At 71.9% G+C, this 56,292-nt stretch carries 48 protein-coding genes, 1 tRNA gene and 1 pseudogene (1 of these 50 only partly in view); 22 read left to right on the top strand and 28 right to left on the bottom strand.

Translation table 11 applies throughout. The features are described 5' to 3' along the window. A protein-coding gene (locus ACF07B_RS05175) for an ABC transporter ATP-binding protein (RefSeq protein ID WP_369483409.1) crosses the window boundary here: on the top strand, positions 1-339 show its 3' end. The gene continues 378 nt to the left of window position 1, outside the view; only the last 339 of its 717 coding nucleotides appear in the window; the start codon falls outside the window, past its left edge; its stop codon occupies positions 337-339. A 113-nt stretch (positions 340-452) separates the two neighbouring features. Here ACF07B_RS05175 and ACF07B_RS05170 read toward each other — a convergent pair whose 3' ends face one another. After that, positions 453-1,109: a response regulator gene (locus ACF07B_RS05170; RefSeq protein ID WP_326788388.1), complete on the bottom strand. Its 657-nt coding sequence runs from the start codon at positions 1,107-1,109 to the stop codon at positions 453-455. Positions 1,110-1,206: 97 nt separating this feature from the next. Here ACF07B_RS05170 and ACF07B_RS05165 point away from each other — a divergent pair. Together ACF07B_RS05165 and ACF07B_RS05160 are read left to right on the top strand one after the other, a co-directional pair. Next, a tRNA-Leu gene (locus ACF07B_RS05165) sits at positions 1,207-1,281 on the top strand. A gap of 105 nt (positions 1,282-1,386) precedes the next feature. Next, a complete protein-coding gene (locus ACF07B_RS05160) occupies positions 1,387-2,151 on the top strand; it encodes a transcriptional regulator (RefSeq protein WP_392177774.1) in 765 nt (254 codons plus the stop codon). Positions 2,152-2,179: 28 nt separating this feature from the next. Here ACF07B_RS05160 and pyk read toward each other — a convergent pair whose 3' ends face one another. Together pyk and ACF07B_RS05150 are read right to left on the bottom strand one after the other, a co-directional pair. Further along, entirely contained in the window at positions 2,180-3,616 is a 1,437-nt protein-coding gene (pyk, locus tag ACF07B_RS05155; protein WP_362404015.1) for a pyruvate kinase, read from the bottom strand. A gap of 240 nt (positions 3,617-3,856) precedes the next feature. Next, complete coding sequence (locus tag ACF07B_RS05150; protein ID WP_392177773.1) at positions 3,857-4,585, bottom strand: SIMPL domain-containing protein; 729 nt, start codon at positions 4,583-4,585, stop codon at positions 3,857-3,859. Between the two features lie 139 nt (positions 4,586-4,724). Between ACF07B_RS05150 and ACF07B_RS05145 the strand changes: the two genes are divergently transcribed. Continuing rightward, the gene (locus ACF07B_RS05145) at positions 4,725-6,530 is read left to right on the top strand and encodes a 5'-nucleotidase C-terminal domain-containing protein (RefSeq protein ID WP_392177772.1); all 1,806 of its coding nucleotides are present in this window, start codon (positions 4,725-4,727) and stop codon (positions 6,528-6,530) included. A gap of 147 nt (positions 6,531-6,677) precedes the next feature. Here the strand turns inward: ACF07B_RS05145 and ACF07B_RS05140 are convergent, their stop codons facing one another. The 5 genes from ACF07B_RS05140 to ACF07B_RS05120 all read right to left on the bottom strand — a co-directional run bounded on the left by ACF07B_RS05140 (position 6,678) and on the right by ACF07B_RS05120 (position 13,730). After that, the gene (locus ACF07B_RS05140) at positions 6,678-8,126 is read right to left on the bottom strand and encodes a lysine N(6)-hydroxylase/L-ornithine N(5)-oxygenase family protein (protein WP_384236866.1); all 1,449 of its coding nucleotides are present in this window, start codon (positions 8,124-8,126) and stop codon (positions 6,678-6,680) included. Then, positions 8,123-9,565 (bottom strand): pyridoxal phosphate-dependent decarboxylase family protein, encoded by a 1,443-nt coding sequence (locus ACF07B_RS05135; RefSeq protein WP_392177771.1) that lies wholly within the window; start codon positions 9,563-9,565, stop codon positions 8,123-8,125. Before ACF07B_RS05135 ends, ACF07B_RS05140 begins: the two co-directional genes overlap by 4 nt. A gap of 224 nt (positions 9,566-9,789) precedes the next feature. Beyond that, entirely contained in the window at positions 9,790-12,282 is a 2,493-nt protein-coding gene (pepN, locus tag ACF07B_RS05130; protein WP_392177770.1) for an aminopeptidase N, read from the bottom strand. A 114-nt stretch (positions 12,283-12,396) separates the two neighbouring features. Next, a complete protein-coding gene (locus tag ACF07B_RS05125; RefSeq protein WP_392177769.1) occupies positions 12,397-12,813 on the bottom strand; it encodes a chorismate mutase in 417 nt (138 codons plus the stop codon). Between the two features lie 134 nt (positions 12,814-12,947). Further along, entirely contained in the window at positions 12,948-13,730 is a 783-nt protein-coding gene (locus ACF07B_RS05120; protein ID WP_392177768.1) for a S1 family peptidase, read from the bottom strand. Positions 13,731-14,018: 288 nt separating this feature from the next. Between ACF07B_RS05120 and ACF07B_RS05115 the strand changes: the two genes are divergently transcribed. Continuing rightward, entirely contained in the window at positions 14,019-14,912 is an 894-nt protein-coding gene (locus ACF07B_RS05115; protein WP_384236934.1) for a hypothetical protein, read from the top strand. Positions 14,913-14,991: 79 nt separating this feature from the next. Next, positions 14,992-15,738 carry an ankyrin repeat domain-containing protein gene (locus tag ACF07B_RS05110; RefSeq protein WP_392177767.1) on the top strand — a complete coding sequence of 249 codons (747 nt, stop codon included), beginning with the start codon at positions 14,992-14,994 and terminating at the stop codon, positions 15,736-15,738. A gap of 3 nt (positions 15,739-15,741) precedes the next feature. Here the strand turns inward: ACF07B_RS05110 and ACF07B_RS05105 are convergent, their stop codons facing one another. Both ACF07B_RS05105 and ACF07B_RS05100 read right to left on the bottom strand, forming a co-directional pair. Further along, positions 15,742-16,656, bottom strand: a complete 915-nt coding sequence (locus ACF07B_RS05105; protein ID WP_392177766.1) for an SDR family oxidoreductase — start codon at positions 16,654-16,656, stop codon at positions 15,742-15,744. Further along, a complete protein-coding gene (locus ACF07B_RS05100) occupies positions 16,653-17,429 on the bottom strand; it encodes an SDR family oxidoreductase (RefSeq protein ID WP_392177967.1) in 777 nt (258 codons plus the stop codon). Before ACF07B_RS05100 ends, ACF07B_RS05105 begins: the two co-directional genes overlap by 4 nt. A 100-nt stretch (positions 17,430-17,529) precedes the next feature. On the opposite strand from ACF07B_RS05100, the gene ACF07B_RS05095 reads away from it, so the two are divergent. Genes ACF07B_RS05095 through ACF07B_RS05080 form a run of 4 tightly spaced genes read left to right on the top strand, consistent with a single transcriptional unit; the run spans position 17,530 to position 20,991 of the window. Next, complete coding sequence (locus ACF07B_RS05095; RefSeq protein WP_392177765.1) at positions 17,530-18,282, top strand: enoyl-CoA hydratase family protein; 753 nt, start codon at positions 17,530-17,532, stop codon at positions 18,280-18,282. Next, entirely contained in the window at positions 18,279-19,145 is an 867-nt protein-coding gene (locus ACF07B_RS05090) for a CoA transferase subunit A (RefSeq protein WP_392177764.1), read from the top strand. The genes ACF07B_RS05095 and ACF07B_RS05090 overlap by 4 nt, the downstream gene beginning before the upstream one ends. Beyond that, positions 19,142-19,897 carry a CoA-transferase subunit beta gene (locus ACF07B_RS05085; protein ID WP_392177763.1) on the top strand — a complete coding sequence of 252 codons (756 nt, stop codon included), beginning with the start codon at positions 19,142-19,144 and terminating at the stop codon, positions 19,895-19,897. The genes ACF07B_RS05090 and ACF07B_RS05085 overlap by 4 nt, the downstream gene beginning before the upstream one ends. Beyond that, the gene (locus tag ACF07B_RS05080) at positions 19,897-20,991 is read left to right on the top strand and encodes an NAD(P)H-dependent flavin oxidoreductase (protein WP_392177762.1); all 1,095 of its coding nucleotides are present in this window, start codon (positions 19,897-19,899) and stop codon (positions 20,989-20,991) included. The genes ACF07B_RS05085 and ACF07B_RS05080 overlap by 1 nt, the downstream gene beginning before the upstream one ends. Before the next feature lie 52 nt (positions 20,992-21,043). On the opposite strand, the gene ACF07B_RS05075 is transcribed toward ACF07B_RS05080, so the two are convergent. Genes ACF07B_RS05075 through ACF07B_RS05065 form a run of 3 tightly spaced genes read right to left on the bottom strand, consistent with a single transcriptional unit; the run spans position 21,044 to position 23,657 of the window. Next, on the bottom strand, positions 21,044-22,201 hold the full coding sequence (locus tag ACF07B_RS05075) for an acetyl-CoA C-acetyltransferase (protein WP_392177761.1): 1,158 nt from the start codon (positions 22,199-22,201) through the stop codon (positions 21,044-21,046). Positions 22,202-22,232: 31 nt separating this feature from the next. Further along, entirely contained in the window at positions 22,233-22,850 is a 618-nt protein-coding gene (locus ACF07B_RS05070) for a TetR/AcrR family transcriptional regulator (protein WP_392177760.1), read from the bottom strand. Between the two features lie 15 nt (positions 22,851-22,865). Continuing rightward, complete coding sequence (locus ACF07B_RS05065) at positions 22,866-23,657, bottom strand: SDR family oxidoreductase (protein ID WP_369483390.1); 792 nt, start codon at positions 23,655-23,657, stop codon at positions 22,866-22,868. Between the two features lie 58 nt (positions 23,658-23,715). On the opposite strand from ACF07B_RS05065, the gene ACF07B_RS05060 reads away from it, so the two are divergent. Both ACF07B_RS05060 and ACF07B_RS05055 read left to right on the top strand, forming a co-directional pair. Further along, on the top strand, positions 23,716-24,861 hold the full coding sequence (locus tag ACF07B_RS05060) for an acyl-CoA dehydrogenase family protein (protein WP_392177759.1): 1,146 nt from the start codon (positions 23,716-23,718) through the stop codon (positions 24,859-24,861). Continuing rightward, positions 24,861-25,859 carry an acyl-CoA dehydrogenase family protein gene (locus tag ACF07B_RS05055; protein WP_392177758.1) on the top strand — a complete coding sequence of 333 codons (999 nt, stop codon included), beginning with the start codon at positions 24,861-24,863 and terminating at the stop codon, positions 25,857-25,859. The genes ACF07B_RS05060 and ACF07B_RS05055 overlap by 1 nt, the downstream gene beginning before the upstream one ends. Here ACF07B_RS05055 and ACF07B_RS05050 read toward each other — a convergent pair. Then, on the bottom strand, positions 25,834-27,552 hold the full coding sequence (locus ACF07B_RS05050) for a cytochrome bc complex cytochrome b subunit (RefSeq protein WP_392177757.1): 1,719 nt from the start codon (positions 27,550-27,552) through the stop codon (positions 25,834-25,836). The two genes, ACF07B_RS05055 and ACF07B_RS05050, sit on opposite strands and share 26 nt — an antisense overlap. A gap of 264 nt (positions 27,553-27,816) precedes the next feature. Here ACF07B_RS05050 and ACF07B_RS05045 point away from each other — a divergent pair, with 264 nt between their 5' ends. Beyond that, complete coding sequence (locus ACF07B_RS05045) at positions 27,817-28,737, top strand: rhomboid family intramembrane serine protease (RefSeq protein WP_392177756.1); 921 nt, start codon at positions 27,817-27,819, stop codon at positions 28,735-28,737. A gap of 220 nt (positions 28,738-28,957) precedes the next feature. Continuing rightward, positions 28,958-29,782: a chitosanase gene (locus ACF07B_RS05040; RefSeq protein ID WP_392177755.1), complete on the top strand. Its 825-nt coding sequence runs from the start codon at positions 28,958-28,960 to the stop codon at positions 29,780-29,782. A 138-nt stretch (positions 29,783-29,920) separates the two neighbouring features. Here the strand turns inward: ACF07B_RS05040 and ACF07B_RS05035 are convergent, their stop codons facing one another. From ACF07B_RS05035 to ACF07B_RS05025, 3 genes are all read right to left on the bottom strand, one after another. After that, the gene (locus tag ACF07B_RS05035) at positions 29,921-31,381 is read right to left on the bottom strand and encodes a glutamate synthase subunit beta (protein ID WP_384236966.1); all 1,461 of its coding nucleotides are present in this window, start codon (positions 31,379-31,381) and stop codon (positions 29,921-29,923) included. Continuing rightward, entirely contained in the window at positions 31,374-35,969 is a 4,596-nt protein-coding gene (gene gltB / locus ACF07B_RS05030) for a glutamate synthase large subunit (RefSeq protein WP_392177754.1), read from the bottom strand. The genes ACF07B_RS05035 and gltB overlap by 8 nt, the downstream gene beginning before the upstream one ends. 394 nt (positions 35,970-36,363) lie before the next feature. After that, positions 36,364-37,095 (bottom strand): VIT1/CCC1 transporter family protein, encoded by a 732-nt coding sequence (locus ACF07B_RS05025; protein ID WP_392177753.1) that lies wholly within the window; start codon positions 37,093-37,095, stop codon positions 36,364-36,366. 270 nt (positions 37,096-37,365) lie between these two features. Here ACF07B_RS05025 and ACF07B_RS05020 point away from each other — a divergent pair, with 270 nt between their 5' ends. From ACF07B_RS05020 to ACF07B_RS04990, 7 genes are read left to right on the top strand one after another with little or no spacing between them, the layout of a single operon-like run. Then, positions 37,366-38,484, top strand: coding sequence for an ADP-ribosylglycohydrolase family protein (locus ACF07B_RS05020; protein WP_392177752.1), 1,119 nt, complete (start codon positions 37,366-37,368; stop codon positions 38,482-38,484). Further along, complete coding sequence (locus tag ACF07B_RS05015) at positions 38,481-39,962, top strand: ADP-ribosylglycohydrolase family protein (protein ID WP_392177751.1); 1,482 nt, start codon at positions 38,481-38,483, stop codon at positions 39,960-39,962. The genes ACF07B_RS05020 and ACF07B_RS05015 overlap by 4 nt, the downstream gene beginning before the upstream one ends. A gap of 7 nt (positions 39,963-39,969) precedes the next feature. Continuing rightward, positions 39,970-41,139 carry an ADP-ribosylglycohydrolase family protein gene (locus tag ACF07B_RS05010; protein WP_392177750.1) on the top strand — a complete coding sequence of 390 codons (1,170 nt, stop codon included), beginning with the start codon at positions 39,970-39,972 and terminating at the stop codon, positions 41,137-41,139. After that, positions 41,127-42,491: an ADP-ribosylglycohydrolase family protein gene (locus ACF07B_RS05005; RefSeq protein ID WP_384240802.1), complete on the top strand. Its 1,365-nt coding sequence runs from the start codon at positions 41,127-41,129 to the stop codon at positions 42,489-42,491. Before ACF07B_RS05010 ends, ACF07B_RS05005 begins: the two co-directional genes overlap by 13 nt. After that, a complete protein-coding gene (rbsK, locus tag ACF07B_RS05000; protein WP_392177749.1) occupies positions 42,488-43,381 on the top strand; it encodes a ribokinase in 894 nt (297 codons plus the stop codon). The genes ACF07B_RS05005 and rbsK overlap by 4 nt, the downstream gene beginning before the upstream one ends. A gap of 11 nt (positions 43,382-43,392) precedes the next feature. Then, positions 43,393-44,595 carry a CaiB/BaiF CoA transferase family protein gene (locus ACF07B_RS04995; protein WP_392177748.1) on the top strand — a complete coding sequence of 401 codons (1,203 nt, stop codon included), beginning with the start codon at positions 43,393-43,395 and terminating at the stop codon, positions 44,593-44,595. Beyond that, the gene (locus ACF07B_RS04990; RefSeq protein ID WP_369485770.1) at positions 44,592-45,431 is read left to right on the top strand and encodes a CoA ester lyase; all 840 of its coding nucleotides are present in this window, start codon (positions 44,592-44,594) and stop codon (positions 45,429-45,431) included. Before ACF07B_RS04995 ends, ACF07B_RS04990 begins: the two co-directional genes overlap by 4 nt. 74 nt (positions 45,432-45,505) lie before the next feature. Here the strand turns inward: ACF07B_RS04990 and lgt are convergent, their stop codons facing one another. The 11 genes and pseudogenes from lgt to hisI form a co-directional block, all read right to left on the bottom strand. After that, on the bottom strand, positions 45,506-46,663 hold the full coding sequence (lgt, locus tag ACF07B_RS04985; protein WP_392177747.1) for a prolipoprotein diacylglyceryl transferase: 1,158 nt from the start codon (positions 46,661-46,663) through the stop codon (positions 45,506-45,508). 119 nt (positions 46,664-46,782) lie between these two features. Further along, a complete protein-coding gene (locus ACF07B_RS04980; RefSeq protein ID WP_392177746.1) occupies positions 46,783-47,559 on the bottom strand; it encodes a DsbA family protein in 777 nt (258 codons plus the stop codon). A 188-nt stretch (positions 47,560-47,747) separates the two neighbouring features. Next, a complete protein-coding gene (gene trpA, locus ACF07B_RS04975) occupies positions 47,748-48,563 on the bottom strand; it encodes a tryptophan synthase subunit alpha (protein ID WP_369485767.1) in 816 nt (271 codons plus the stop codon). Beyond that, the gene (trpB, locus tag ACF07B_RS04970) at positions 48,560-49,852 is read right to left on the bottom strand and encodes a tryptophan synthase subunit beta (RefSeq protein ID WP_384239546.1); all 1,293 of its coding nucleotides are present in this window, start codon (positions 49,850-49,852) and stop codon (positions 48,560-48,562) included. The genes trpA and trpB overlap by 4 nt, the downstream gene beginning before the upstream one ends. Before the next feature lie 351 nt (positions 49,853-50,203). After that, positions 50,204-50,359, bottom strand: a pseudogene (gene trpM / locus ACF07B_RS04965) (tryptophan biosynthesis modulator TrpM); the annotation flags it as partial. A gap of 310 nt (positions 50,360-50,669) precedes the next feature. Next, positions 50,670-51,479, bottom strand: a complete 810-nt coding sequence (gene trpC / locus ACF07B_RS04960) for an indole-3-glycerol phosphate synthase TrpC (RefSeq protein ID WP_356465822.1) — start codon at positions 51,477-51,479, stop codon at positions 50,670-50,672. Positions 51,480-51,643: 164 nt separating this feature from the next. After that, positions 51,644-52,093, bottom strand: a complete 450-nt coding sequence (locus ACF07B_RS04955) for a DUF2752 domain-containing protein (protein ID WP_392177745.1) — start codon at positions 52,091-52,093, stop codon at positions 51,644-51,646. Between the two features lie 93 nt (positions 52,094-52,186). After that, complete coding sequence (locus ACF07B_RS04950; protein WP_362404119.1) at positions 52,187-52,432, bottom strand: HGxxPAAW family protein; 246 nt, start codon at positions 52,430-52,432, stop codon at positions 52,187-52,189. 159 nt (positions 52,433-52,591) lie between these two features. Further along, positions 52,592-53,245: a TIGR02234 family membrane protein gene (locus tag ACF07B_RS04945; protein ID WP_369485764.1), complete on the bottom strand. Its 654-nt coding sequence runs from the start codon at positions 53,243-53,245 to the stop codon at positions 52,592-52,594. Between the two features lie 301 nt (positions 53,246-53,546). Next, positions 53,547-55,034 carry an anthranilate synthase component I gene (locus ACF07B_RS04940; RefSeq protein WP_362404124.1) on the bottom strand — a complete coding sequence of 496 codons (1,488 nt, stop codon included), beginning with the start codon at positions 55,032-55,034 and terminating at the stop codon, positions 53,547-53,549. A gap of 11 nt (positions 55,035-55,045) precedes the next feature. Continuing rightward, positions 55,046-55,459 (bottom strand): phosphoribosyl-AMP cyclohydrolase, encoded by a 414-nt coding sequence (gene hisI, locus ACF07B_RS04935; RefSeq protein WP_362404127.1) that lies wholly within the window; start codon positions 55,457-55,459, stop codon positions 55,046-55,048. A gap of 143 nt (positions 55,460-55,602) precedes the next feature. Between hisI and ACF07B_RS04930 the strand changes: the two genes are divergently transcribed. Beyond that, complete coding sequence (locus ACF07B_RS04930) at positions 55,603-56,238, top strand: TIGR03085 family metal-binding protein (protein ID WP_384239541.1); 636 nt, start codon at positions 55,603-55,605, stop codon at positions 56,236-56,238. The last annotated feature ends 54 nt before the right edge of the window (positions 56,239-56,292 follow it).

The following is a 56,292-nucleotide window of genomic DNA, read 5'->3' as shown; positions in this document are numbered from 1 at the left end:
CTGGGAGAACGCCGTAAGCAGGCCGCCGGCACCCTCTCGGGCGGCGAACAGCAGATGCTCGCCATGGGACGCGCCCTCATGTCCCAGCCCAAGCTGCTCATGCTCGACGAACCCTCCATGGGCCTCTCGCCGATCATGATGCAGAAGATCCTCGCCACCATCGCGGAACTCAAGGCGTCCGGGACGACCATCCTGCTCGTCGAGCAGAACGCCCAGGCGGCGCTCTCCCTCGCCGACCAGGCCCACGTCATGGAGGTCGGCAGCATCGTCCTCTCCGGCACCGGCCAGGACCTCCTCCACGACGAGTCCGTCCGCAAGGCGTACCTCGGCGAGGACTGATCCACCGCGGCCCGGCCGCACACACGAAGAGGCCCGCACCTCCGTCAGGGGTGCGGGCCTCTTCCGTTCCGCCATGACCAGGCGGACCAAGCTCTCTACGACAGAGGGCTGAACTAGCCCTTCGCCGCCTTCTTCTCCTCGGCGTCCTCGATGACCGCCTCGGCCACCTGCTGCATCGACATACGCCGGTCCATCGACGTCTTCTGGATCCACCGGAACGCCGCCGGCTCCGTCAGGCCGTACTCCGTCTGCAGCACCGACTTCGCGCGGTCCACCAGCTTGCGCGTCTCCAGACGCTGCGTGAGATCCGCGATCTCACCCTCCAGCGCCTTCAACTCCGCGAACCGGGACACCGCCATCTCGATCGCCGGCACCACGTCGCTCTTGCTGAACGGCTTCACCAGGTACGCCATCGCGCCCGCGTCACGGGCCCGCTCGACCAGGTCGCGCTGCGAGAACGCGGTCAGCATCAGCACCGGGGCGATCGACTCCTCGGCGATCTTCTCCGCCGCCGAGATGCCGTCCAGCTTCGGCATCTTCACGTCGAGGATCACCAGGTCGGGCTTGTGCTCCCGGGCCAGCTCGACGGCCTGCTCACCGTCACCGGCCTCACCTACGACGGTGTAGCCCTCTTCTTCGAGCATCTCTTTGAGGTCGAGACGGATCAGCGCCTCGTCCTCGGCGATGACGACACGGGTCGTCAGCGGAGGCACGTGCGACTTGTCGTCGTCGGGCGCGTCTACGGGCTGGGGCGACTCGGGGGCGGTCACGGGGGCTCCTCGTTCAGGGCGGGGACTGCTGACAAGAGCCTACCTAGCTGCGGTAAAGTAGTGGCGCGAGGGGGCACCGTACTCCTTCCTTTCTAAGGCCCCAGTACTCCAATCGGTTAGAGAGGCCGCTCTCAAACAGCGGACAGTGTGGGTTCGAATCCCACCTGGGGCACTTTTCCTTCGATTCCAAGGTCGCCACTCAAAGCGGATGTTCCCTTTCTGGTGAACATCCGCTTTTTGCTGCGTGTCGCACGTCTCCCGTGCACACAGTGGCCATATGTACGACATGGGCACACGAAAGCGGACTCTTGCCCTTGTGAGCCAGGGGCGCAGCCTGAACTCGGTGAGCAAGGAAACCGGGATCTCCCGAGCCGCCATCCGTTCATGGCAGATACGCGTCGAGCCCCTCGACGGCAACCGTTCACAGCCCTGCCCAAGGTGCCGCGCCATCCCAGGGGAGCCTGACGAGCCCGCCGCGTACACCTGTTTACTGGGGCTCTATCTCGGCGACGGCTGCGTCAGCTTCCTGAGAAGAGGCGTCTACTTTCTTCGCATCGCGTGCGCCGACGCCTGGCCCGGTCTGATCGACGCCTGCGCGGCAGCGATGCAATTGGTTCGCCCCGACTGCAAGGTGTTCCGCGTCCAAAGCGCGGGGTGCCAATACGTCACCTGCTGCAGCAAGCACTGGCCCTGCCTGTTCCCCCAACATGGCCCCGGCAAGAAGCACGACCGCGAGATCACTCTCGAACCCTGGCGGCGGCGAATCGTCGATGCCCACCCCTGGGAGTTCGTCCGGGGGCTCATCCACTCGGACGGCTGCCGGATCACCAACTGGACGACGCGCCTCGTCGCCGGGGAAACGAAGCGCTACGAGTACCCCCGGTACTTCTTCACCAACAAGTCGTCCGACATCATGCGCCTCTTCACCGACACCCTCGACGCGGTCGGCGTCGACTGGAAACAGCCGAACTGCCGCAACATCTCCATCGCCCGCAAAGCCTCCGTAGCCCTCATGGACGCCCACGTGGGCCCCAAGTACTGACCGGCGACGGAGAAGGCCCCGCTTCCGGCTACTTGGGGCTGTCGTCCTCGCCCACGTGGTGGACGCGGACCAGGTTCGTGGAGCCGGTGACTCCGGGCGGGGAGCCGGCGGTGATCACGACGATGTCGCCCTTGGCGCAGCGGCCGTACTTGAGGAGGAGTTCGTCGACCTGGTCGACCATGGCGTCGGTGGAGTCGACGTGGGGGCCGAGGAAGGTTTCGACGCCCCAGGTGAGGTTGAGCTGGGAGCGGGTGGCGGGGGTGGGGGTGAAGGCGAGGAGGGGGATGGGTGAGCGGTAGCGGGAGAGGCGGCGGACGGTGTCGCCGGACTGGGTGAAGGCGACGAGGAACTTGGCGCCGAGGAAGTCGCCCATCTCGGCGGCGGCTCGGGCGACGGCGCCGCCCTGGGTGCGGGGCTTGTTGCGTTCGGTCAGCGGCGGCAGCCCCTTGGCGAGGATGTCCTCTTCGGCCGCCTCGACGATGCGGGACATCGTCCTGACGGTCTCGATGGGGTATTTGCCGACGCTGGTCTCGCCGGAGAGCATGACGGCGTCGGTGCCGTCGATGACGGCGTTGGCGACGTCGGAGGCTTCGGCGCGGGTGGGGCGGGAGTTCTCGATCATCGAGTCGAGCATCTGGGTGGCGACGATGACCGGCTTGGCGTTGCGCTTGGCGAGTTTGATCGCGCGCTTCTGGACGATGGGGACCTGTTCCAGGGGCATTTCGACGCCGAGGTCGCCGCGGGCGACCATGATGCCGTCGAAGGCGGCGACGATGTCGTCGATGTTGTCGACGGCCTGGGGTTTTTCGACCTTGGCGATGACGGGGAGGCGGCGGCCTTCCTCGTCCATGATGCGGTGGACGTCGTCGATGTCCTTGCCGCTGCGGACGAAGGAGAGGGCGATGACGTCGAAGCCGGTGCGCAGGGCCCAGCGGAGGTCGTCCTCGTCCTTGTCGGAGAGGGCGGGGACGGAGACGGCGACGCCGGGGAGGTTGAGGCCTTTGTGGTCGGAGACCATGCCGCCTTCGATGACGGTGGTGTGGACGCGGGGGCCGTCCACGGAGGTGACTTCGAGGCAGACCTTGCCGTCGTCGACGAGGACGCGTTCACCGGGAGTGACGTCCGTTGCCAGTCCGTCGTAGGTGGTTCCGCAGTGGTCGCGGTCTCCTTCGGCGCCTTCTTCGACGGTGATGGTGAAGGTGTCTCCGCGTTCAAGGAGTACGGGGCCTTCGGTGAAGCGGCCGAGGCGGATCTTCGGGCCTTGAAGGTCGCCGAGGATTCCGACGCTGCGGCCGGTTTCGTCGGAGGCCTTTCGGACGTGTCGGTAGCGTTCCTCGTGGTCGGCGTGGGTGCCGTGGCTGAGGTTGAAGCGGGCTACGTCCATTCCGGCTTCGACCAGGGCTTTGATCTGGTCGTACGTGTCGGTGGCGGGGCCCAGTGTGCAGACGATTTTCGCTCGGCGCATGATGTGAGCCTAGGCCTTACCGGTCGGTAGAGAATTGGTCGCGCATGACTACTCAACAACCTTTGCGTGAAGGGTTATTGACAACTGTTGAATTGGGCGCCGTGCCGCTCCGATGAGCAGGGCATGGTTCTCGGTGCGATCGGCGCGTTCCTCCGCCCGTGTCCGTCCAGTGTGCGTCGGGCGGTGGGTGGGTGCGCGGAAGAGTCTCGTGGTGACTTTCCGTGATGTTTTCAGGTGTGACTAGAGCCGTGGCGGTGCCATGGTGAAGCGGGCGTCGACCTGGGCGCGGACGTGCTGGCGTTGGGGTTCGAGGTCGAGGGGGGCGGGCTCGTCCTCGGTGGGGGCGGCGCCGTAGGCGGCCCGGCTGAGCGCGCGGGTGCTCTGGGGGACTCGGGGGTGGGTGTCCTCGGCGCCGGTGTCGGCGAGTTCGACGAGTGCGGTGAGGGTGGTGTCGAGGGCTTCGGCGTATTCGCGGGCGCGTTGGACGGCTTCGCGGACGGCCTGTTGACGTGCGGTGCGGTGGGCGGGTGAGTCGGGGCGCAGGGCCCACCAGGGGCCGTCCACGCGGGTGAGGTCGAGGTCGGCGAGGGCGGTGGTGAGTTCGCCCAGTGCGGTGAAGTCGTTGAGCTCGGCGGTGATGTGGACGAGGCCGTGGTGGGTGCGGACGCGTTCTCCGCGGCCGTGCCGGCCGAGTTCGGGGGTGATGGTGAGGGCGCTGGTTTCGAGGCGTTCGACGGCGTCGCCGTAGGTTTTGACGAGGTCGAGGGCGAGGGTGTTGCGGCGGGTGAGGTCGGCGAGGGTTTCGCGTCGGTCTTTGCCGCGGGCGGTGACGGTGATGGTGATGCGGGCGATCTCGGGGTCGACTTCGAGACGGGCTTCGCCTCGGACGGCGATGCGGGGTGTGTCGGGGGTGCCGTAGGGGACGGCGGGTGGGGTCGGGTGGGTGGCGGGGGCGATGTCGGGGGTCATACGTCCCACTCTGTCAGGGGGTGGGGGGTCCGTGGCGCCGTACGGCCACGAGATGGAAACCTCCAGGGTCTTTTGCGGGGGCGGGTGTTGGGTCAGAATCTACGCGCGTCGTTGACCAATTTCCCGAGGAGTTCGAGCCATGCCGTTGAATCGCCGGAAGTTTCTGAAAGAGTCCGCCGTGACGGGTGCGGGGGTGGCGCTCGCGGGTGTGGGCGCGGCTCCGGTGGCGCAGGCCGCGGAGAGGGCGAAGGGGGGCCGGCCGGTGAAGCGGTACGAGCTGACGGTCATGGGGACGACCGATCTGCACGGTCATGTCTTCAACTGGGACTACTTCAAGGACGCGGAGTACGCGGACAAGGCGGGTAACGCTCAGGGTCTGGCGCGCATCTCGACGCTGGTGAACGAGATCCGTGCGGAGAAGGGGCGTTGCAACACGCTGCTCCTGGACGCCGGTGACACGATCCAGGGCACGCCGCTGACGTACTACTACGCGAAGGTGGATCCGATCACCGCCAAGGGTGGTCCGGTGCATCCGATGGCGCAGGCGATGAACGCGATCGGGTATGACGCGGTGGCGCTCGGCAACCACGAGTTCAACTACGGGATCGAGACGCTGCGGAAGTTCGAGTCGCAGTGCCGTTTCCCGTTGCTGGGCGCGAACGCGCTGGACGCGAAGACGCTGAAGCCGGCGTTCCCTCCGTACTTCATGAAGGAGTTCCACGTCCACGGCGCGCCGCCGGTGAAGGTGGCGGTGCTGGGTCTGACGAACCCCGGTATCGCGATCTGGGACAAGGCTTACGTGCAGGGGAAGTTGACGTTCCCGGGCCTTGAGGAGCAGGCGGCGAAGTGGGTGCCGAAGCTGCGGTCGATGGGTGCGGACGTGGTGGTCGTGTCGGCGCATTCGGGTGCGTCGGGTACGTCGTCGTACGGTGACCAGGTGCCGTACGTGGAGAATTCGGCGGCGCTGGTGGCGCAGCAGGTGCCGGGGATCGACGCGATCCTGGTGGGTCACGCGCATCTGGAGATCCCGGAGCTGAAGGTCACGAACACGGCGACGGGGAAGACCGTCGTGCTGTCGGAGCCGCTGGCGTACGCGGAGCGGATGTCGGTGTTCGACTTCGCGCTGGTCTTCGAGAAGGGGCGCTGGACGGTCGAGTCGGTGGCGGCCTCGGTGCGCAACACGAACTCGGTGGCGGACGACCCGAAGATCACGCGGCTGCTGAAGGACGAGCACGACGTGGTGGTGGCGTACGTCAACCAGGTGGTCGGTGCGGCGACGGAGACGTTGACGACGGTGGAGGCGCGTTACAAGGACGCTCCGATCATCGATCTGATCACCAAGGTGCAGGAGGACGTGGTGCGGGCGGCGCTGGTGGGGACGCAGTACGCGTCGCTGCCGGTGATCGCGCAGGCGTCGCCGTTCTCGCGGACGTCGGAGATCCCGGCGGGTGACGTGACGATACGGGACCTGTCGAGTCTGTATGTGTACGACAACACGCTGGTGGCGAAGGTGTTGACGGGTGCGCAGGTGCGGGCGTACCTGGAGTATTCGGCGAACTATTTCGTGCAGACCCCGGTGGGTGCGGTGGTCGACACGGAGAAGCTGACGAACGCGAACAGTCGTCCGGACTACAACTACGACTATGTGTCGGGGCTCGCGTACGACATCGACATCGCGCAGGCGGAGGGTTCGCGGATCAAGAACCTGACATACGGCGGTGTGCCGTTGGATGACTCTCAGCAGTTCGTGTTCGCGGTGAACAACTACCGTGCCAATGGTGGCGGCGCGTTTCCGCATGTCGCTTCGGCGACCGAGGTGTGGTCGGAGTCGACGGAGATCCGGACGCGTATCGCGGAGTGGGTCACGGCGAAGGGTGTGCTGGACCCGAAGGAGTTCGCGTCGGTGGACTGGAAGCTGACGCGTGAGGGTGTGCCCGTGTTCTAGGGCGGTGGTGGTTCAGGTCGGCGGCGTCGGCGCGGTTTCTCGCGTCGGCGCCGTTTGTCTTGGGCGGTGGTGCAAGGCGGTCGGGGAATCCCGGCCTGTGTGTGAACCGATCGGCGGGGCTCGTCCGATGAGGGGATGTGGGGGTGGTCATCGTCCTTCGACGAGGGGGATGAGGGGGACGAGTGGGGTGAGGGGGGTGAGGGTCCGGGGTTCCTGGCGGGCGGCGGGGACGCGGGGGGCGTGTTCGAGGCCGAAGGTGGTGAAGGCGGTGCGGCCGGGGAGGGGGTAGGGGTCTTTGCCGGTGAGGGAGTTGAGGATGGTGGCGCTGCGCCAGGCGGCGAGGCCGAGGTCGGGGGTGCCGACGCCGTGGGTGTGGAGTTCGGCGTTCTGGACGTAGACGCGGCCGGTGACGGTGGGGTCGAGGACGAGGCGGAACTGGTTGTCGATGTCGGGGCGTTCGGCGTTGTCGCGGCGGAGGTAGGGGTCGAGTCCGGCGAGGAGGGGTGCGATGGGGCGTTCGCGGTAGCCGGTGGCGAGGACGACGGCGTTGGTGGTGAGGCGGGAGCGGGTGCCTTGCTGGGTGTGTTCGAGGTGGAGTTCGATCTTGGTGGTGGCGATGCGGCCGGCGGTGCGGACGGTGACGGCGGGGGTGAGGACGGCGTCGGGCCAGCCGCCGTGGAGGGTGCGGCGGTAGAGCTCGTCGTGGATGGCGGCGATGGTGTCGGCGTCGATGCCTTTGTGGAGTTGCCACTGGGCGGCGAGGAGCCGGTCGCGGACGGGTTCGGTGAGGGCGTGGAAGTAGCGGGTGTAGTCGGGGGTGAAGTGTTCGAGGCCGAGTTTGGAGTACTCCATGGGTGCGAAGGCCTCGGTGCGGGCGAGCCAGTGGATCCTTTCTTTTCCGGTGGGGCGGTTGCGGAGGAGGTCGAGGAAGACCTCGGCTCCTGACTGGCCGGCGCCGATGACGGTGATGTGGTCGGCGGTGAGGAACCGGTCGCGGTGTTTGAGGTAGTCGGCGGCGTGGATGACGGGTGCGTCGGGGGCCTCGACCAGCGGTTTGAGGGGTTCGGGGATGTGGGGGGCGGTGCCGACGCCGAGGACGATGTTGCGGGTGTGGGTGCGGCCGAGGGCCTGGGCCTGGCCGTGGGCGTCGAGCTGGGTGAAGTCGACTTCGAAGAGCTCGTGTTCGGGGTTCCAGCGGACGGTGTCGACCTGGTGGGCGAAGCGGAGTCCGGGGAGGTTGTCGGCGACCCAGCGGCAGTAGGCGTCGTATTCGGCGCGTTGGATGTGGAAGCGCTCGGCGAAGTAGAAGGGGAAGAGGCGGTCGCGGTCCTTGAGGTAGTTGAGGAAGGACCAGGGGCTCGTGGGGTGGGCGAGGGTGACCAGGTCGGCGAGGAAGGGGACTTGGAGGGTGGCGCCGTCGATGAGAAGGCCGGGGTGCCAGTCGAAGCCGGGGCGTTGTTCGTAGAAGACGGTGTCGAGTTCGGTGAGGGGGTGGGCGAGGGCGGCGAGGGAGAGGTTGAAGGGGCCGATGCCGATGCCGACCAGGTCGCGGGGTGTGTCGGCGTCGGGGCGCTGGGGGTGAGGTGTCGGTCTCATCGGGGGGTGTGTCCTTCCACCAGTTTCAGGAGCGTGGCCAGGTCGCCGGGCCGGGTGTGGGGGTTGAGGAGGGTGGCTTTGAGCCAGCGGCGGCCGTCGAGGGTGGCGCGGCCGAGGACGGCGCGGCCTTGGTCGAGGAGGGTGCGGCGTACGGCGGCGACGGTGTCGTCGGTGGCGCCTTGGGGCCGGAAGAGGACGGTGCTGATGACGGGGTGGTCGTAGAGCTCGAAGCCGGGGTGTGCGGCGGTGAGGTCGGCGAGTTCGTGGGCGTGGGCGCAGACCTGGTCGACGAGTGTGCCGATGCCGTGGCGTCCGAGGGTCTTGAGGGTGACGGCGATCTTGAGGATGTCGGGGCGGCGGGTGGTGCGCAGGGAGCGGCCGAGGAGGTCGGGGTGGCCTGCTTCGGTGTCGTCGTCGGCGTTGAGGTAGTCGGCCCGGTGGGTGAGGGGGGTGAGGTCGGCGGGGTCGCGGACGGCGAGGAGTCCGGCGGCGACGGGCTGCCAGCCGAGTTTGTGCAGGTCGAGGGTGACGGTGTCGGCGCGGGCGAGTCCGTCGAGTTTGGTGCGGTGCCGGTCGCTGAAGAGGAGGCCTCCGCCGTAGGCGGCGTCGATGTGGAGGCGGGCGCCGTGGGTGGCGCAGAGGTCGGCGATGTCGGGCAGGGGGTCGATGAGTCCGGCGTCGGTGGTGCCGGCGGTGGCGGCGACGAGGAGGGGGCCGCGCAGGGCGCTGAGGGCGCTGTCGAGGGCGGCGGGGTCGAGGGTGCCGGCGGGTGCGGGGAGGACGACGGGTTCGGGGAGGCCGAGGAGCCAGGCGGCGCGGTGGAGGGAGTGGTGGGCGTTGGCTCCGACGATGAGTTGGACGCCGTGGTGTTTCTCGCGGGCGAGGAGGAGGGCGAGTTGGTTGGATTCGGTGCCGCCGGTGGTGACGAGGGCGTCGCTCCGTGTGCCCTCCGTGCCCCGTGTGCCCTCCGTGCCCCGTGTGCCCCGCGTGCCCCTCGCGTCTGAGGTGTGCGGGGTGTCGGGGTCGCCGTAGACCAGGTGGGCGAGGGCCCGGGTGAGGAGTGCCTCGATTTCGGAGGCGGCGGGGGCCTGGTCCCAGGAGTCGAGGGAGGGGTTGAGCGCGGAGGCGGCGAGGTCGGCGGCGGTGGCGACGGCCAGGGGCGGGCAGTGCAGGTGGGCCGCGCACAGGGGGTCGGCGGGGTCGGCGGAGCCTTCGGCGAGGGCGCGGACGACGGTGTGCAGGGCGTCGGGGCTGCCGTGGTGGGGCAGGGGGTCGCCGAGGGCGGTGCGCAGGCGCTCGGCGACCTGTTCGGGTCCTCCGGCGGGAAGGGGGCCTCCGCGGGCGGTGGTGCCTTCGGCGAGTGCGTGCAGGACGGTGTCGAGCAACGGCCGCAGTGCGTCGGGGCCTTCGGGGCCTGAGGCGAGGGGCGGCGTGCTCATCGGTGTCCTCCGGTGGACGTGCGGCGGGGCCCTTCCCGGCGTGTGCGTGTTTTGGGCAGGTGCGCCCGCCAAGGACAACGATTCGGCCCCGGCGGGGGTACTGCCGTACGGAGGAATTTGTGTGACGGGGGCCGGACACGCCGGACGCCGGACGGCTGCGGGGGCAGCGGTCCGGCGTCCGGGTTCGCGTCTGGTTTCCGCTGTGTGCGGCTGGTGGTCGGCCGTCAGGCCTGCCGGACCCGCAACGCGCGGGCGAGGTCGTCGAGTTGGTCGGTGAGCTTGCGGCGCAGGGCCGGGATGAGGTCGGCGTCGCGCAGGCAGCTCTCGCCGAGGGCGAGGGTCTCGGGGGTGACGGCGCTGGCGGGGAAGGCCCAGCGTCCGGCGGCTTCGGCGATGGCGGGGCCGCGTCGTTCGGCGACGGCCACGGCGTCGGGCCAGTAGCGCTCGACGTAGTCGTGGACGAGGCCGGCCTGTTCGGGCTGCCAGAAGCCCTGGGCGGTGGCGGTGAACAGGTAGTTGGAGAGGTCGTCGGTGGCGAACATCGCGTCCCAGGCGGCGCGTTTGGCCTGGGGGTCGGGCAGGGCGGCGCGGCAGCGGGCGGCGCCCTCCTGGCCGGTGGCGCTGGGGTCCTGGACGAGTTCGGCGTCGATCACGGCGTCGTCGACGGCGCCGAGGACGCTGAGCCGGCCGAGGATGCGCCAGCGCAGCTCGGGGTCGAGTTCGGGGCCGCCGGGGACGGTGCCCTCGGAGAACCAGGCGCTGATGGTGTCGGGGTGCACGGCGACGTCGATGAGGTGGCGTACGGCGGTCAGGCGCAGTCCGGGCTGGGAGCCGTCCTCGGTGCGGCGGATGAGGTCGCGGCACAGGTCGGTGAGGGTGGCGAGGGCGGTGGCCCGCTGCTCGGGGTTCAGGTACCGGTCGGCGACGTGGGCGGTGGCGAAGGTCAGGACGCCCTGGACGACGGCGAGGTCGGTTTCGCGCGGCAGGTGGGTGCGGGCCGTCTCGATGTAGGCCGTGGCGGGGAGTTCTCCGTCGCGTACGGCGTCACGCAGGGCGTTCCAGACGACGGCCCGGGTGAGGGGGTCGGGGAGGCCGCCGAGGGCGGCTCGTACGGTCTGGAAGGACTTGGTGTCGAAGCGGACCTTGGCGTAGGTGAGGTCGCCGTCGTTGAGGAGGAGCAGGTCGGGGCGGCGGCCGGGCCGGGGGTCGGCCACGTCGCCCTGGGGGACGTCGAGTTCGAAGCGGTCGCGCAGGGTGAGCCGGGTGTCCTCGCCGGGGACGGTGTCGTAGGCGCCGACGGCGATGCGGTGGGGGCGGCTGCCCTGGTGGCCGACGGTGAGGTGCCACTGGCCGCCGGCTTCGGTGATCTCGGGGGTGAGGGTGTCGACGCCGGTGGTGCGCAGCCAGGCGTCGGCCCAGGCGTGGACGTCGCGTTCGGTGGCGGAGGCGAGGTTGTCGATGAAGTCGGCGAGGGTGGCGTTGGCGAACCTGTGGCGGGCGAAGTGGGTGTTGATGCCGGCCAGGAAGTCCTTCTCGCCGAGCCAGGCGACGAGTTGGCGCAGGGCGGAGGCGCCCTTGGCGTAGGAGATGCCGTCGAAGTTGAGCATGGCGGACGCGGTGTCGGGGACGGCGTCCGGGTCGGGGGCGACGGGGTGGGTGGAGGGGCGCTGGTCGGCGTCGTAGCCCCAGGATTTGCGGGCGACGCCGAAGTCGACCCAGGTGTCGGTGAAGCGGGTGGCTTCGGTGAGGGTCTGGTAGCCCATGTACTCGGCGAAGGACTCGTTGAGCCAGATGTCGTCCCACCAGCGCAGGGTGACGAGGTCGCCGAACCACATGTGGGCCATTTCGTGGGCGATGACCATGGCGCGGGTCTGGCGCTCGGTGTCGGTGACGGCGGAGCGGTAGATGAACTCGTCGCGGAAGGTGACGAGGCCGGGGTTCTCCATGGCGCCGGCGTTGAATTCGGGGACGAACGCCTGGTCGTAGGAGTCGAAGGGGTAGGGCTCCTCGAACTTCTCGTGGTAGCGGTCGAAGCAGGCGCGGGTGACGTCGAGGATCTCGTCGGCGTCGGCGTCGAGGTACGGCGCGAGGGAGCGGCGGCAGTGGAGGCCGAAGGGCAGGCCGCCGTGTTCGGTGCGTACGGAGTGCCAGGGGCCCGCGGCGACGGCGACGAGGTAGGTGGAGATCAGCGGGGTGGGGGCGGCCTTCCAGTGGCCGTCCCCGAGGTGTTCGGTGACGCCGTTGGCGAGGACGGTCCAGCCTTCGGGGGCGGTGACGGAGAGCTCGAAGACGGACTTGAGGTCGGGCTGGTCGAAGGCGGCGAAGACGCGCTGGACGTCTTCCATGAAGAGCTGGGTGTAGAGGTAGGTCTCGCCGTCGGTGGGGTCGGTGAAGCGGTGCATGCCCTCCCCGGTGCGGGAGTAGCGCATGGAGGCGTCGACGCGCAGTTCGTGCTCGCCGGCGGTGAGCGCCTTGAGGGGGAGCCGGTTCTCGTGGAGGGTCGTGGGGTCGAGGGGCCGGCCGTCCAGGGTGACGGAGCGCAGTTCGGCGGGCTTCATCTCGACGAAGGTGTCCGCGTCGGCGCGGGCGGTGAACCGGATGACGGTCAGGGAGTCGAAGGTCTCGCCCCCTCCGGTCAGGTCGAGTTCGATCCCGTAGTGGTGGACGTCGAGGAGATCGGCACGGGTCTGCGCTTCGTCGCGCGTCAGTACGGACATGAGGCCATGCTGCCCGATGGCGGGGTCAGGACACAGGGGTGGTCCGGTAAATGCGCATTGACGCCACCTGGTCACGGGCTGCGGCCGGGGCGGCGGGGTGGCGGCCCGGCGCCGTCACTCCCGTGTATCGGCCGTGTCCGCCGTACCGGCCGGGGCGGCTGTACCGGTCGTGCCGGCTGTGCCCGTCGGGCCGGTCGGGGTGGTCGGCGCGCCGCCCGCGTCGTCCGCGATGCGCTCGTGGTGCCGGATGACCTCGGCGATGATGAAGTTCAGCAGCTTCTCGGCGAAGGCCGGGTCGAGCTTGGCGCTCTCGGCGAGGCGGCGCAGCCGGGCGATCTGGTGGGCCTCGCGGGAGGGGTCGGCGGGCGGCAGCTGGTGGGCGGCCTTGAGGTGTCCGACCTGCTGGGTGCATTTGAAGCGTTCGGCGAGCATGTGGACGACGGCGGCGTCGATGTTGTCGATGCTGTCGCGCAGCCGGGCGAGCTCCGCGCGGACGTCGGGGCCGGCTTCCTGGGGCGTGCTGGTGGTCATGACAGCCAACCCTACGTGGCGCGCGGGGGCTCGATCCCGAGGGGACGCACCGTGCGGCGGTCGCCCGCGACCGGGGTCGCGGGCGCCGCGCGCAGGGGGTCGTGCGGGTGGGGCGGGCCGTGCGGCGGGCGGGGTCAGAGACCGGCGGCCGCCCTGGCTATGTCGGCGGCGAAGGTCGAGACCTCGCTGTAGACGCCGGGGTATCCGGGCTCGGCGCAGCCCTCGCCCCAGCTCACGATGCCGACCTGGAGGTAGGCGCCGGTGTCGTCCTTGCGGAACATGGGTCCGCCGGAGTCGCCCTGACAGGTGTCGACGCCGCCCTGGGCGACGAATCCGGCGCAGATCTCGTCGCCGGGGACGAGGTCGCTGCCGTACGCCTGCTTGCAGGTGGCGTCGTCGACGAAGGGGACGGTGGCCTTGAGCAGGTAGCGCTGCTGTGCGCCGCCTTCGCGGGTGGCGCCCCAGCCGGCGACGGTGAAGTTGCCGTTGTTGTAGGTGGTGTTGGTGGCGATCTTCAGGGTGGGCAGGGCGATGGGCGAGGCGAGTTTGATGAGGGCCCAGTCCTTGCCCTTGCCGGTGTAGCCGGGGGCCTGGAGCACCTTGGTGGACTTGACCTTGACGGCGCTGCTGCTCTGGAGGTCCACGACGCCGGCGGTGGCGGTGATGGAGGTGTTGGTGCCGGAGCCGTTCACGCAGTGCGCGGCGGTCAGGACGATGTTCTGGGTGTAGAGGGCGCCGCCGCAGCCCATGGAGAGGCGGACCATGAAGGGGAATTCGCCCTGGGCGGCGCGGGTGCCGCCGACGACGGGTGCGGGGGCGGCGTGTGCGGCCGTCGGCTGGAGGGAGACGGTGGCGAGGGCGACCGCGGCGACGGTGAGCAGTCTTCTGATGACGCCGTACTTCCTGAGAGACTTCAACGTGCTTCCTTTCGTGGGGGGTTGTCCGCCGGGCGGGTGCACGGGGAATGCTCAATGGCATGCACCTGCCAAGCTGGTGGGGATTATGGGGACCGCCCGCCGCGGCGGGCAAGAGCGGTATTCCGGCCAGCCGCCGCCCGGGCCGCGCCGCGCGCCGCCACCGGGCGGGACCCCGCTCCCCGCGCTCCCCCGTCCGCCGGCTGAACCCCGTCCGCCCCGCTCCCCCGCCACCTGGCGGGACCCCGCTTACAGTGGAGAGGAGTTCCGGCGTCTTCTGGGGGTGCGGGCGTGGCGAACGGCGGACCCGTCGAACACGGCTACCCGCATCTGGACACGGTGCGGGCATCGGTCACCGCGCTCTACAAGCGGCTCTCGTACGACACCGTCCACACCTTCGCGACCAGCGTGGCGCCCGCCGACGTGGCCTTCTCGGACGTCGACGACCTGCATCTGGGCGCGCAGCGTGTCGCCCGTGAGATGGTGCGGCACTACCGGCTGCCGGAGGCCAGGATGATCGTCGGCTTCCGCGAGATGACCCACGCGGCCCATGTCGAACTCGCCGCGGGGCCCGAGTACTTCATCGAGCTCAACGACCGCTTCCGCACCCATCGCAGGGACATCGGTGCCGCGCTCGCCCACGAGGTGATGCACGTCTATCTGCACCGTCTGGACCTGTCGTTCCCCGGCATCCGCGACACCGAGATCCTCACCGACACGGCCGCGGCCTACCTCGGCGCGGGCTGGCTCCTTCTCGACGCCTACCGCGAGGACGCCGCGTCCTCGCAGAAGCTCGGCTATCTGACCCCTGAGGAGTTCGGTTACGTCCTCGCCAAGCGCGCTCTGGTCTTCGGCGAGGACCCCTCGGTGTGGTTCACCAGCCCGCAGGCGTACACGGCGTACACCAAGGGCATGGAGCTGGCCCTGCGCGACGGGCGGCAGCCCCCGCTGACCGCGGCCGGCTGGGCCGGGCGGCGGCGTTACGCCAAGGACCGCCGCCACGCCCAGGAGCACCACACCCCCGAGAACTCCGGCGTCCCCTACGCCTTCGCGCCCGACGACCGCGGACCGCTGCGGGTCTCCTTCCCGTGCCCCACCTGCCACCAGCGCATCAGGGTGCCGGTCCGGGGCCGGGTACGGGCGCGGTGCGCGCTGTGCCGGACGGTGCTGGAGTGCGACACGTAGAAGCCGGGGGCCGGCCGGGTGAGGCAGAACACCCCGAAAGCCTTTGCCTCGCGTGTCCGTGTGGGGCGAGGGTCGAAGGATGAGCACGAACGACCCCACCGCACTCCTCTTCCCCGCCCTGTACGAGGGGGACGAGGACGCGGTCGTACGGCTGTTGCGTGCCGGGGTGAGCCCGGAGGCGGTCGACGAGGACGGCCAGAGCGCCCTGTATCTGGCGGCGGTGAGCGACCGGCCCGGCGTCGTGCGGCTGCTGCTGGCCGCCGGCGCCGAGCCCGACCGGCTCAGTCTGGGCACGGACGCTCCGCTGTGCGGCGCGGCCTGCGGCGGTCACACGGAGGTGGTGAGCGCCCTGCTGTCGGCGGGAGCGTACCCGGACACCGTGGAGGCGTTCGGTTTCACCGCGCTGACCTGGGCCCTGCGGCGGGGGCACGCAGCCGTCGCCGAGGCGCTCCTGGTGGCGGGCGCGGACCCGGGCCGGCCCGGACCGGGGGGCGAGCCCCCGCTGGTGACGGCGGCGCACCGGGGTTCGGCCGGCTGTGTACGGGCGCTGCTCGCGCACGGGGCGGGGGCGCGGGGCGAGGCGCTGGCGGAGGCCCGGCGGCTGCTCGGGGTGGGCGTCGAGGCGGAGCTGCGGGAGGGGCTGGCCCGCGCGCACGGCTCCGGCCACGCCTTCGCCGTCCACCGGCATCCCTCGCCCGAGGGTGTCACCGTCGAGGTCCGGCTCCTGGACGCGCAGGGCCGGCCGTTCGCGGGTGACGACCTCCAGACCGGTCACGCGGAGATCGTCGCCCTGCTGAAGGCGAGCACGACCCGCTCCGGACGCTGAGGCTCACCGCGCCCCGTACACCGCCCCCGGAGTCCCGGCCCGGGTCAGGAGTTCGCGGGCCGTCTCGCCTGCCTCGGCCGGGGTCCGCCGGGCGCCCTTGTCGGCGCAGGGGCCCGGCCGCCAGCCCTCCATCACGGTGATCCGGCCGCCCTCGGTCTCGAAGACACGGCCGGTGACCCCGGCGCTGGCGGCCGACCCGAGCCAGACGACCAGCGGCGAGACGTTGCCGGGGTCCATGGCGTCGAATCCGCTGCCGGGGACCGCCATGGTGTCAGCGAAGGCGCGCTCGGTCATCCGCGTGCGGGCGGCCGGGGCGATGGCGTTGACCTGGACGCCGTAACGCCCCATCTCGGCCGCCGCGACCAGTGTCAGGGCGACGATGCCGGCCTTGGCGGCGCTGTAGTTGCCCTGCCCGACCGACCCGAGCAGGCCCGCGCCGCTGCTGGTGTTGACGACCCTGGCGTCGGGCGCGCGGCCCGCCCCCGCCTCCGCGCGCCAGTGTGCCGCCGCCTGTCTGAGCGGCAGGAAGTGGCCCTTGAGATGGACCCGCATGACGGCGTCCCAGTCGTCCTCGTCGAGGTTGACCAGCATGCGGTCGCGCAGGAATCCGGCGTTGTTGACGAGGGTGTCGAGCCGCCCGTAGGTCTCCAGGGCGGTGCGGACGAGGGACGCGGCGCCCCCGGCCGTCGCGATGTCGCCGCCGTGGGCGACCGCTTCGCCGCCCGCCGCGCGGATCTCGTCGGCGACCTGCCGGGCCGGGCTGTCCGCCGCGGGGGTGCCGTCGAGGCCGACACCGAGGTCGTTGACGACGAGCCGGGCGCCCTCCGCGGCGTAGGCCAGGGCGTGTGCCCTGCCGAGCCCGCGGCCCGCGCCCGTGACGATCACGACCCGCCCCTCGCACAGCAGTCGTGCGCTCATCGTGTCTCTCCCCGCTGGTCCTTGTTGGCGGTGGCCGCGTCGAGGAAGGCGGGCCGCTCCCCGCCTCCGTGGACGAGGACGGAGGCGCCGCTGATGTAGGCGGCGGCGTCGGAGGCGAGGAAGACGGCGGCGGCGCCGACGTCGCGGGGCTGGGCGAGGCGGCCCAGCGGGACGGTGCGGGCGACGGCGGCGAGGCCGTCCTCGCCGCCGTAGTGCAGATGGGCCAGTTCGGTGCGGACCATGCCGACGACCAGGGTGTTGACCCGGATCTCCGGCGCCCACTCGACGGCCATCGAGCGGGCCAGGTGCTCCAGTCCCGCCTTGGCGGCGCCGTAGGCCGCGGAACCGGGCGAGGGGCGCGATCCGCTCACGCTGCCGACCATCACGACCGAGCCCCGGGCCCGTCTGAGGTGTTCGTACGCGGCGATCGACGCGGTGAGCGGGGCGGTGAGGTTGAGCTCGATCACCCGGGCGTGCCGCTCGGCGTCGGCCCCGGCCAGCGGCCGGTAGGGGGCGCCGCCCGCGTTGTTGACCAGGACGTCGAGGCGGGGCAGGGCGTCGAAGAAGGCCCCTACCGCGCCCGGGTCGCGGAGGTCGAGGGAGACGAAGTCGGCCTCACCGAGGGGGACTTCGGGCGGCCGTCGGGCGCAGACCACGACGTGGGCGCCGGCTCGCTGGAAGGCGCGGGTGATCCCCGCGCCGACGCCCCGGGTGCCGCCGGTGACGACGACGGTCCGGCCGCCGAGGTCCACGGCGGGTCCGGGCCGGTCCATGGTGTCCGCGTTGTCCACAGGGCCTCCCGCGCGACCGCGATCGCTGCTAGCTTCGCATCACACCTAACAAACGTTTGGTGGAAAGGTAGCTGATGTGTCCATGGGTGTCTCCACCTCGTCCCCGGAAAAGGGGATTTCCGTCGTCACGGTCGACTTCCCGCCGGTGAACGCGCTGCCCGTGCGGGGCTGGTTCGAGCTCGCCGACGCCGTGCGCGCGGCGGGCGGCGACCCGGGGGTCCGTTGTGTCGTCCTGAGAGCGGAGGGGCGCGGGTTCAACGCGGGCGTCGACATCAAGGAGCTTCAGCGCGACCCCACCGGCCGGGCAGCGCTGATCGGCGCGAACCGCGGCTGCGCCGAGGCCTTCACCGCGGTGTACGAGTGCGAGGTGCCCGTCGTGGCCGCGGTGCACGGTTTCTGCCTGGGCGGCGGCATCGGGCTCGTGGGGAACGCGGACGCGATCGTGGCGAGCGAGGACGCCGTCTTCGGCCTGCCCGAGCTGGATCGCGGCGCGCTCGGGGCGGCCACGCATCTGGCCCGTCTCGTCCCGCAGCATCTGATGCGGGTCCTGTACTACACCTCACGCACGGTGACGGCGGCCGAGCTGCACGCCCACGGCTCGGTGTGGCGGGTCGTGCCGGGCGAGGAGCTGCGGCCGGCGGCGCTGGAGCTGGCGCGTGAGATCGCGGCCAAGGACGGGCAGCTCGTCCGGCTCGCCAAGGCGGCCATCAACGGCATCGATCCCGTCGACGTGCGCCGCAGTTACCGCTTCGAGCAGGGCTTCACCTTCGAGGCCGCCCTGGCCGGCGTGGCCTCCCGCGTCCGTGACACCTTCGGCAAGGAGGCCCCCCGGTGAGCGACAAGACCATGTCGGCGCGGGACGTCGTCGACCGGCTGGAGAGCGGGATGACGCTCGGCATCGGCGGCTGGGGCTCGCGCCGCAAGCCGATGGCCCTGGTGAGAGCGCTGCTCCGCAGCGAGATCACCGATCTGACCGTCGTGTCGTACGGCGGCCCGGACGTCGGGCTGCTCGCCGCCGCCGGCCGGATCCGCACCCTGGTCGCCGCCTTCGTGACGCTCGACTCCGTCCCGCTCGAACCGCACTACCGGGCGGCCCGCGAGGGCGGCGCGTTCGAGCTGAGGGAGGTGGACGAGGCGATGTTCATGTGGGGGCTGCACGCGGCGGCGAACCGGCTGCCGTTCCTGCCGGTGCGCTCGGGGCTCGGCTCGGACGTGATGCGGGTCGATCCCGGTCTGCGGACGGTCACTTCGCCGTATCCGGACGCGGTCTCGGGGATACGGGAGGAGTTCGTCGCGATGCCCGCGCTGCGTCTGGACGCGGCCCTGGTCCACATGAACCGGGCGGACCGCGCGGGCAACGGCCAGTATCTGGGACCCGATCCGTACTTCGACGACCTGTTCTGCGAGGCGGCGGACGCGGCGTACGTCTCCTGCGAGCGGATCGTCGACACGGCGGAGCTGACGAAGGGGGCGGCGCCGCAGACCCTGCTGCTCCAGCGTTCCTTCGTGACCGGTGTGGTGGAGACGCCGAACGGGGCGCACTTCACCTCGTGCGCGCCGGACTACGGACGGGACGAGGCGTTCCAGAAGCTGTACGCGACCACGCCGTACGCCGAGTTCGCCGAGCGGTTCCTCGGCGGCGGCGAGGAGGCCTATCAGAGCGCCGTGGGCGCCTGGCGGAAGGAGCGGGACCAGTGAGCGTCACCCGGGCCGAGTTCTGCGTGATCGCGTGCGCCGAGGCGTGGCGGGACAACGGTGAGGTGCTCGCCAGTCCGATGGGTCTGATCCCGTCCATCGGCGCCCGGCTGGCACGGCACACCTTCTCGCCGGATCTGCTGCTGACCGACGGTGAGGCGCTGCTCGTCGGTCCGGACGGCACCCCGGAGGGCTGGCTGCCGTACCGCAGGCATCTGACGGCGGTGACCGGCGGGCGGCGGCACGTGATGATGGGCGCGAGCCAGATCGACCGGTTCGGCAACCAGAACATCGCGTGCGTCGGCGACTGGTCCCGGCCCGGGCGCCAGCTGCTCGGTGTGCGCGGCGCGCCGGTCAACACCCTGAACAATCCGACGAGTTACTGGATCCCGCGGCATTCGCGGCGGGTGTTCGTGGAGCGGGTCGACATGGTGTGCGGGGTGGGGTACGACCGGGCCGGCGCCGCGGGCACGAGCGCCACCCGCTTCCATCGTCTCCCCCGCGTGGTGACCGACCTGGCCGTCCTGGACTTCGCGACGCCCGACCACTCGATGCGGCTGGTGTCCGTCCACCCGGGCGTGAGCGTCGAGCAGGTCGGGGAGGCGACGGGGTTCGGGCTGACGGTCCCGGACGACGTGCCGTCGACCCGCGAACCGACCGCCAAGGAGCTGGAGTTGATCCGCACGGTGCTCGACCCGAAGGGCCTGCGCGACCGGGAGGTCCCCGATCCGGGTCCGGGCGGGGGCGGGCGCTGATGGAGACCGCGCTGACCCGGCTCGTCGGGGTCCGGTATCCCGTCGTGCAGACCGGTATGGGCTGGGTGGCGGGGCCCCGTCTGGTCTCGGCGACGGCGAACGCGGGCGCGCTGGGCATCCTGGCCTCGGCGACGATGACCCTCGACCAGCTCCGTGACGCCGTGCGGGAGGTCAAGTCGCGTACGGACCGGCCCTTCGGGGTGAATCTGCGCGCCGACGCCGGGGACGCGGGCGACCGGGTGCGGATCATCGTCGACGAGGGTGTGCGGGTCGCGTCGTTCGCGCTCGCCCCGTCCCGCGAGCTGATCGCCGGGCTGAAGGAGGCGGGGGTGATCGTCGTGCCGTCCGTCGGCGCACGGCGGCACGCCGAGAAGGTGGCCGCCTGGGGCGCCGACGCGGTGATCGTGCAGGGCGCTGAGGGCGGTGGCCACACCGGGGAGGTGGCGACGAGCGTGCTGCTGCCCCAGGTGGTGGACGCCGTGGACATCCCGGTGGTGGCGGCGGGCGGCTTCCACGACGGGCGGGGGCTGGTGGCGGCGCTGGCCTACGGGGCGGCGGGCATCGCGATGGGCACGCGGTTCCTGCTGACCTCCGACTCGACCGTCCCCGACGCGGTGAAGGCGCGGTATCTGGCGGCGACGGTCAGGGACGTGACGCTGACGACGGCCGTCGACGGGCTCCCGCACCGCATGCTGCGCAGCGAGCTCGTCGACGCGCTGGAGCGGGCGGGCCGCACGAGGGCGTTCGTCCGGGCCGTGCGCCACGCGGCCGGGTTCCGGCGGATCTCGGGGCTCTCCTGGTCCCGCATGATCCGCGACGGTCTCGCCATGAAGCACGGCAGGGACCTGTCCTGGAGTCAGGTCCTGCTCGCCGCCAACACCCCGATGCTCCTGAAGTCCTCGATGGTGGACGGCCGCACGGATCTCGGGGTGATGGCGTCGGGCCAGGTAGCCGGGGTGATCGAGGACCTCCCGTCGTGCGCGGAACTGGTCGGGAGGGTGATGGCGGAGGCCCAGGCGGCTCTGGGCTCCCTTCCCGCACGGGAAGGGACGGATCCCCCGTGGGCCGAGGCCCGCGGCGGACCGCCCGGCTGAGTGCCCGCGCGGCGCACGGGGGGGCCGTCGGGTCCGTCCGGACGGCGGACCCTCAGATGCGTTCGATGATCGTCACGTTCGCCTGGCCGCCGCCCTCGCACATCGTCTGGAGTCCGAACCGGCCGCCGGTGCGCTCCAGTTCGTGCAGCAGGGTGGTCATCAGCCGTACGCCGGTGGCGCCGAGGGGATGGCCCAGCGCGATCGCGCCGCCGTTGACGTTGACCTTCTCCGGGTCGGCGCCGGTCTCCTTGAGCCAGGCGAGGACGACCGGGGCGAACGCCTCGTTGATCTCCACGAGGTCGATGTCGCCGATGGACATGCCGGTCTTCTTCAGGGCGTACGCGGTGGCGGGGATGGGGGCCGAGAGCATCCGGATGGGGTCCTCGCCGCGGGCGGAGAGATGGTGGACGCGGGCGCGGGGGGTGAGGCCGTGTTCGCGGACCGCCCGCTCTGAGGCGAGCAGCATCGCGGCGGCGCCGTCGGAGACCTGGGAGGAGCAGGCGGCGGTGATGGTGCCGCCCTCGACGACCGGCTTCAGGGCCGCCATCTTCTCCAGGGTGGTGTCGCGGCGGGGTCCCTCGTCGGCGGTGACGCCGGCGAGGGGGACGGTCTCGCGGGTGAAGCGTCCCTCGTCGGCGGCGCGGATCGCGCGCCGGTGGGAGCGGAGGGCGAACTCCTCCTGATCGCGGCGGCTGATGCCCCATGTGGCGGCGATGAGTTCGGCGCCGTGGAACTGGTTGACGGGGCTGTCGCCGTAGCGGGCGCGCCAGCCCTCGCTGCCCGCGAAGGGGCCTTCGGTGAGGCCGAGGGGTTCGGCGGCCTGACGGGAGGCGAAGGCGATGGGTATCTGGGTCATGTTCTGCACGCCGCCGGCGACGACGAGGTCCTGGGTGCCGGAGAGGACGGCCTGGGCGGCGAAGTGCACGGCCTGCTGGGAGGAGCCGCACTGCCGGTCGACGGTGACTCCGGGGACCTCCTGGGGCAGTCCGGCGGCCAGCCAGCTCGTGCGGGCGATGTCCCCGGCCTGCGGCCCGACGGTGTCCAGGCAGCCGAGGACGACGTCCTCGACGGCCGCCGGGTCCACCCCGGAGCGCTCGACGAGGGCTTTGAGCACGTGCGCGCCCAGGTCGGCCGGGTGGACCGCGCCGAGTCCTCCCCTTCGGCGCCCGACGGGCGTACGGACCGCTTCGACGATGTAGGCCTCGGCCATGACGGCTCCCTTGGGGGTGTGAGTGGTGCGCTTACGTCTCCTCGCGGACGGAGATGCCGTCGAGCACCATCGACAGGTACTGCCGGGCGATCTCCTCGGGGCTGTGCTGACCGCCGGGCCGGTACCAGGAGGCGGCGACCCACACGGTGTCGCGCACGAAGCGGTAGGTGAGGCGGATGTCGAGGTCGGCGCGGAAGTTCCCGGCGTCGACTCCGCGTTCCAGGGTGCTCAGCCAGGCCTTCTCGAAGTTGCGCTGGGACTCTGCGAGGAAGGCGAAGCGCTGCTGTGCGGCGAGGTGGCGGGACTCCTTCTGGTAGATCGCGACCGCGGCGCGGTGCCGGTCGATCTCCCGGAAGGATTCGGTGACCAGGGCTTCCAGGGTTTCCCGGGGTCCGAGCCCGGCGTCCAGGACGGTGTCGTAGCCGTCCCAGAGCTCGTCGAGGAAGGTCCGCAGGATCTCCTCCAGCATCGATTCCTTGGAGTCGAAGTGGTAGTAGAGGCTGCCCGCGAGCATCCCGGCCTCGTCCGCGATCCTGCGGACGGTGGTGGCGTTGTAGCCGTGTTCGGCGAACACCTCGGCGGCGGTGCCGAGGAGTTCGCGGCGGCGCTCGGGGGTGGCGGTCACCTGGGGCTTCTTCTTGGTAGGCACGCGGTCATTGTCGCCCTAGGCGTGCTGGCTGCTCACGGACACGACCTCGCCGGTGAGGTACGAGGAGTAGCCGGAGGCGAGGAACACGATCACGTTGGCCACCTCCCAGGGTTCGGCGTGGCGGCCGAAGGCCTCGCGGGCGGTGAGCTCCTCCAGCAGTTCGGGAGTGGTGACCTTCACCAGGTGGGGGTGCAGGGCGAGGCTGGGCGAGACGGCGTTGACGCGCACCCCGTAGGCGGCGGCCTCGATCGCGGCGCAGCGGGTGAGGGCCATGACGCCGGCCTTCGCCGCGGCGTAGTGGGCCTGTCCGGACTGGGCGCGCCAGCCGACGACGGAGGCGTTGTTGACGACGACTCCGCCGTCGCCGTGGTCCCTGAGCCGTCGCAGGGCGGCCCGGGTGCAGCGGAAGGTGCCGTTCAGGGTCACGTCGAGGACCTTGGACCACTGGTCGTCGGTCATGTCGACGAGGGACGCGGTGCCGCCGAGGCCCGCGTTGTTGACGACGATGTCCAGCCGGCCGTGGAGGTTCTCGGCGGTGTCGAAGAGGGCCTGGACCTGGTCCTCGGCGGTGACGTCGCAGGGCAGGGCGGTCACCTGGCCGGGGCCGAACTCCGCGGACAGGGTCTCGGCGGTCTCCTTGAGCCGGCGGGTGTGCGCGTCGCTGATCAGGACGCGGGCGCCTTCCTCCAGGAACCGGCGTGCCGTGGCTCCGCCGATGCCGGCGCCCGCGGCGGCGGTGATGACGGCGCTGCGGCCCTTCAGCAGTCCGTGGCCGGGTACGTACGCCGGGCTCTCGACGTCGCTCATGACTCCAAGCTAACCTACCAAACACTTGTTAGGGAAGCTCCGCCGGAAGGTGCCGCCGATGGATCTCAGCCGCTCCCCCGCGGACGAGGCGTTCCGCGCCGAGGCCCGCGCCTGGCTGGACGCCCATGTCCCGGCGTCCGCGCTGCCCTCCCTGGAGACCGCGGAGGGCTTCGCGGCGCATCGCGCGTGGGAGGCCGAACTGGCCGCGGACCGCTGGTCGGTGGTGTCGTGGCCGGCGCAGTACGGCGGCCGGGACGCGGACCTCGTGCGCTGGCTGGCGTTCGAGGAGGAGTACCACGCGGCGGGCGCGCCGGGCCGGGTCGGGCAGAACGGCATCAGCCTGCTGGCGCCGACCCTCTTCGGCCACGGCACCGCGGAGCAGCGCACGCGTGTGCTGCCTTCGATGGCCACGGGCGAGGTGGTCTGGGCGCAGGCCTGGTCCGAGCCCGAGGCGGGTTCGGACCTGGCCTCGCTGAGGTCGCGCGCGGTGCGCGTGGACGGCGGCTGGCTGCTGCGGGGGCTGAAGACGTGGTCGTCGCGGGCGGCGTTCGCCGATCGCGCGTTCGGCCTGTTCCGCAGTGAGCCGGGCCTGGCGAAACCCCACCAGGGCCTGACGTATCTGATGTTCGACCTGCGGGCGCCGGGGGTGACGGTCCGTCCGATCGGGCGCCTGGACGGCAGGCCGGCCTTCGCGGAGCTGTTCCTGGACGATGTGTTCGTCCCCGACGAGGACGTGATCGGCGAACCGGGGCAGGGCTGGCGGGTGGCGATGTCGACGGCGGGCGACGAGCGCGGTCTGACGTTGCGTTCGCCGGGCCGTTTCCTGGCCGCCGCGGACCGGCTGGCCGCGTTGTGGCACACCCGGGGCGAGCCGTCCGACCCGGTCCTGCGCGACCGGGTGGCCGACGCCGTGATCGGTGCCCGCGCCTACCAGCTCTTCGCCTACGCCCACGCCTCCCGGTTGCTCGAAGGGGAGGGCGTCGGGCCCGAGTCCAGCCTGAACAAGGTGTTCTGGTCGGAGCTGGACATCACGCTGCACGAGACGGCGCTCGATCTGCTGGGCGCCGAGGGCGAGTTCGCGGACACCCAGTGGTGCGAGGGGTACGTGTTCGCGCTCGCGGGCCCGATCTACGCGGGCACGAACGAGATCCAGCGCGACATCATCGCCGAGCGGCTGCTCGGTCTTCCGAAGGGCCGCCGCTGATGCGCTTCCTGCTCGACGCCGAACAGCGGGCCTTCGCCGCGTCCCTGGACGCGATGCTGGCGTCCGCGGACACGCCGTCGGCGGTGCGGGCGTGGGCCGACGGCCACCACGCGCCGGGGCGGGTCCTGTGGTCGCGGCTGGCCGAGGCGGGCGTGTTCGCGCCGGCGGTCCCGGAGGCGTACGAGGGGGCGGGCCCGCTTCCCGTGGAACTGGCGGTCGCCTTTGTGGAGTTGGGCCGGCACGCGGTTCCGGGTCCGGTGGTGGAGACGGTGGCCGCCGCCGTCCTGCTGGGCGAACTGAGCGCCCTGGGCGAGCCAGGTCCGGCCGAACGGCTGCTGCCGGGGCTCGTCTCGGGCAAAAGCATGGCCACGTTCGCCCCGGACGGCGCCGCTGCGCTCGACGCGGACGCGGCAACCGTGCTGCTCGCGGTGGACGGCCAGGATCTGTGGCTCGCGCCCGGGGCCGGCCCGGTGCGGGCGTCCGTGGACCGGTCCCGCAGGCTCGCCCGCGTGCAGAGCGGCGGCGAACTCCTGGCCGCGGGCCCTCAGGTCGCCCGCGCCGCGCTCCGGGCGCTGGCCTGGGCCCGGCTCGCCACCGCGGCCCAGGCCCTCGGGGTGGGCCTCGCGCTCCTCGGCCGGACCGTCGCGTACGTCGGGCAGCGGACCCAGTTCGGTGTGCCCGTCGCCTCGTTCCAGGCGGTCAAGCACCGGCTCGCGGACGCGATGATCGCCCTGGAGTTCGCGCGCCCCCTGCTCTTCGGGGCCGCGCTGTCGATGGCACCGGCGGAGGTCGCCGCCGCGAAGGTCACGGCGTGCGAGGCCGCGTACACCACGGCGCGGGCCGCGTTGCAGCTGCACGGCGCGATCGGCTACACGGCCGAGTACGACCTGTCCCTCTGGTTCACCAAGGCCCGTGCCCTGCGCACGGCCTGGGGCACCCCCGCCGCGTGCAGGGCCGAGGCGCTGGCCGGTCTCAGTGGTGCTCGTCCCCGCTCGTGAGTTCCCGGTACTCCTCGGCGGTCGGCTTCGGGATCCGGGTGCCGGGCCCGTAGAGGGCGCGTGCCAGGCGGGCGCGCAGGCGTTGGGCCGGGCCGACCCGGCGGACCACGCCGTTGGCGTCGACCAGCGGACCGACCTCGTAGGGCGGCGGCTGTTCGTGCTGGGTGAGGGTGAACCGCTGGGCCGGGGTGAGCGGTTCGTGGACCTCGACGTACTCGCCGTGCGGCAGGCGCTTGACGGTGCCGGACTCGCGTCCGTGCAGCACCTTGTCGCGGTCGGCGTGTTGCAGCCCCAGGCAGATCCGCTTCGTGAGGACGTAGGCGAGGGCCGGTCCGGCGAAGACGGTGACGCGGACGAACCAGGTGATCGCGTTGATCGACAGGTGGAAGTGGGTGGCCCACAGGTCGTTGCCGCCGCCGACCAGCAGGACGGCGTACAGGGTGAGCCAGGCGACGCCGAGGGCGGTGCGGGTGGGCACGTTGCGGGGCCGGTCCAGGATGTGGTGCTCGCGCCGGTCGCCGGTGACCCAGGCCTCGATGAACGGGTAGACGGCGATGGCGGCCATGATGAGCGGGAAGAGCGAGAAGGGGATGAAGACGCCCAGTTGGAGGGTGTGGCCGAAGGCGTTGATCTCCCATCCCGGCATCACGCGGATGAGTCCTTCGGAGAAGCCGAGGTACCAGTCGGGCTGTGCGCCGGTGGTCACCAGGTCGGGGCGGTAGGGACCGAACGCCCACACGGGGTTGATGGTGGCGATCGCGCCCATGATCGACAGGACGCCGAAGACCAGGAAGAAGAAGCCGCCGGCCTTGGCCATGTAGACCGGCATGAACGGCATGCCGACCACCGACTTCTGGTCCCGTCCGGGCCCCGGGTACTGCGTGTGCTTGTGGTAGAAGACCAGGATCAGATGGGCGACGACCAGTCCCAGCATGATGCCCGGCAGCAGCAGGACGTGGATCGGGAAGAACCGGGGGATGATGTCGTGCCCCGGGAACTCCCCGCCGAAGAGGAAGAAGGAGATGTACGTCCCGAGGACCGGCACCGAGAGGATGGCGCCCTGCGCGAAGCGGACGCCGGTGCCGGAGAGCAGGTCGTCGGGGAGCGAGTAGCCGGTCAGTCCGGTGATGAGGCCGAGCATCAGCAGGGTCCAGCCGAACAGCCAGTTGACCTCGCGGGGCTTGCGGAAGGCGCCGGTGAAGAACACCCGCATCATGTGGACGAGCATCCCGGCGAGGAAGACGAGCGCCGCCCAGTGGTGGATCTGGCGGATCAGGAGTCCGCCGCGCACGTCGAAGCTGATGTCGAGCGTGGACTCGTAGGCCCGTGTCATGACGATGCCGTTCAGCGGCCCGTAGGAGCCGTGGTAGACGACCTCGACGCCGCTCGGCTCGAAGAACAGGGTGAGGTAGACGCCGGTGAGGATCAGGACGAGGAAGCTGTAGAGGCAGACCTCGCCCAGCATGAACGACCAGTGGTCCGGGAAGACCTTGCGCATGTTGGCCTTGGCCAGTGAGTAGACGCCCAGCCGTCCGTCGGCCCAGTCGGCGAGCCGCTCCCCCTTGCCGGTCTCCGGTGCGCGCCGGGCCCGTACGGTTCCCGTGCCGCCCGAGGCCCGCGCGGTCCCGCCCCCGGGTGCCTGGTTCGCCGAACTCCCCGCGGTCCGGCCGGAGTCGATCTCTCGTGCGCCCATTCGCCGCTCCCCTCGGCCCACCAGGGTGGCACGTCGGCCGGTCGAAGCCAACGGGGCGTCACCAGTGCGGTGTTGACCGCTCGAAGCCGGCCGGGTCCTGCCTCACGGCGTCGGTCGGTCCGGGGCGCGGGCACCGGCGTTCTCCCACCGCCGTCGCGGATCGTGGCCCTGCCGTTCCCCACGGTGCCACCCGTTGGCTATTTTGATCATCGCCGTCCCCACCGGCTCACTTTCCCCTGTACCCGTGCGTCTTAGGAGCCGGCCGTGGAGTCCGAGTCCGCCGTCACCACCTGCTACCGCCACCCCAAGGTGGAGTCGCACGTGCGCTGCACCCGCTGCGACCGCTACATATGCCCGAACTGCATGCGCGAGGCGGCCGTCGGCCATCAGTGCGTGGAGTGCGTGAAGGAGGGCGCGAGATCCGTCCGGCAGGCCCGCACGGTCTTCGGCGGGCGGATATCGACGGTGCCGGTGGTGACGTACGTCCTCATCGGCCTGAACGTGCTGGCCTATCTGGCCGAACTGCTGCGCGCCTCGGTCGAGGACCGGTTCTCGATGCTCGGCGCGGGCCTGGTGGACTCGGACGGGGTCCACTACTACTGGAACGCCGCGTACGCCGCGTCCTACCACGCGGAGGGCCTCGTCGACGGGGAGTGGTACCGGCTGCTGACCGGCGCGTTCCTGCATCTGGCGCCCACGGAGGGCACGTTCGGGGTCGCCCACATCGTGATGAACATGTTCGCGCTGTGGAACGTCGGCCGGACCGTCGAGTCCCAGCTCGGCCGGGTCCGCTACCTCGCGCTGTATCTGCTGTCGGCGCTCGGCGGCTCGGTCCTCGTGCTGCTGATCGCCCCGGACCAGCAGACGATCGGCGCGTCCGGCGCGATCTTCGGCGTCAGCGCCGCGTACTACGTGACGGCCCGCCGCCTGGGCTCGGACATGGGGAGCGTCAACCGGTTCACGGCGGGCCTGCTGATCTGGCTCCTGATCTCGGCGGGGCTCACGTCCTGGCAGGGGCACCTGGGCGGGCTGCTGGCGGGCGGGCTCGTGACGGCCGCCTACGCGTACGCTCCCCGCGACCGCCGCCGGACCCTGGTCCAGGCGTCCGCCTGCGTGGGCCTGTTCGCCCTGCTGGCGGTCCTCACGGTGCTGAAGGTGTCGGCACTGCGGACGGGCGCGGTGTAGCGAGCGACCGAACGGCCGGGGCGCGGCGCGCGTACCGGGTCCCGATGGCCCCCGCGTACCGGGTCCCGATGACGCCCGCGTACCGGGTCCTGGTGGTGGCGCCCGTGTGCCGGGGCGCGGTGGCGCCCGTGTGCCGGGGCGCGGTGGCACATCTGTGCACCACCCGTGCGGCCCCCCGGCCTTCTCGCCGGTCCCCTCGGCCCTGCGTACCGTGTGCCGCATGAAACGCGCGGGTCATCTGTTCATCGCCCTCGCCCTCCTGCTGATCACGGCGGCGGTCCACCTCACCACGCCCGAGCACGCCACGGCCGACGGCAAACGGCCCGCCGGCATGCCGGCGGGTCTCGCCGCTCCGGCCAAGAAGGAGCTCGCCCAGCAGCTCGTGGCGAGTGCCGAGAACTCAACGCTGAACTGGCACGAGGCGTACGGCTACATCGAGGACATCGGCGACGGCCAGGGCTACACGGCGGGCGTCGTCGGCTTCTGCACCGGCACCCACGACCTGCTCACCCTGGTCGAGCGCTACACCCGGACGCACCCGGCCAACGGGCTCGCCCGCTATCTCCCGGCCCTGCGCGAGGTCGACGGCACGGACTCCCACGAGGGCCTGGACCCGGGCTTCACCGCGGCCTGGCGCCACGAGGCCACCCTCGCCGCGTTCCGAAGGGCCCAGGACTTCGAGCGCGACCGGGTCTACTTCGACCCCGCCGTGCGGATCGCCAAGCTCGACGGGCTCGGCACACTCGGCCAGTTCATCTACTACGACGCGATGGTCCTGCACGGTCCGGGCACCGGCGAGCACAGCTTCCACGGGCTGCGCGAGCGCACCCTGCGCGAGGCGGACCCGCCGTCCGAGGGCGGCGACGAGAAGGCGTACCTCGACAGCTTCCTGGACATCCGCCGTGCGGACATGAAGTCCGGGAATCCCGACCGCGACACCACCCGTGTCGACACCGCCCAGCGCCGGTTCCTCGACGAGGGGAACCTCGGCCTGCGCACCCCGCTGGAGTGGAAGGTGTACGGCGAGACCTACCGCGTGCCGTAGGCGCCGGGCGAGCGCGGGCATGCGGCGGCGCCTGCCAGGTCGTCCGGTCGGGGACAGTGAGGCAGGCGCCGTCTCGTGTTCCGCACGCCTTTGTGCGGGACGTTCTCGAGTGACCGTGTCAGGTCACGCATCCATGGGTCAGACCGTCAGCGAACGGTCCGTCGGGCGGATCGGGGCCGGCAGGTCGCTCGCTCCGGTGAGGAAGCGGTCGACGCCGCGGGCGGCCGAGCGGCCCTCCGCGATGGCCCAGACGATGAGGGACTGGCCGCGGCCCGCGTCACCGGCGACGAACACACCGGGGACGTTGGTCGCGAAGTCGGCGTCGCGGGCGATGTTGCCGCGCTCGTCGAGCTCCAGGCCGAACTGGGAGACCACGCCGTTCTCGACGTCCGTGCCGGTGAACCCCATCGCCAGCGTCACCAGCTGGGCGGGGATCTTGCGCTCCGTGCCCGGCTTCTGGTTCAGCTTACCGCCGCCGAACTCTACCTCCACCAGGTGCAGCCACTGGACGTTGCCGTCCTCGTCGCCCTCGAAGTGGGTGGTGGAGACCGCGTAGACGCGCTCGCCGCCCTCCTCGTGCGCGGAGGTGACCTTGTAGAGCATCGGGAACGTCGGCCAGGGCTGGCCCGGGTTCCGCTCCTCACCCGGCCGCGGCATGATCTCCAGCTGCGTGACCGAGGCCGCGCCCTGACGGTGGGCGGTGCCCACGCAGTCCGCGCCCGTGTCACCGCCGCCGATGACCACGACGTGCTTGCCCTCGGCGGTGATCGGGGGCGCCACGAAGTCGCCCTCCTGCACCTTGTTGGCCAGCGGCAGGTACTCCATGGCCTGGTGGATGCCGCTCAGCTCCCGCCCGGGGACGGGCAGGTCACGGGCGGTCGTCGCGCCGGCGGCGATGACCACGGCGTCGTACCGCTTGCGCAGGTCCGTCGCCTTGAGGTCGCGGCCGATCTCGATGCCCGTGCGGAAGCGGGTGCCCTCCGCGCGCATCTGCTCGATGCGGCGGTTGATGTGCCGCTTCTCCATCTTGAACTCGGGGATGCCGTAGCGCAGCAGGCCGCCGACGCGGTCGGCACGCTCGTACACCGCGACCGTGTGACCGGCCCGCGTGAGCTGCTGGGCGGCGGCGAGACCGGCGGGGCCGGACCCGATGACCGCGACGGTCTTGCCCGACAGCCGCTCGGGGATCTGCGGGGCGACATCGCCCGTGTCCCACGCCTTGTCGATGATCGAGACCTCGACGTTCTTGATGGTCACGGCGGGCTGGTTGATGCCCAGCACACACGCGGACTCGCACGGCGCGGGGCACAGCCGACCCGTGAACTCCGGGAAGTTGTTCGTGGCGTGCAGCCGCTCGGAGGCGGCCTGCCAGTCCTCGCGGTACGCGTAGTCGTTCCACTCGGGGATCAGGTTGCCCAGCGGACAGCCGTTGTGGCAGAACGGGATGCCGCAGTCCATGCAGCGCGAGGCCTGCTGCGAGATGATCGGGAGCAGCGAGCCCGGAACGTAGACCTCGTTCCAGTCCTTGAGACGCACGTCCACGGGACGGGACTTGGCGACCTCACGGCCGTGGTTCAGAAAGCCCTTGGGATCAGCCATTGGTCGCCGCCTCCATCATCTTCTCGGTGATCTCGGACTCGTTGAGTCCGGCTCGCTCGGCGGCGTCCTTGGCGGCGAGCACTGCCTTGTAGGTGCTGGGGATGATCTTGCTGAAGCGCTCCACGGACACGGGCCACTCGGCGAGCAGCTTCTCGGCGACCGTCGAAGCGGTCTCCTCCGCGTGCCGGCGCACGACGTCGTGCAGCCACTGCCTGTCGGTGTCGTCGAGTTCCTCGACGGCGTCCACGCTGGCGACGTTCACGTTGTCCCGGTCGAGGTCGATCACGTAGGCGACGCCGCCGGACATGCCGGCCGCGAAGTTGCGGCCCGTCTCGCCGAGGACGACCGCGTGACCGCCGGTCATGTACTCGCAGCCGTGGTCGCCCACGCCCTCGGAGACCACCAGCGCGCCGGAGTTGCGGACGCAGAAGCGCTCGCCGGTGCGGCCGCGCAGGAACAGCTCGCCGCCGGTCGCGCCGTAGGCGATGGTGTTGCCCGCGATCGTCGAGTACTCGGCGAGGTGGTCGGCGCCCCGGTCGGGGCGGACGACGACACGGCCGCCGGAGAGGCCCTTGCCGACGTAGTCGTTGGCGTCGCCCTCCAGGCGCAGCGTGACACCGCGCGGGAGGAAGGCGCCGAAGGACTGGCCCGCCGAGCCGGTGAAGGTGATGTCGATGGTGTCGTCGGGCAGGCCCGCGCCGCCGAACTTCTTCGTCACCTCGTGGCCGAGCATGGTGCCGACGGTGCGGTTGATGTTGCGGATCGCGACCTGGGCGCGGACCGGCTGCGCGTCGGTGGCGGAGTCCGCGGCCAGCGCGTCGGCGGCGAGCTTGATGAGCTCGTTGTCGAGCGCCTTCTCCAGGCCGTGGTCCTGCTCGATGACCTGGTGCAGGGCCGCGCCCTCAGGCAGTTCGGGCACGTAGAAGAGCGGGGTCAGGTCCAGGCCCTGCGCCTTCCAGTGGGTGACGGCGCGCTCCACGTCGAGGTTCTCGGCGTGGCCGACGGCCTCCTCGATGGTGCGGAAGCCGAGCTCGGCGAGGATCTCGCGGACCTCTTCGGCGATGAACTTGAAGAAGTTGACGATGTACTCGGCCTTGCCGGCGAACCGCTCGCGCAGCACCGGGTTCTGGGTGGCGATGCCGACCGGGCAGGTGTCCAGGTGGCAGACGCGCATCATGACGCAGCCGGAGACGACGAGCGGCGCGGTCGCGAAACCGAACTCCTCGGCGCCGAGCAGCGCGGCGATGACGACGTCGCGGCCGGTCTTGAGCTGGCCGTCGGTCTGCACGACGATGCGGTCGCGCAGGCCGTTGAGCAGCAGGGTCTGCTGGGTCTCGGCGAGGCCGAGCTCCCAGGGGCCGCCCGCGTGCTTGAGGGAGGTCAGCGGGGAGGCGCCCGTTCCACCGTCGTGGCCGGAGATGAGCACGACGTCCGCGTGGGCCTTGGAGACACCCGCGGCGACGGTGCCGACGCCGACCTCGGAGACCAGCTTCACGTGGATGCGGGCCTGCGGGTTGGCGTTCTTGAGGTCGTGGATCAGCTGAGCCAGGTCCTCGATGGAGTAGATGTCGTGGTGCGGCGGCGGGGAGATCAGACCGACACCCGGGGTGGAGTGACGGGTCTTGGCCACCCACGGGTAGACCTTGTGACCGGGCAGCTGGCCACCCTCGCCGGGCTTGGCGCCCTGGGCCATCTTGATCTGGATGTCGTCGGCGTTGACGAGGTACTCGCTCGTGACGCCGAAGCGGCCGGAGGCGACCTGCTTGATGCTGGAGCGGCGCGCCGGGTCGTACAGCCGGTCCGCGTCCTCGCCGCCCTCACCGGTGTTGGACTTGCCGCCCAACTGGTTCATGGCGATGGCGAGGGTCTCGTGCGCCTCCTTGGAGATGGAGCCGTACGACATGGCGCCGGTGGAGAAGCGCTTGACGATCTCGGAGACGGGCTCGACCTCGTCGAGGGAGACCGAGGGGCGGTCCGAGGTGAAGCCGAACAGGCCGCGCAGCGTCATGAGGCGCTCGGACTGCTCGTTCACCCGGCCGGTGTACTTCTTGAAGATCTCGTAGCTGCCGGAGCGCGTCGAGTGCTGGAGGCGGAAGACCGTCTCCGGGTCGAACAGATGCGGCTCGCCCTCGCGGCGCCACTGGTACTCGCCCCCTATGTCCAGGGCGCGGTGCGCGGGCGCGATGCCGGAGGCCGGGTAGGCCTTGGCGTGCCGGGCGGCGACCTCCTTGGCGATGACGTCGAGACCGGCGCCGCCGATCTTGGTGGCGGTGCCGTTGAAGTACTTCTCGACGAAGGCCTTCTCCAGGCCGACGGCCTCGAAGACCTGGGCGCCGCGGTAGGAGGCGACGGTCGAGATGCCCATCTTGGACATGACCTTCAGGACGCCCTTGCCGAGCGCGTAGATCAGGTTGCGGATGGCCTGCTCGGGCTCGATGCCCTGGAGGAAGGTGCCGGCGCGGACCAGGTCCTCGACGGACTCCATGGCGAGGTACGGGTTGACGGCCGCGGCGCCGAAGCCGATGAGCAGGGCGACGTGGTGGACCTCGCGGACGTCGCCGGCCTCGACCAGCAGGCCCACCTGGGTGCGCTGCTTGGTGCGGATGAGGTGGTGGTGGACGGCCGAGGTGAGCAGCAGCGAGGGGATCGGCGCGTGCTCGGCGTCGGAGTGGCGGTCCGACAGGACGATCAGCCGGGCGCCGTTCTCGATGGCGGCGTCGGCCTCGGTGCAGATCTCCTCGATGCGGGCGGCGAGGGAGTCGCCGCCGCCGGAGACCCGGTACAGGCCCGAGAGCGTGGCGGCCTTCATGCCGGGCATGTCGCCGTCGGCGTTGATGTGGATGAGCTTGGCCAGCTCGTCGTTGTCGATCACCGGGAAGGGCAGGGTGACGCTGCGACAGGAGGCGGCCGTCGGCTCCAGCAGGTTGCTCGCCGGACCGAGGGAGGAGCGCAGGGAGGTGACCAGCTCTTCGCGGATCGCGTCCAGCGGAGGGTTGGTGACCTGGGCGAACAGCTGGGTGAAGTAGTCGAAGAGCAGCCGCGGGCGCTGTGAGAGCGCGGCGATCGGCGAGTCGGTGCCCATGGAACCGAGCGGCTCACCGGCGGTGTTGGCCATCGGCGCGAGGATGATCCGCAGCTCTTCCTCGGTGTAGCCGAAGGTCTGCTGGCGGCGGGTGACCGAGGCGTGGGTGTGCACGATGTGCTCGCGCTCGGGGAGGTCGGAGAGCTCGATCTCGCCGGCTTCCAGCCACTCGGCGTAGGGCTTCTCGGCGGCGAGGCCGGCCTTGATCTCGTCGTCCTCGATGATGCGGTGCTCGACGGTGTCGACGAGGAACATCTTGCCGGGCTGGAGGCGGCCCTTGCGGACGACCTTGGCGGGGTCGATGTCGAGGACGCCGACCTCGGAACCGAGGACGACGAGCCCCTCGTCGGTGACCCAGTAGCGGCCGGGGCGCAGGCCGTTGCGGTCGAGGACCGCGCCGACCTGGGTGCCGTCGGTGAAGGTGACACAGGCCGGGCCGTCCCAGGGCTCCATCATCGTGGAGTGGAACTGGTAGAAGGCGCGCCGGGCCGGGTCCATGGATGCGTGGTTCTCCCACGCCTCCGGGATCATCATGAGCACGGAGTGCGGGAGCGAGCGGCCGCCGAGGTGCAGGAGTTCGAGCACCTCGTCGAAGGAGGCCGAGTCGGAGGCGTCGGGGGTGCAGACGGGGAAGATCCGCTGCAGCTTGTCGTTGTTCCCGAACAGCTCCGAGGCGAGCTGGGACTCGCGGGCGACCATCCAGTTGCGGTTGCCCTTGACCGTGTTGATCTCGCCGTTGTGCGCGACGAAGCGGTACGGGTGGGCGAGCGGCCAGCTCGGGAAGGTGTTGGTGGAGAACCGGGAGTGCACGAGCGCGATCGCGGAGGCGAAGCGGCGGTCGGACAGGTCCGGGAAGAAGGGCTCCAGCTGGCCGGTGGTCAGCATGCCCTTGTAGACGATGGTCCGCGCGGACAGCGAGGGGAAGTAGACGCCGGCCTCGCGCTCGGCGCGCTTGCGCAGCACGAACGCGGTGCGGTCGAGGGCGATGCCCTCGCTTTCGCCGTCGCTCACGAAGATCTGGTGGAAGGCGGGCATCGTCGAGCGGGCGGTGGCGCCGAGGAGTTCCGGGGCGACCGGGACCTCGCGCCAGCCGAGGACGGTGAGGCCCTCTTCGGCGGCGATCGTCTCGATCCGCGAGACCGCGTCGGCGGTGCCGTCCTCGGGGAGGAAGGCGATGCCCACCGCGTACGCACCGGCTGCGGGAAGTTCGAATCCGGCCACTTCGCGGAGGAAGGCGTCCGGGACCTGGGAGAGGATGCCGGCGCCGTCACCCGAGTCGGGCTCGGAGCCGGTGGCACCGCGGTGCTCCAGGTTGCGCAGAACGGTGAGCGCCTGCTCGACCAGCGCATGGCTCGCCTCGCCGGTGAGGGTGGCCACGAAGCCGACGCCGCAGGCGTCGTGCTCGTTGCGGGGGTCGTACATACCCTGCGCAGCAGGGCGAGCATCCATGAAGGACCACTTCTGGTCGTTCGTGGAGTGCTGGGACGGCTGGCGCGGCGTACGCATCGGCTCTCCCGTCGTCGTCGGGGCGGGGGGTCTCCCAGGCTCTTGCGCGCTGGGGAGACAACTGCCGAGGGACGACTCTGGCCCTCTGCGGGTGCAAAATTTCGTGCAGGTTACATGATGGAGTGGTTCTCGGGAACCGGATACTTCGTTCCAACATGCGGACACCACAGGGGGCGCGGCGGGGGTATCGCGCTCAGCGGTGGAGAGTTGTGGGACCTAAGCGGACAGATCGTTGACCATCGGTCCGGTACGCGGCGGAGATCGTGATCCGCCGCGAGAGATGCGGCGCGGGCGTCATTGCCCGCGGCGCTTACGGCTCATTCCCAGTGGCCACGGAATCGAAACCGCCGGGTAACAACTACTTATGCGGTCCCTCGCATAAGTGATCGAGGCCTCATCCTACGGCCGCGCCGAACAAACTGCCCAGGGCGTACGTCACACCCGCGGCGGCACCACCGAGAGCGAGCTGCCGCAGTCCGCTGAACCACCAGGACCGCGCGGTCACCTTGGCCACGACGGCACCGCACGCGAAGAGCCCGATCATGGCGAGCAGCAGCGCCGGCCACAGCACCGTCGCGCCCAGCAGATACGGCAGGACGGGCAGGAGGGCGCCGAGCGCGAACGAGCCGAAACTGGACACGGCGGCGACGGTGGGAGAGGGAAGGTCGCCGGGGTCGATGCCGAGTTCCTCGCGGGCGTGGATCTCCAGGGCCTGCTCCGGGTCACGGGAGAGCTGCCGGGCGACCTCGCGGGCCAGGGGGGCCTCGACGCCGCGGGCCTCGTAGAGCGCGGCCAGCTCGCGCTCCTCGTCCTTGGGGTGCTTGCGCAGCTCGCGCCGCTCGACAGCGAGCTCCGCCTCGACGAGCTCGCGCTGCGAGGCGACGGAGGTGTACTCGCCCGCGGCCATGGAGAAGGCTCCGGCGGCGAGGCCCGCGAGCCCGGTGATGACGATCGTCTGCTGGGACACGGACCCGCCGGCGACACCGGTCATCAGGGCGAGGTTGGACACCAGACCGTCCATCGCGCCGAACACGGCGGGGCGCAGCCACCCGCCGTTGACATCGCGGTGGGTGTGGTTGTCGCGGTGCGCCACATGCAGCGCCGCCTCGGTCTCGATGATCGCCATACCGGTCCCCCAGAGTGCTTGATTGGACAGCTTCCACTTTTCGACAACTATGAAAGTACGCCGTTAAATTCCCCGCCGCCAGCAAGGAAAGGCTGGGCTAACCTGCGCTTTTACCTCTCGACGCTCATCCGTGGCATGTCATGCACATATGTCGACCGGGTGACAGTGGAGCCCGTGACGCTCCTGTCAACCGCCAACGTGGCACAGATCCGCAAAGGGTTCCGCGCGCCGCATTCCGCGCGCCGGCAGGACCCTGAGAGAGAGGCACGTATGGCTTCCACCGCCTGCATTCCCTCGGCCCCGGCGCCCGGGAGCGCCGCCGGTCTCCGCGACCGGGCACGCGGCGCGCTGCTCGGACTCGCCGTCGGGGACGCGCTGGGCGCGCCCGCCGAGAACATGAAGCCGTCGGAGATCCGCGCCCGATGGGGCCGGATCACCGGGTACGTCGCCGAGCATCCGGCCGGGACCGACGACACCGAGTACGCGATCTTCTCGGGGCTGCTGCTGGCCCGGCACGGCTCGGCACTGACCGTGGCGCACGTCGAATCGGCCTGGCACCAGTGGATCGCGGACCGCGACGAGGGGCCGTTCCGCGGCGCCGGGTTCAGTGAGCGCGGCACGCTGGAGAACCTGCGCAGGGGGCTCGCGGCGCCCATCTCCGCCCAGCACCGGCACGCCTGGAGCGACGGTCTGGCCATGCGGGCGGCGCCCTTCGGCGTCTTCGCGGCCGGCCGGCCCGCCGAGGCGGCCCGGCTCGTGGCGATCGACGGCTCGGTGAGCCACGAGGGCGAGGGCATCTACGGCGGGCAGGCGGTCGCGGCCGGGGTCGCCGCCGCGATGGCGGGGGCCTCCACCGCCACGGTCGTCGCCTCCGCCCTGGCCGTCGTCCCGGACGACTCCTGGACGGCCCGGTCGCTGCGGCGCGCGGTCGCGGTGGCGCACCGGGGCGAACGCGCGGTGCGCTCCGCCGTGGTGATCGGCGGCTACCCGTGGACCGACCTGGCCCCCGAGGCCGTGGCCCTCGCCTTCGGCGCCTACGCGGCGGCGGACGGGGCGTTCACGGAGTCGGTCCTCACCGCGGTGAACATGGGGCGCGACGCCGACACGACGGCCGCGGTGGCCGGGGCGCTGGCGGGCGCCTCCCGGGGCGTGTCCTCGATCCCGGCCGAGTGGGCGGCCGCCATCGGACCGGCCCGCGGGAGCTGCCTCCCCTCCATGGAGGGCCACCACATCCTGGACGTGGCGGAGTTGCTGACCCCGGAGCACGAGGAGAAGTGGGGCGCCGTCGGCCGCGTACCGCCCACCCCGGAAACCGGGTACGCGGTCCAGGCGGCGGACGCGGACAGACGCCCGTCCGCCGGCCGTGACGACGACGAGGCGGGGTCATGAGCCCCGGCCCGTTCGGAGACGAGTCCGCACCGGCACCGGGCGAGAGCGCGGCACCGGCGACACCCCCGCACGACACCCCGCCCACCGCGGAAGCGCGGCCCGCGCCACCCGGCGCGCGGGCGGAGCCCGTGGTGCTCGCCGCCGGGGCGAAGGCCGCCGCTGTCGCCGGTGGTGTCCTCGCCGGTGCCGTCCGGGCCGGGGCGCTGCTCGGAGGGAGCGACACGGCGGAGCGCCGGGCCGCGGAGCCGGACGCCTCCGTGCCGGGCGCCTCCGCCTCAGCCGCCCCAGCGGTCCGGGAGGCCGGGAACTCACCGGCCGGGGTGCCCGGGGAACCGGGGCTGCGGCGGATCGAAGGGCTGCTGCTCGGACTGGCCTCCGGGGATGCCGCGGGCTGGCCCGCCGCCCGCCACCGGGCCGCGCGGATGCCCGAATGGACCCGGCGGCTGACCCGCGAGCTGGACACCTTCGCGGAGCAGAACGCGACGACGACCCTGCCCGTGCCGATCGCGCTGAACCAGCCCCCCGAGCCGCTGCGGCTCGGTCCCTCGGACGACGCCGAGTGGGCGGCGTTCGCGGCGGAGGCCGTCCTGCGGGCCGGGGAGACCACCGCGCTCGGCGACCTGAGCCTCGGGCGCAGGATGCGCGCGTCCATCGACCTGTCCTGGAACGCCGTCGCCAGTGAGGTGGCCGCCGCCGCGGACCGCGCCCCCGAGGTCGAGTCCGCCCTGCTCCCGCTGCGCGCCCGGATCTCGGTGCGCGCCGGACTCGGCAACCTCGCCACCGGTCTGCGCCCGCCCGCCACCGGCCACGACAACCCGCACTACTTCGACGACGCGGCCTGCGTACGGGCCTGCGTCCTGGCCGTGGCGCACCCGGGAGACCCCCGACTCGCCGCGGAACTCGCCGAGTTCGACGCCCGCTACACCCAGGACGGCGACGGGGTGCACGGCGCCCGCGCCATGGCCGCCGCCGTGGCGCTCGCCCTCGCCGGGCACGACGTCGGCGCCTGTGTGGAGGCGGCCCTGGCCGAACTGCCCGCCGCCACGGAGATCGGCCGCAACACCCGGCACGCCCTGAAGCTGGCCCACGACAGCGAGAGCACCTTCGCCCTGGTCCCGCTGCTGGAGCACCAGATCGTCGACCACGTCTACAGCTACGGGATCGCGGCCGCCGAGACCGTACCCGTCGCCCTGGCCCTGGCGCTGGCCGCGCGCGGCCGGATCGCCGAGGCCGTACCGGCCGCCGCCTGTCTGTCCCGGGTCGCCGACTCGGCCCCCGCCCTGGCCGGTGCGCTCACCGGGGCGCTCGGCGGCGCCGCCGCGATCCCCGCCTCCTGGCGGGACGCCTGCCGCACCCTGTCCGGCTGCGCGCTGCCCCGCCTGACGGGGACGGATCTCATCGGGCTCGCCGAACTCCTGGAGGCGACGGGACTCGCCGACCCGCGCGATTCCCCGGAACTGGCGGCCCCAGAGGGATGATTCGGGCATGACGCCCAAAGGAGAAGGAACGGGAACCCTCGACGAACGGATCACCGGAGCCCTCGTCGGAGCCGCCGTCGGCGACGCCCTCGGCGGCCCCGTCGAGGGGTACTCCCCCGAGCAGATCGCCGAACGCCACGGCGGCCGCGTGCACGGCGTCGTCGGCCCCTGGAACGGGGACGCCTGGCCCACCGCCCGCCCCATCGCCCCGTACCACAAGGGCGACGGGCACGTCACCGACGACACCCTGATGACCCATGCGCTGGTACGGGTGTACGCGGAGGTCCGCGACCACCTCGACGCCTACGCGGTCGCCGAGCACCTCGTCCCCGACCTGATGACGACCCCCCGCTGGATCCCGGAACTGGAGGCCGAGGCGCTCCCGCTCCAGCGGATCTTCCTCGCCGAGAAGTGGCTGGTCGCCCGCCTGCACTACGGCCATGTGGACCCCCGGGAGGCCGGCTCCGGCAACATCGTGAACTGCGGTGCGGCGATGTACATGGCCCCGGTCGGACTCGTCAACGCGGCGAACCCGGCGGGCGCGTACGCCGAGGCCCTCGACATCGCGGGCGCCCACCAGTCCTCGTACGGCCGCGAGGCCGCGGGCGTCTTCGCGGCGGCCGTGGCGGCGGCCTGCTCCCCCGGCGCGACCCCCGCCTCGGTCGTCGCCGCCTGCCTGTCGCTGGCCAAGGACGGCACCCGCGCCGCCGTCGAGGCGGTCTGCGAAGTCGCCGCGCGGCACACGGACTTCGAGTCGGCCCTCGTCCCGCTGCGCCGGGCGGTGGCCCCCTTCGACACGGTCGGCCCCGACTACCGCTCCCCCTCGCTCGGTGCCCGGCGGCCCTCCCGGCTCCACTCCATCGAGGAACTCCCCGTCGCGCTCGGCATGTTGCTGGTGTCGGGCGGCGACTTCCGGCACGCGGTCCTCGGCTCGGTCAACTACGGCCGCGACTGCGACTCCATCGCCACCATGGCCGGAGCCCTCGCCGGCGCGCTCGGCGGCGAGGTCCCGCACGACTGGGCCAAGACCGTGGCCGAGTCCAGCCGCCTCGACCTGGACGCCCCGGCGCGTACGCTCGCCGAGGTGACCCGGGAGATCTTCGACCGTGACGTCCACCGCCGCCGGGCCCACGAGGCGGCGTACGCCGCGCTGGCGGGCACACCGTGCTCCGGCTGACCTGGGTCCAGCCCGAGGACCTCCTCGGGCACGAACTCCACCAGGCCGTGCAGGACGGCCGGGACCCGTCCCGCGTCGCCGCCCGCTGGTACGCGGCGGGCGGGCGGCCCGCCCCGCTGCGCGCGGGCGCGTCGGCGGCCCCGGCCTCGCCGTCCCTGCGCCGGCTGGCGGCCCGGCTCCTCGACGAACTCGACGCCCTGCCGGGCGGTCCGGCGGACGACGAACCGACGGATCTGGTGCTGATCAAGGACCGGTGCCCCGACTGGCCGCCCCCTCGGTACGCGCCCGTGCCCGCTCCCGGCCGGGCCCGCCTGGAAGCGGCCTGGATCGGCCGGGCCGTGGGCTGCCTGCTCGGCAAACCCGTGGAGAAGCTCCCCCTCGAAGCGATCAGGGCCCTCGCGCGAGCCTGCGGCAACTGGCCCCTGCACACCTGGTTCACCGCCCGGGGCGTCCCCGGGGACCTGCTGGAGGCCCACCCCTGGAACCGGCGCTCCGCCGCCACCTCCCTGGCCGAGAACATCGACGGCATGCCGGAGGACGACGACCTCAACTACCCGCTGCTGAACCTCCTGTTGCTCCAGCGGTACGGCCGGGACTTCACCACCGCGGACGTGGCCCGCCTCTGGCTCGACGAACTCCCCGCCGGCCGCGTCTTCACCGCGGAACGCGTCGCCTACCGCAACCTCCTCGACGGGGTCGAGCCCCCGGACACCGCCCGCCGGCACAACCCGTTCCGCGAGTGGATCGGCGCCCTGATCCGCGCGGACGTGCACGGCTGGACCAACCCGGGCGACCCGGCGGGGGCCGCCGAACAGGCGTACCGCGACGCGGCCCTGACCCACACGGCCAACGGCGTCTACGCGGCGATGTTCACGGCCGCCGCCATCGCCGAGGCGGCCGGCGCGACCCGTGACGTCCACGCCTGTCTGCGCACCGGACTGAGGGTCGTCCCGCCCGGCTCCCGGCTGGCCCGAGCGGTCCGCCACGCCGTCGGACTGGCCCGTACGACACCGGACTTCGACGCGGTCGTCGACGAACTGCACTCCGTCCACCGCGACTGCCACTGGGTCCACGCCGTCCCCAACACCGCGCTGATCGCCGCCGCCCTCACCCACGCGGACGGCGACTTCGGCGGCTCCGTCTGCCGGGCGGTGTCCGGCGGCCTGGACACCGACTCCAACGGCGCGACCGCCGGAAGCATCGCCGGCCTGCTCACCGGCGACCCCGCCGCCCTGCCCGACCGCTTCACGGGCCCCCTCAAGAACCGGCTCGCCACCTCCGTCGCCGACTTCGACGGCATCGGCTTCGACGCCCTCGCCCACCTCACACAACGGGAGACCGTTCGCCCATGACCCATATCGCCGTGCTCGGCAGCACGAACATGGACCTCGTCGCGTATGTCGCCAAAGCCCCGCAGCGCGGAGAGACCGTGACGGGACGGGAGTTCCGTACGATCCCCGGCGGCAAGGGCGCGAACCAGGCGGTGGCCGCCGCGCACGCGGGCGCCGACGTCTCCCTGGTCGGCGCGGTGGGCGCCGACTCCTTCGGCAGCCAACTCCGCTCCACGCTGGAGCACTTCGGCGTGAACACCGACCATCTGCGCACCACCGAGGGCCCCTCGGGCACGGCTCACATCGTGGTGGACGACGAGGGCGGGAACGCCATCGTCGTCATCCCCGGCGCCAACGGCACCGTCACCTCCCTGGCCCCCGGCGACGAGGGCCTCATCGCCAGCGCCGACGTGCTCCTCCTCCAGCTCGAAATCCCGCTGGAAGCCGTGCTCGCCGGCGCGGAGGCGGCACGCAGACACGGAGTCCGTACGATCCTGACCCCGGCCCCCGCGCAGTTCCTGTCGCCCCAACTCCTTTCCACCATCGACCTGTTGGTGCCCAACCAGCACGAGGCCGCCGCGCTCACCGGCTTCACCGACCCACGCGGAGCCGCCGCGGCCCTGCTCGAACAGGTCCCCGAGGTCGTCGTCACACTGGGCGCGGAGGGCAGCCTGTACGCGGCCCGGGGCGCCGCACCCATCACGGTGCCCGCCCCCAAGGTGACCGCCGTCGACACCACCGCGGCCGGCGACACCTTCGTCGGCACCCTGGCGGTGGCGCTCGCCGAGGGCCGGGAGATGTCGGAGGCCATGGTGTGGGCGTCGGCGGCCGCCTCGGTGTCCGTGCAGCGGCACGGGGCGACGTCCTCGATGCCCTACCGCTCCGAGATCGACACCCAGGCCGGCGCGTGAACGGGCCCAGCGTGAACGGGCCCAGCGAGGGCGGCTCCCTCGACGGCCTGCGCGTCCTCGACCTCGCGACCCTGTTCGCCGGGCCGCTCGCCGCCACCCTGCTCGGCGACTTCGGCGCGGAGGTCGTCAAGGTCGAACACCCCTCCCAGCCCGACCCGTCCCGGGGACACGGCCCGTCGAAGGACGGCATCGGCCTGTGGTGGAAGCTCCTCGGCCGCAACAAGCGCACCATCACCCTCGACCTGTCCAAACGCGGCGGCCGCGCGACGCTGCTCCGGCTCGCCGCCGAAACCGACGTGATCATCGAGAACTTCCGTCCCGGCACCCTGGAGAAGTGGGATCTCGGCTGGGCGGAGCTGTCCGCGGCCAACCCGCGGCTGATCCTCGCCCGGGTCACCGCCTTCGGCCAGTTCGGCCCGTACGCGCACCGCCCCGGCTTCGGCACGCTCGCGGAGGCGATGAGCGGCTTCGCCGCGATCACCGGCGAGCCGGACGCGCCGCCGACCCTCCCGCCGTTCGGCCTGGCCGACTCGATCGCCGGCCTCGCGACCGCGTACGCCGTGCTGACCGCGCTCAGGGCCCGCGACCGCACCGGCGAGGGCCAGGTGATCGACATGGCGATCATCGAGCCGATCCTGACCGTCCTCGGCCCGCAGCCGATCTGGTACGACCAGCTCGGCCATGTGCAGCCCCGCACCGGCAACCGCTCGGCGAACAACGCGCCCCGCAACACCTACCGCACGGCGGACGGCTCCTGGGTCGCGGTCTCGACCTCGGCGCAGTCGATCGCCGAGCGGGTGATGCGGCTGGTCGGCCGCCCCGACGTGATCGACGAACCGTGGTTCGCGACCGGTGCGGACCGGGCACGCCACGCCGACGTCCTGGACGGCGCGGTGGGCGCGTGGATCGCCGAACGCACCCGGGACGAGGTCCTCGCCGCCTTCGAGAAGGCCGAGGCGGCGATCGCGCCCGTCCAGGACGTCCGGGACGTCATGAGCGACCCCCAGTACCTGGCCCTGGACACGGTCACCAGCGTCGACGACCCCGAACTGGGTCCGCTGCGCATGCAGAACGTCCTCTTCCGGCTCTCCGCCACACCCGGTGCGATCCACTGGGCGGGCCGCCCGCACGGCGCGGACACCGACGCCGTCCTCGGTGAACTCGGCCTGACGGCGACCGAGATCCGGGAACTGAGGGCGGAGGGGGCGCTGTGACCACGGATCTCCTGCCGCTGACCTGGCTGTACGCGCCGGGGGACCGTCCCGAGGTGGTGGCCAAGGCTCTGGTCTCCGGCGCGGACGTCGTCCTCGTCGACCTGGAGGACGCGGTCGCGCCGCACCGCAAGGAGTACGCCCGGTCCGCCACCGCCGACCTGCTCGCCGACGCGCCGCCCGTCCCGGTGCACGTCCGGGTCAACGCCCTCGACGGTCCCTTCTGCGACGCCGACCTGAAGACGCTCTCGCCGCTGCGCGGCCTGTCCGGCCTGCGGCTGCCGAAGGTGACCTCGCGCTCCGACGTCGTACGGGTGGCGGAGAGCGCGACCCCGGCGGAGGGCGGCACGATCCCGCTCTACGCCCTGCTGGAGACGGCCCTGGGCATCGAACAGGCCTACTCGATCGCCTCGTCCCATCGCGCCCTGCGCGGTGTCTCGCTCGGCGAGAGCGATCTGCGGGCCGATCTCGGCGTCCGGGACGACACGGGCCTCGACTGGTCCCGGGCCCGTCTGGTCGTGGCCGCGCGGGCGGCGGGGCTGCCGCCGCCCGCCCAGTCGGTGTTCCCCGACATCCGCGATGTGGAGGGCCTGGCCTCGTCCTGCGCGCGCGGCCGTGCCCTCGGCTTCCTGGGGCGCGCGGCGATCCACCCCCGCCAGCTCCCCATCATCGAGCGGGCCTACCTCCCCACCCCGGCCGAGGTCGATTCCGCCGAGGCCGTCATCCGGGCGGCCGTGACCGATCCGGGCGCGCAGGCCCTGCCGGACGGCCGTTTCATCGACGCGGCGGTGGTCACGGGCGCCCGCCGCGTCCTCGCCCTCGCCCAGCGCCTGGCCTGAGCCCACGGCCCGGGCGACACGAAGGGGGCGCCGCGTCCCGGACGCGGCGCCCCCTTGGCGTGTACAGGGAGAAATCAGCCCTTCTTGGCCGATCCGGCCTCGTCCCGCGCCACGGACCCGGAACCGTCCTCGGGGTCCTCCTCGGACTCCGGCGCGGAAGCGGGTCCGGCGGAGTCCGCGGTCGTGGCGGAGTCGGCGGTCGCCGTGGACTCGCTGACGCTCTCCTTGCCGAGATCGACCGAGCCGTCGCCCGTCCCGCCCTCGGCCTTGTCCTCGTCCTTGCCCTTGGCCTCGGCCTTGTCCTTACCCTCGGCGTCGCCCTTGCCGGCGGTCCCGGCGTCGGACGTGCCCTCGGACTTGTCCACCGCGCCCTCGGTGGCAACCGACTCGTCGCCCTCGGCGGGCGCGTCCTCGTCGGCGCGGGGCTCCACGATCTCCTCCCGGCCCGGACGCAGCCGGGACGAGATCACGATGTAGACCACCGCGAGGACGAAGACCACCATCGCGGTCCAGTCGTTGAGACGCAGGCCCAGGATGTGGTGGGCGTCGTCGACGCGCATGTACTCGATCCAGCCGCGGCCGACGCAGTAGGCGGCGACGTACAGGGCGAAGGCGCGCCCGTGGCCGAGCTTGAAGCGGCGGTCGGCCCAGATCACCAGGAATCCGACGCCGACGCACCACAGGGACTCGTACAGGAAGGTCGGGTGGTAGTTGCCGGGAACGCGTCCGTCCGTGGAGGACGTGATGTGCAGCGCCCACGGAACGTCCGTGGCCCTGCCGTACAGCTCCTGGTTGAACCAGTTGCCCCAGCGCCCGCACGCCTGGGCGAAGGCGATACCGGGGGCCACGGCGTCGGCCCAGGCGGGCAGCGGGATACCGCGACGGCGGCACCCGATCCAGGCGCCCAGCGCACCGAGGGCGATGGCGCCCCAGATGCCGAGCCCGCCCTGCCAGATCTTGAAGGCGTCCACCCAGTCACGGCCCTCGCTGAAATACAGCTCGTAGTCCGTGATCACGTGGTAGAGCCGGCCGCCGACGAGGCCGAAGGGCACGGCCCAGACCGCGATGTCGGCCACCGTGCCGGCCCGCCCTCCACGGGCGATCCAGCGCTTGTTCCCGAGCCAGACGGCAAGGAAGACGCCGATGATGATGCAGAACGCGTAGCCGCGCAGCGGAATGGGGCCGAGGTGCAGCACACCGTGCGACGGGCTGGGAATGTAGGCAAGTTCCATGGCAAGGTCGACGCTACCGTGCCGGACGCCGCCCACGGCGGGCGGCCCCGCAACGGGTCCATAACGTGCGGTGCCCCCGGCCCGTGGAAGGCGGGGACACCACAGCGCCCGGAAGCGGCTCAGCCCTTGTTGGCCGCCTGCACCATCTGCTTGAGCTTGGCGGGGGTCATCGACTGGTCCGCGTAGATGTTCTTGCCGCCCAGGAGCACGGTCGGGGTGCCCGAGAAGCCGCCGGCCTGGAACGCGGCGTTCGACTTCTGGACCCAGCTGTCGTGGGTGCCGTCGTTGACACAACCGCGGAAGGCCGGGGTGTCCAGGCCGTCGACCTTGCCGGCGAGCTCGATGAGTTTGGCGTTGTCGGCGAAGGCGTCGTCCGTCTCCTTGGGCTGGTTCTCGTACAGCACGTCGTGGTACTCGCGGAACTTCCCGGCGTCCTGGGCGCACGCCGCGGCGTTCGCGGCCTTGCGGGAGCCGCTGCCGCCCATGTTCCCGTCGATCAGGGTGACGAGGTGGTACTCCACCTTCAGCTGCCCGGAGTCGGTCAGCTCCTTGATCGTCGGGCGGTAGGCCGTCTCGAAGGCCTGGCAGGCCGGGCAGCGGAAGTCCTCCCACACCGTGAGGGTCGACTTGGCGCCGTCCTTGCCGACGGGGATCGCGAGACTGTCCTTGCCGGTGGCGCCCGAGGGCGACACGACCGGACCCGACGTGTCGCTCTTCTTGTCCTTGCCCGAGTTGGCGGCCACCACGCCGATCACGGCGGCCAGGCCGAGGACGCAGATCACCGACGCCCCCACGATCAGCGCCCGCCGGCGCTTGTCCGCGGCTTTCTGCTTCTCTCGCTCGACCGCCAGCCGCTCGCGGGCGGTGCGCTTTCCGTCACGGTTCTTCTCGCTCACATCCGGCAGAACGAACCGGGGAGGCGCAGCGCGCCTCCCCGGTCCAAGGTCCACTCGTTCGGGTGAGCGGATTGCCCGTTGCGCCCGGATCGCCCCGTCGCGCGCACCAGGTCGTGTCCGTGTCGATCCACCCGGTTGCGTCGGAGCGGATCCGCCCGGTCGTGTCCGCGCGGATCCGCTCCCCCGCGTCACGCCGTCGTGCGCACGCCCTTCGCGAGGTCGGCCGCGAGTGCCCGTACGGCTTCGAGGCCGGCCGCCTCGTCCGGCGCGTCCAGCATCCGCTTCACGAACGCCGAGCCGACGATCACACCGTCGGCGAAGCCGGCCACCTCGGCGGCCTGCCCGGCGTTGGAGACGCCGAGGCCGACGCAGACGGGCAGCTCGGTGGTGGCCTTCGTACGGGCCACCAGGTCCTGGGCCTGGTTGCCGACCGACTCCCGGGTTCCGGTGACCCCCATCAGCGAGGCCGCGTACACGAAGCCGCTGCCCGCCGCGGTGATCTCGGCGAGCCGGGCGTCCTTGCTGCTGGGCGCGACGACGAAGACGGTCGCGAGGCCGTGCTTCTCGGCGTGCTCCCTCCACAGCGCCGACTCCTGGACGGGCAGGTCGGGCAGGATGCAGCCCGCGCCGCCCGCCTCGGCGAGCTCGGCCGTGAAGCGCTCGACGCCGTAGCGGTCGATGGGGTTCCAGTACGTCATCACGAGGACGGGCTTGCCGGTGGCCGCGAAGGCCTCCCGGACGGTCCGCATCACGTCCGCGATCCTGACGCCGCCGCGCAGGGCGATGTCGTCGGCGGTCTGGATGACGGGGCCGTCGAGGACGGGGTCGCTGTGCGGCAGCCCGACCTCGACGACGTCGGCGCCGCCGTCGAAGACGGCCTTGATGGCCGCGATGCCGCCGTCGACGGTCGGGAAGCCGGCCGGCAGGTACGCGATGAGGGCGGACCGCCCCTCCGCTTTCGCCCCGGCGAGGGTGTCGCTCAACAGCCGGATGTTGCCGCTCACTTGGCGTCCCCCTCGATCTCGGCGTTCTCGGTGTCGGCGTCCGCGGCGACGACCGCGTCGACGCCGTTGTCGTAGAGGCCGAAGTAGCGGGCCGCCGTGTCCATGTCCTTGTCGCCGCGGCCGGACAGGTTGATGACGATGAGTCCGTCCTTGCCCAGCTCCTTGCCGACCTCCAGGGCTCCGGCGAGCGCGTGGGCGCTCTCGATGGCCGGGATGATGCCCTCGGTGCGGGAGAGCAGCCGCAGGGCCTGCATCGCCGCGTCGTCGGTGACCGCGCGGTACTCGCCCCGGCCGCTGTCCTTGAGGTAGGAGTGCTCGGGGCCGATGCCCGGGTAGTCGAGTCCGGCCGAGATCGAGTAGGGCTCGGTGATCTGGCCCTCCTCGTCCTGGAGGACGTACGACCGTGATCCGTGCAGGATGCCGGGCTCGCCCGCGGTCAGGGTCGCCGCGTGCTCGCCGGTCTCCACGCCGTGTCCGGCGGGCTCGCAGCCGATCAGGCGTACGCCGCTGTCGGGGATGAAGGCGTGGAAGAGGCCGATGGCGTTGGAGCCGCCGCCGACACAGGCGACGGCGGCGTCGGGCAGCCGTCCGGCGCGCTCCAGGATCTGCCGGCGGGCCTCCACGCCGATGACGCGGTGGAAGTCGCGGACCATGGCCGGGAAGGGGTGCGGGCCGGCGACGGTCCCGAAGAGGTAGTGGGTGTGGTCGACGTTGGCGACCCAGTCGCGGAACGCCTCGTTGATGGCGTCCTTCAGGGTGCGGGAGCCGGACTTCACCGCGATGACCTCGGCGCCGAGCATGCGCATCCGGGCCACGTTCAGCGCCTGGCGCTGGGTGTCGATCTCGCCCATGTAGATGGTGCATTCGAGGCCGAAGAGCGCGCAGGCGGTGGCCGTGGCGACGCCGTGCTGGCCGGCACCGGTCTCGGCGATGACCCGGGTCTTGCCCATCCGCCGGGTGAGCAGGGCCTGGCCGAGCACGTTGTTGATCTTGTGCGAGCCGGTGTGGTTGAGGTCCTCGCGCTTGAGGAAGATCCGCGCGCCGCCGGCGTGTTCGGCGAAGCGCGGCACCTCGGTGAGGGAGCTCGGGCGTCCGGTGTAGTGGACGAGCAGGTCGTCGAGCTCGCGGGCGAACTCGGGGTCGGCCTTCGCCTTGTCGTACTCGACGGCGACCTCGTCCACGGCGGCGACGAGCGCCTCCGGGATGAACTTGCCGCCGTACGCGCCGAAGTAGCCCTCGGCGCTGGGGACTTGACCGTCGGGGTCGGGAATGAAGAACTCGCTGGGCATGCGGACACCTCACAGGGGCGACAGCCCCGGTTACGGGATCGGACAGGGTCACGGAAGCCGGACATACCCGCGCTCCACGGTCACCGGCCCGTTCGCCGGTGACTCCGCCCGCCCCGCCGCGGGTCCGACCGCGCACCCGACGGACGTACCGTCGCGAGGACCGGGGTGTGCCGGATTCCGGCTCGGTCCCCTGTGCGGGGTGGATGCGGCCCGGCCCACCTAGGGCGGGGACCCGGCCCCGTCCACGTGTGCGGTGGATACGGCCCGGTCCACGTGTGCGGTGGACTCGGCCCGGCGCACCCGTGAGGTGGACCGGACCGGGGAGGGCGTGAGCGCGCGTACGCGCTCGGGCCATCGCATGCCGTTGACCTGACCCGGCTCGTCGCCGATGACGTAACGGACCCGGCGCCCGTGCACGCGGCGTGCCGGCGCCCGGCAGCCGCGCGGCCGGCAGCCGCGGGCGAGACGGGCGTAGGGGTCACGGGCCGCGGAAGGAACCGGGAGCACCGCGGCGGACGGCGCACAGGGACGCTCGGCGTACGGGCTCCCGGGAAGGGTGAGGTGCGTGCCGGGCGGGCACGCGTGCCCGCCGTCCGCCCTCGCCACGGGCGATCCACCACGCGACGGCGGGACCGGACCTCCCGGACCCGGTACGGCCGGCGCCGTTGGACCCGAAGCCGGCACGGCCGGACCCGGCGCAGCCCGAACCTGTTCGGCCGGACGGGGTACGGCCGACCCCGCGCGCGCCGCTACACCGTCGGGGCACGGGCCCGGACGGGGTACGGCGGGGGCGAGGATCGGGGCGGACACCGGCAGGTCAGTCCCGTCCGTGCCGCAGGGCCGGGTGGGCACCCGCGGCGACCAGGTCGGAGACGGCGGTCTTCGGGTCGCGGCCGGTGACGAGGGACTCGCCGACCAGGACGGCGTCGGCGCCCGCGTTGGCGTACGCGATGAGGTCGTGGGGGCCGCGGACACCGGACTCGGCGATCTTGACGAGGTGGTCCGGGATCTCGGGGGCGACCCGCTCGAAGGTCGTGCGGTCGACCTTCAGCGTCTTCAGGTTGCGCGCGTTGACACCGATGATCTTGGCGCCGGCGTCCACCGCGCGCTCGACCTCGTCCTCGTCGTGCACCTCGACCAGCGGCGTGAGCCCGATGGACTCGGCGCGCTCGATGAGGGACTCCAGGGCGGGCTGGTCGAGGGCCGCGACGATCAGCAGCGCCAGGTCGGCGCCGTAGGCGCGGGCCTCCCACAGCTGGTACGACGTGACGATGAAGTCCTTGCGCAGCACCGGGATGTCCACGCGGGCGCGGACGGCCTCCAGGTCCGCGAGCGAGCCGCCGAAGCGGCGCTGCTCGGTGAGGACGGAGATGACGGCCGCGCCGCCCGCCTCGTAGTCGGCGGCCAGGGCGGCGGGGTCGGCGATCGCGGCGAGCGCGCCCTTGGACGGGCTGGACCGCTTGACCTCGCAGATGACCTTGACACCGTCGCCGCGCAGGGCGGCCACGCCGTCCTTGGCCGCCGGAGCCTTCGCCGCGCGCTCCTTGAGCTCGTCGAGGCTGACGCGCGCCTGCCGCTCCGCGAGGTCGGCACGGACTCCGTCGATGATCTCGTCGAGCACACTCACGCGAGCGGCCCCCTTCCCTGCGGTGGACGGTTGAAGCGGTCGAGCGGACCCGGGTCCAACCGTCTCTGACGGAAAAGTCGGGTCACTGCGATGGTATCCGGAGGATGGCGTAGCCCTCGCATCCGGTTGACGCCGGTCCCATTACCTGGACATTTGTCATTTGATCAAGGGCGCAGCCAGCCACCGGACGGCAGGTTCCGGACCACGGTGAAGACCAGCGTCAACGCGCCCAGGCTCCACAGGTGGACCGGTCCGAGGTCGAGCCGCACCGGGCGTCCGCGCACCACACGGATCACCCAGACGGCCCACAGCACCGCGAAGGCCAGATAGCCGCCGACGGCGAGCGCGTTGTCGGTGAGCGCCGTGGCGAGGTCCCCGTGCACGAAGGCGTGCGCGCTGCGCAGACCGCCGCAGCCGGGGCAGTACACGCCCGTGAGACGCAGCAGCGGGCAGACGGGGTAGTGGCCGGGCTGATTGGGGTCGACGGCCCCGACGTACGCGAAGGCCCCGGCGACGGCCGCGAGCAGCGCGCCGGGAACGGCCAGTCGCCGCGCCGCGCCCGCGTCGGGCCCGGTCCGCGTCACCCTGCGGGTTTCGGCGTTCACGCGACGCATTCTGCCTCCCGCGCGGGCCGGGCGCTCGCCCGGGTACGCGGAAGGCGGCCCCGGCAGGTGTGCCGGGACCGCCTTCCGTACAGCCTCAGTGGGTCAGGCGTCGGCGCCCACGGTCGAGCGCGCCGTGTTCGCGGCGTGCGGGGCGGCCTTCGGCTGACCGAGGCCCATGCTCCGCATGAGCATGCCCACGACACCGCCGAGGACGACGACGACCATGCCGGCCCAGAAGCCCAGCGGTTCGGCCTTGACCATGAAGGCACCCGCGACGCAGAAACCGATGAAGGCGATGATGACACCGGTCCAGGCGGCCGGGGTGTGACCGTGGCTGCTGCCCGCCATGACTTGCTCCTCGTTGCTGTATGCGTGTGTGAGTCGGACACTCACCGGCCATTGTCCCGTACGCGCGGGACCGCCGTGAGCGCGGGGGTCGCTCCTCGCGTGCCGGTCCGGCCGGGTCACGGCGAAGGGCCCGGGGCACCGGACCCCGGGGCGACGGGCCTACGTCCCGGCCGGGTCGGGGCCGGTGGGGTCCTCGCCGCGGTCGAGTGCCTTCCAGAGGTCCTCGGGGCGGTCCGGGTCGACCGGCTTGGCCTTGCGGGGCCGGGGCCTGCCGTCCCGCTCGTAGCGGCCGGACATGGCGGGCCAGGAGCGGCCGTGGCGCAGCGCGAGCAGCCCGGCCAGCAGGATGAGCGCGCCGGCCGCCGCGGTCACGTACGGCCAGACGGTGTGGCCGATCCCGGCCGCGACGGCGGCGGTGTTGCCGGAGGCGGCCGCGGCCTGCTCGTCGAGGGCGGAGCTGTCGCCCGCGCCGAGGACGGAGGCGACGACGATGCCGGCGCCGGCGAGCGCGAGCAGCGCGGAGACCAGGAGGCGGCCGGAGCGGCGGACGGCGAAGACGGCGACGAGCGCGGCGAGGCCGACTATCGCGAGCGCCGCGGGCACACCCGTGACGTCACTGCCCTTGGCGGTCAGCGGGAAGGCTCCGCCGGCCACGGTCGCGGTCCCCGTCGCCCAGCTCTGCCGGGTGGACAGCAGGGCCACGGCCGCGCCGAGCGCGCCGCTCAGGAGGGTCACGGCAAGGCTGCGGCGGCCGGACCGGACGGGTCCCGCGGCTTCGGATCGGGGGTGAGGTACAGCAGTCACAGACCCCACTATCGCCTGAACCCCGGGCGAACCGTCATCCGGGGTTACGTGAGCCTCGTCCTATTCGGGCGCGGTTCGCACGAGTCGTACGGCTCCGGACGGGCCGGGACCGTGCGCCGGGCGTTGCTCCAACTGCCCGCCGCCGGACCGCGCGAGCCGGTCCGGTGGCCCCGGCCGGCCCCGCCGCATGATCCAGACGACCAGCTCCAGGGCCCTGTCCGACGGGAATGGTCGGACAGGCCCCAGGCCGTGTCCGCAAAGTCGCGCCTGCCCGGCCTCCGGGCGAACGACGCGACTTTGCGGACACGACCTAGTGCCCGAGGCGGTTCGCCGTGTGGACGGCGCGCAGCACCGCCGCCGCCTTGTTGCGGCACTCGTCGTCCTCCGCCGCCGGGACCGAGTCGGCGACGATGCCGGCGCCGGCCTGGACGTAGGCCGTGCCGTCGCGCAGCAGGGCCGTACGGATGGCGATGGCGGTGTCGGAGTCGCCGGCGAAGTCGAGGTAGCCGACGCAGCCGCCGTACAACCCGCGCCGGGACGGCTCCAGTTCGTCGATGATCTGCATCGCACGCGGCTTGGGCGCGCCGGAGAGGGTTCCGGCGGGGAAGCAGGCGGTGAGCACGTCGAAGGCCGTACGGCCCGCGGCGACCCGGCCGGTCACGGTGGAGACGATGTGCATCACGTGGGAGTACCGCTCGATGGACATGAAGTCGACGACCTCTACGGAGCCGGGCTCGCAGACCCGTCCGAGGTCGTTGCGTCCCAGGTCGACGAGCATGAGGTGCTCGGCGCGCTCCTTGGGGTCGGCGAGCAGCTCGTCGGCGAGGGCCTGGTCGTCCTGGACGGTCGCGCCGCGCGGACGGGTGCCCGCGATGGGGTGCACCATGGCCTGTCCGCCCTCGACCTTGACCAGGGCTTCCGGGGAGGAGCCGACGACGTCGAAGCCGTCGAAGCGGAACAGGTACATGTACGGCGAGGGGTTGGTCGCGCGCAGGACGCGGTAGACGTCCAACGCGCTGGCCGTGCAGGGGGTTTCGAAGCGCTGGGAGGGAACGACCTGGAAGGCCTCGCCGGCCCGGATGCGCTCCTTGATGTCCTCGACGGCGTCCTGGAAGTCGGGGCCGCCCCAGAGCGCGGTGTACTCGGGGAGCTCGGAGGGCGGGAGCGCGGCGGGCGGCTGGGACACCGCGCGCGAGAGGTCGGCCTCCATGGCGTCGAGGCGGGCGACGGCGTCCGCGTACGCCTCGTCGACGCCGGTGTCCAGGTCGTTGTGGTTGATCGCGTTGGCGATCAGCTGGACCGAGCCGTCCCAGTGGTCCAGGACGGCCAGGTCGCTGGTGAGCAGCATGGTCAGCTCGGGCAGCTTCAGGTCGTCCCGCTCGCCGGGGCCGATCTTCTCCAGGCGGCGCACGATGTCGTAGCCCAGATAGCCGACCATGCCGCCGGTGAACGGGGGCAGTCCCTCGCCCTGCGGGGTGTGCAGCGTCTCGATGGTGGCGCGCAGGGCCGCGAGCGGGTCGCCGTCCACGGGGACGCCGACGGGCGGGGTGCCGAGCCAGTGCGCCTGTCCGTCCCGCTCGGTGAGGGTCGCGGCGGAGCGGACGCCCACGAAGGAGTAGCGCGACCAGGACAGGGAGGTGCGGCCGTTCTCCGCGGATTCGAGCAGGAACGTGCCGGGGCGCTCGGCGGCCAGCTTGCGGTAGAGCGCGACCGGCGTGTCGCCGTCCGCGAGCAGTTTGCGGCTGACGGGGATGACACGGCGGTCGGTGGCCAGCTTGCGGAACGTCTCGAGGTCCATGGCGGCTGACCTTACTGATTCCCGGCCGGTGCGCCGGAATCGGCGCCCGCCGCCCTGTCGCCGGTGTCCTTCAGCAGCACGTCGGCGTCGAAGCAGGTGCGGTCCCCGGTGTGGCAGGCGGCGCCCACCTGGTCGACGCGCACCAGCAGGGTGTCGGCGTCGCAGTCCAGGGCTACGGACCTGACGTGCTGGAAGTGGCCGGAGGTGTCGCCCTTGACCCAGTACTCCTGGCGGCTGCGGGACCAGTAGGTGCAGCGGCCCGTGGTGAGGGTGCGGTGCAGCGCCTCGTCGTCCATCCAGCCGAGCATCAGCACCTCACCGGTGTCGTACTGCTGGGCGATGGCGGGGACGAGGCCGTCGGCGCCGCGCTTGAGGCGGGCGGCGATCTCGGGGTCCAGGCTGCTGGCGGGAGGCGTGCTGGTCATGGGTGCCATTGTGCCGCGCCGGACGGTCCCGCCCGGCCGTTGTCCACAGGCCGGACCTCCGTGCCCGTCCACAGGCGGGACCCGGCCGGACGCGCCGCGCTCTCCACTGGGCGGGGCGACCGACCGGTCGTAGGCTGGCTGACATGTCGACCCATGCGAAGCGCGAACGGCTCCTTCTGGCCGATCTGTTGGAAGCAGTGGGACCGGAAGCCCCCACCCTGTGCGAGGGCTGGACCAGCCGGGATCTCGCCGCGCACGTGGTGGTGCGCGAGCGCCGCCCCGACGCCGCCGGCGGTCTCGTCGTCAAGCAGCTCGCGCCCCGTCTGGAGCGGGTGATGGCGGAGTTCGCCGAGAAGCCGTACGAGGAGTTGATCCGGCTCATCCGTACGGGGCCGCCCCGGTTCTCCCCGTTCACCCTCAAGCAGGTGGACGAGGCGTCGAACGTGGTGGAGTTCTACGTCCACACCGAGGACGTGCGCCGCGCGCGGCCCGACTGGACACCGCGCGAGCTGGACGCGGTGTTCCAGGAGGCCCTGTGGTCGCGCCTGGACCGAACGGCCCGGCTGATGGGCCGCGGCGCTCCGACGGGTGTGGTCCTGCGCCGCCCGAACGGTCAGACGACGGTGCTGAACAAGGGAACACCGGTGGTGACGGTGACCGGCGAGCCCTCGGAGCTGCTGATGTTCGCGTTCGGCCGGCAGGGCGTGGCGGACGTCGAACTGGACGGCGACAAGGACGCGATCGCCAAGCTCCACGAGGCGAGGCAGCTCGGGATCTAGGGCTCGGAGATCTCGCGACGGTCCGGGGATCCAGAGGTCCGGTACTTGTCCGCC

This window comes from Streptomyces sp. NPDC015532 (assembly GCF_043078065.1).
Lineage (GTDB): Bacteria > Actinomycetota > Actinomycetes > Streptomycetales > Streptomycetaceae > Streptomyces.
This window is presented reverse-complemented; position numbering and strand designations above follow the sequence as displayed.

Excerpts from the sequence above, each read along its gene's own strand:
- ACF07B_RS05100 (WP_392177967.1), bottom strand. The coding sequence starts at position 17,429 with ATGGACCGGCCCGGACCCGCCGTGGACCTCGGCGGCCGGACCGTCGTC.
- ACF07B_RS05160 (WP_392177774.1), top strand. The coding sequence starts at position 1,387 with ATGTACGACATGGGCACACGAAAGCGGACTCTTGCCCTTGTGAGCCAG.
- ACF07B_RS05125 (WP_392177769.1), bottom strand. The coding sequence starts at position 12,813 with ATGACCACCAGCACGCCCCAGGAAGCCGGCCCCGACGTCCGCGCGGAG.
- hisI (WP_362404127.1), bottom strand. The coding sequence starts at position 55,459 with ATGACCAGCACGCCTCCCGCCAGCAGCCTGGACCCCGAGATCGCCGCC.
- ACF07B_RS05095 (WP_392177765.1), top strand. The coding sequence starts at position 17,530 with ATGGGTGTCTCCACCTCGTCCCCGGAAAAGGGGATTTCCGTCGTCACG.
- ACF07B_RS05050 (WP_392177757.1), bottom strand. The coding sequence starts at position 27,552 with ATGGGCGCACGAGAGATCGACTCCGGCCGGACCGCGGGGAGTTCGGCG.
- ACF07B_RS05010 (WP_392177750.1), top strand. The coding sequence starts at position 39,970 with ATGACGCCCAAAGGAGAAGGAACGGGAACCCTCGACGAACGGATCACC.
- ACF07B_RS05065 (WP_369483390.1), bottom strand. The coding sequence starts at position 23,657 with ATGAGCGACGTCGAGAGCCCGGCGTACGTACCCGGCCACGGACTGCTG.
- ACF07B_RS04940 (WP_362404124.1), bottom strand. The coding sequence starts at position 55,034 with ATGGACCTCGAGACGTTCCGCAAGCTGGCCACCGACCGCCGTGTCATC.
- ACF07B_RS04930 (WP_384239541.1), top strand. The coding sequence starts at position 55,603 with ATGTCGACCCATGCGAAGCGCGAACGGCTCCTTCTGGCCGATCTGTTG.
- ACF07B_RS05075 (WP_392177761.1), bottom strand. The coding sequence starts at position 22,201 with ATGGCCGAGGCCTACATCGTCGAAGCGGTCCGTACGCCCGTCGGGCGC.
- pyk (WP_362404015.1), bottom strand. The coding sequence starts at position 3,616 with ATGCGCCGAGCGAAAATCGTCTGCACACTGGGCCCCGCCACCGACACG.
- pepN (WP_392177770.1), bottom strand. The coding sequence starts at position 12,282 with ATGTCCGTACTGACGCGCGACGAAGCGCAGACCCGTGCCGATCTCCTC.
- lgt (WP_392177747.1), bottom strand. The coding sequence starts at position 46,663 with ATGGAACTTGCCTACATTCCCAGCCCGTCGCACGGTGTGCTGCACCTC.
- ACF07B_RS04955 (WP_392177745.1), bottom strand. The coding sequence starts at position 52,093 with ATGCGTCGCGTGAACGCCGAAACCCGCAGGGTGACGCGGACCGGGCCC.
- ACF07B_RS05135 (WP_392177771.1), bottom strand. The coding sequence starts at position 9,565 with ATGAGCACGCCGCCCCTCGCCTCAGGCCCCGAAGGCCCCGACGCACTG.
- ACF07B_RS05055 (WP_392177758.1), top strand. The coding sequence starts at position 24,861 with ATGCGCTTCCTGCTCGACGCCGAACAGCGGGCCTTCGCCGCGTCCCTG.
- ACF07B_RS05035 (WP_384236966.1), bottom strand. The coding sequence starts at position 31,381 with ATGGCTGATCCCAAGGGCTTTCTGAACCACGGCCGTGAGGTCGCCAAG.
- ACF07B_RS04950 (WP_362404119.1), bottom strand. The coding sequence starts at position 52,432 with ATGGCGGGCAGCAGCCACGGTCACACCCCGGCCGCCTGGACCGGTGTC.
- ACF07B_RS05025 (WP_392177753.1), bottom strand. The coding sequence starts at position 37,095 with ATGGCGATCATCGAGACCGAGGCGGCGCTGCATGTGGCGCACCGCGAC.
- ACF07B_RS05150 (WP_392177773.1), bottom strand. The coding sequence starts at position 4,585 with ATGACCCCCGACATCGCCCCCGCCACCCACCCGACCCCACCCGCCGTC.
- ACF07B_RS05080 (WP_392177762.1), top strand. The coding sequence starts at position 19,897 with ATGGAGACCGCGCTGACCCGGCTCGTCGGGGTCCGGTATCCCGTCGTG.
- gltB (WP_392177754.1), bottom strand. The coding sequence starts at position 35,969 with ATGCGTACGCCGCGCCAGCCGTCCCAGCACTCCACGAACGACCAGAAG.
- ACF07B_RS05145 (WP_392177772.1), top strand. The coding sequence starts at position 4,725 with ATGCCGTTGAATCGCCGGAAGTTTCTGAAAGAGTCCGCCGTGACGGGT.
- ACF07B_RS05105 (WP_392177766.1), bottom strand. The coding sequence starts at position 16,656 with ATGAGCGCACGACTGCTGTGCGAGGGGCGGGTCGTGATCGTCACGGGC.
- ACF07B_RS05140 (WP_384236866.1), bottom strand. The coding sequence starts at position 8,126 with ATGAGACCGACACCTCACCCCCAGCGCCCCGACGCCGACACACCCCGC.
- rbsK (WP_392177749.1), top strand. The coding sequence starts at position 42,488 with ATGACCCATATCGCCGTGCTCGGCAGCACGAACATGGACCTCGTCGCG.
- ACF07B_RS05110 (WP_392177767.1), top strand. The coding sequence starts at position 14,992 with ATGAGCACGAACGACCCCACCGCACTCCTCTTCCCCGCCCTGTACGAG.
- ACF07B_RS05015 (WP_392177751.1), top strand. The coding sequence starts at position 38,481 with ATGAGCCCCGGCCCGTTCGGAGACGAGTCCGCACCGGCACCGGGCGAG.
- trpB (WP_384239546.1), bottom strand. The coding sequence starts at position 49,852 with ATGCCCAGCGAGTTCTTCATTCCCGACCCCGACGGTCAAGTCCCCAGC.
- ACF07B_RS05020 (WP_392177752.1), top strand. The coding sequence starts at position 37,366 with ATGGCTTCCACCGCCTGCATTCCCTCGGCCCCGGCGCCCGGGAGCGCC.
- ACF07B_RS05060 (WP_392177759.1), top strand. The coding sequence starts at position 23,716 with ATGGATCTCAGCCGCTCCCCCGCGGACGAGGCGTTCCGCGCCGAGGCC.
- ACF07B_RS05040 (WP_392177755.1), top strand. The coding sequence starts at position 28,958 with ATGAAACGCGCGGGTCATCTGTTCATCGCCCTCGCCCTCCTGCTGATC.